58 protein-coding genes (2 of these 58 running past the window's edge) are annotated in these 55368 nt (G+C 71.5%); 22 read left to right on the top strand and 36 right to left on the bottom strand.

The genetic code is table 11. The features are described 5' to 3' along the window. Positions 1 to 146: the 5' end (the start) of a polysaccharide biosynthesis tyrosine autokinase gene (locus tag ITJ69_RS01960; protein WP_416354920.1), read on the bottom strand. It extends 1270 nt beyond the left edge of the window; only the first 146 of its 1416 coding nucleotides appear in the window; its start codon is at positions 144 to 146; its stop codon lies off the left edge, out of view. Between the two features lie 186 nt (positions 147 to 332). Here ITJ69_RS01960 and ITJ69_RS01955 point away from each other — a divergent pair, with 186 nt between their 5' ends. Further along, positions 333 to 1055, top strand: coding sequence for a CPBP family intramembrane glutamic endopeptidase (locus ITJ69_RS01955; protein WP_194671818.1), 723 nt, complete (start codon positions 333 to 335; stop codon positions 1053 to 1055). Between the two features lie 46 nt (positions 1056 to 1101). Continuing rightward, a complete protein-coding gene (locus ITJ69_RS01950) occupies positions 1102 to 2400 on the top strand; it encodes a PP2C family protein-serine/threonine phosphatase (RefSeq protein WP_194671817.1) in 1299 nt (432 codons plus the stop codon). Between the two features lie 25 nt (positions 2401 to 2425). On the opposite strand, the gene ITJ69_RS20255 is transcribed toward ITJ69_RS01950, so the two are convergent. The 3 genes from ITJ69_RS20255 to glgX all read right to left on the bottom strand — a co-directional run bounded on the left by ITJ69_RS20255 (position 2426) and on the right by glgX (position 5473). Then, a complete protein-coding gene (locus tag ITJ69_RS20255) occupies positions 2426 to 2911 on the bottom strand; it encodes a hypothetical protein (protein ID WP_131880661.1) in 486 nt (161 codons plus the stop codon). Between the two features lie 29 nt (positions 2912 to 2940). Beyond that, positions 2941 to 3390: a hypothetical protein gene (locus ITJ69_RS01940; RefSeq protein ID WP_134195672.1), complete on the bottom strand. Its 450-nt coding sequence runs from the start codon at positions 3388 to 3390 to the stop codon at positions 2941 to 2943. 64 nt (positions 3391 to 3454) lie between these two features. Further along, positions 3455 to 5473 carry a glycogen debranching protein GlgX gene (gene glgX, locus ITJ69_RS01935; RefSeq protein ID WP_134195670.1) on the bottom strand — a complete coding sequence of 673 codons (2019 nt, stop codon included), beginning with the start codon at positions 5471 to 5473 and terminating at the stop codon, positions 3455 to 3457. 651 nt (positions 5474 to 6124) lie between these two features. Here glgX and ITJ69_RS01930 point away from each other — a divergent pair. The 4 genes from ITJ69_RS01930 to ITJ69_RS01915 all read left to right on the top strand — a co-directional run bounded on the left by ITJ69_RS01930 (position 6125) and on the right by ITJ69_RS01915 (position 10865). Beyond that, positions 6125 to 7294, top strand: coding sequence for a hypothetical protein (locus ITJ69_RS01930; RefSeq protein ID WP_194671816.1), 1170 nt, complete (start codon positions 6125 to 6127; stop codon positions 7292 to 7294). After that, on the top strand, positions 7291 to 9015 hold the full coding sequence (locus tag ITJ69_RS01925; RefSeq protein WP_194671815.1) for a glycosyltransferase: 1725 nt from the start codon (positions 7291 to 7293) through the stop codon (positions 9013 to 9015). The genes ITJ69_RS01930 and ITJ69_RS01925 overlap by 4 nt, the downstream gene beginning before the upstream one ends. 106 nt (positions 9016 to 9121) lie before the next feature. After that, entirely contained in the window at positions 9122 to 10174 is a 1053-nt protein-coding gene (locus ITJ69_RS01920) for a BLUF domain-containing protein (protein ID WP_131880651.1), read from the top strand. Between the two features lie 79 nt (positions 10175 to 10253). After that, on the top strand, positions 10254 to 10865 hold the full coding sequence (locus ITJ69_RS01915) for a hypothetical protein (protein WP_194671814.1): 612 nt from the start codon (positions 10254 to 10256) through the stop codon (positions 10863 to 10865). 27 nt (positions 10866 to 10892) lie between these two features. Here the strand turns inward: ITJ69_RS01915 and ITJ69_RS01910 are convergent, their stop codons facing one another. Together ITJ69_RS01910 and ITJ69_RS01905 are read right to left on the bottom strand one after the other, a co-directional pair. Further along, on the bottom strand, positions 10893 to 11879 hold the full coding sequence (locus tag ITJ69_RS01910; RefSeq protein WP_194671813.1) for a signal peptidase I: 987 nt from the start codon (positions 11877 to 11879) through the stop codon (positions 10893 to 10895). 31 nt (positions 11880 to 11910) lie between these two features. Beyond that, a complete protein-coding gene (locus ITJ69_RS01905; RefSeq protein ID WP_111086138.1) occupies positions 11911 to 12513 on the bottom strand; it encodes a hypothetical protein in 603 nt (200 codons plus the stop codon). A 117-nt stretch (positions 12514 to 12630) separates the two neighbouring features. On the opposite strand from ITJ69_RS01905, the gene ITJ69_RS01900 reads away from it, so the two are divergent. After that, entirely contained in the window at positions 12631 to 13098 is a 468-nt protein-coding gene (locus ITJ69_RS01900; RefSeq protein WP_228504484.1) for a MarR family winged helix-turn-helix transcriptional regulator, read from the top strand. A 35-nt stretch (positions 13099 to 13133) separates the two neighbouring features. Here ITJ69_RS01900 and ITJ69_RS01895 read toward each other — a convergent pair whose 3' ends face one another. The 3 genes from ITJ69_RS01895 to ITJ69_RS01885 form a co-directional block, all read right to left on the bottom strand. Then, positions 13134 to 13574 (bottom strand): YsnF/AvaK domain-containing protein, encoded by a 441-nt coding sequence (locus tag ITJ69_RS01895; RefSeq protein WP_194671812.1) that lies wholly within the window; start codon positions 13572 to 13574, stop codon positions 13134 to 13136. Positions 13575 to 13676: 102 nt separating this feature from the next. Then, a complete protein-coding gene (locus ITJ69_RS01890) occupies positions 13677 to 14444 on the bottom strand; it encodes a mechanosensitive ion channel family protein (protein ID WP_194671811.1) in 768 nt (255 codons plus the stop codon). 105 nt (positions 14445 to 14549) lie between these two features. Continuing rightward, positions 14550 to 15359 carry a DUF2382 domain-containing protein gene (locus tag ITJ69_RS01885; protein WP_194671810.1) on the bottom strand — a complete coding sequence of 270 codons (810 nt, stop codon included), beginning with the start codon at positions 15357 to 15359 and terminating at the stop codon, positions 14550 to 14552. 230 nt (positions 15360 to 15589) lie between these two features. On the opposite strand from ITJ69_RS01885, the gene ITJ69_RS01880 reads away from it, so the two are divergent. Then, positions 15590 to 16306 carry a TetR/AcrR family transcriptional regulator C-terminal domain-containing protein gene (locus tag ITJ69_RS01880; protein WP_323742898.1) on the top strand — a complete coding sequence of 239 codons (717 nt, stop codon included), beginning with the start codon at positions 15590 to 15592 and terminating at the stop codon, positions 16304 to 16306. 29 nt (positions 16307 to 16335) lie between these two features. Here the strand turns inward: ITJ69_RS01880 and ITJ69_RS01875 are convergent, their stop codons facing one another. Next, complete coding sequence (locus ITJ69_RS01875) at positions 16336 to 17061, bottom strand: hypothetical protein (RefSeq protein ID WP_131881135.1); 726 nt, start codon at positions 17059 to 17061, stop codon at positions 16336 to 16338. Positions 17062 to 17285: 224 nt separating this feature from the next. Between ITJ69_RS01875 and ITJ69_RS01870 the strand changes: the two genes are divergently transcribed. Then, positions 17286 to 18383, top strand: coding sequence for a BLUF domain-containing protein (locus tag ITJ69_RS01870; protein WP_131881137.1), 1098 nt, complete (start codon positions 17286 to 17288; stop codon positions 18381 to 18383). Here the strand turns inward: ITJ69_RS01870 and ITJ69_RS01865 are convergent. Both ITJ69_RS01865 and ITJ69_RS01860 read right to left on the bottom strand, forming a co-directional pair. Further along, positions 18338 to 18799 (bottom strand): GNAT family N-acetyltransferase, encoded by a 462-nt coding sequence (locus ITJ69_RS01865; RefSeq protein ID WP_131881139.1) that lies wholly within the window; start codon positions 18797 to 18799, stop codon positions 18338 to 18340. The genes ITJ69_RS01870 and ITJ69_RS01865 overlap by 46 nt on opposite strands. A 207-nt stretch (positions 18800 to 19006) precedes the next feature. Beyond that, positions 19007 to 19642: a TetR/AcrR family transcriptional regulator gene (locus tag ITJ69_RS01860; RefSeq protein ID WP_194671808.1), complete on the bottom strand. Its 636-nt coding sequence runs from the start codon at positions 19640 to 19642 to the stop codon at positions 19007 to 19009. A gap of 124 nt (positions 19643 to 19766) precedes the next feature. On the opposite strand from ITJ69_RS01860, the gene ITJ69_RS01855 reads away from it, so the two are divergent. Next, positions 19767 to 20240 carry a hypothetical protein gene (locus tag ITJ69_RS01855; protein ID WP_194671807.1) on the top strand — a complete coding sequence of 158 codons (474 nt, stop codon included), beginning with the start codon at positions 19767 to 19769 and terminating at the stop codon, positions 20238 to 20240. 24 nt (positions 20241 to 20264) lie between these two features. Here the strand turns inward: ITJ69_RS01855 and ITJ69_RS01850 are convergent, their stop codons facing one another. From ITJ69_RS01850 to ITJ69_RS01820, 7 genes are all read right to left on the bottom strand, one after another. Further along, entirely contained in the window at positions 20265 to 20933 is a 669-nt protein-coding gene (locus ITJ69_RS01850) for a response regulator (protein ID WP_123937474.1), read from the bottom strand. Further along, positions 20930 to 22285, bottom strand: coding sequence for a sensor histidine kinase (locus tag ITJ69_RS01845; RefSeq protein ID WP_194671806.1), 1356 nt, complete (start codon positions 22283 to 22285; stop codon positions 20930 to 20932). Before ITJ69_RS01845 ends, ITJ69_RS01850 begins: the two co-directional genes overlap by 4 nt. Continuing rightward, positions 22272 to 23246: a CPBP family intramembrane glutamic endopeptidase gene (locus ITJ69_RS01840; protein ID WP_194671805.1), complete on the bottom strand. Its 975-nt coding sequence runs from the start codon at positions 23244 to 23246 to the stop codon at positions 22272 to 22274. Before ITJ69_RS01840 ends, ITJ69_RS01845 begins: the two co-directional genes overlap by 14 nt. 245 nt (positions 23247 to 23491) lie before the next feature. Continuing rightward, positions 23492 to 24052 (bottom strand): low molecular weight phosphatase family protein, encoded by a 561-nt coding sequence (locus tag ITJ69_RS01835; RefSeq protein WP_194671804.1) that lies wholly within the window; start codon positions 24050 to 24052, stop codon positions 23492 to 23494. A 2-nt stretch (positions 24053 to 24054) separates the two neighbouring features. Beyond that, a complete protein-coding gene (locus ITJ69_RS01830; protein ID WP_194671803.1) occupies positions 24055 to 25350 on the bottom strand; it encodes an adenylosuccinate synthase in 1296 nt (431 codons plus the stop codon). Positions 25351 to 25463: 113 nt separating this feature from the next. Next, positions 25464 to 25628, bottom strand: a complete 165-nt coding sequence (locus ITJ69_RS01825; RefSeq protein ID WP_159573348.1) for a hypothetical protein — start codon at positions 25626 to 25628, stop codon at positions 25464 to 25466. A gap of 163 nt (positions 25629 to 25791) precedes the next feature. After that, the gene (locus ITJ69_RS01820; protein ID WP_194671802.1) at positions 25792 to 29466 is read right to left on the bottom strand and encodes a S8 family peptidase; all 3675 of its coding nucleotides are present in this window, start codon (positions 29464 to 29466) and stop codon (positions 25792 to 25794) included. Positions 29467 to 29627: 161 nt separating this feature from the next. Here ITJ69_RS01820 and ITJ69_RS01815 point away from each other — a divergent pair, with 161 nt between their 5' ends. The 3 genes from ITJ69_RS01815 to ITJ69_RS01805 are packed head-to-tail and all read left to right on the top strand — an operon-like array spanning position 29628 to position 33282. Continuing rightward, positions 29628 to 30293, top strand: coding sequence for a TetR/AcrR family transcriptional regulator (locus ITJ69_RS01815; protein WP_123937467.1), 666 nt, complete (start codon positions 29628 to 29630; stop codon positions 30291 to 30293). After that, a complete protein-coding gene (locus tag ITJ69_RS01810) occupies positions 30290 to 31051 on the top strand; it encodes a hypothetical protein (RefSeq protein WP_194671801.1) in 762 nt (253 codons plus the stop codon). Before ITJ69_RS01815 ends, ITJ69_RS01810 begins: the two co-directional genes overlap by 4 nt. After that, positions 31048 to 33282 carry a YhgE/Pip family protein gene (locus tag ITJ69_RS01805; protein WP_194671800.1) on the top strand — a complete coding sequence of 745 codons (2235 nt, stop codon included), beginning with the start codon at positions 31048 to 31050 and terminating at the stop codon, positions 33280 to 33282. The genes ITJ69_RS01810 and ITJ69_RS01805 overlap by 4 nt, the downstream gene beginning before the upstream one ends. An 83-nt stretch (positions 33283 to 33365) precedes the next feature. Here the strand turns inward: ITJ69_RS01805 and ITJ69_RS01800 are convergent, their stop codons facing one another. Both ITJ69_RS01800 and ITJ69_RS01795 read right to left on the bottom strand, forming a co-directional pair. Continuing rightward, a complete protein-coding gene (locus ITJ69_RS01800) occupies positions 33366 to 34169 on the bottom strand; it encodes an NAD-dependent epimerase/dehydratase family protein (protein WP_228504479.1) in 804 nt (267 codons plus the stop codon). Between the two features lie 10 nt (positions 34170 to 34179). Beyond that, positions 34180 to 35079 (bottom strand): DUF559 domain-containing protein, encoded by a 900-nt coding sequence (locus tag ITJ69_RS01795; protein ID WP_194671799.1) that lies wholly within the window; start codon positions 35077 to 35079, stop codon positions 34180 to 34182. A 271-nt stretch (positions 35080 to 35350) separates the two neighbouring features. Between ITJ69_RS01795 and ITJ69_RS01790 the strand changes: the two genes are divergently transcribed. After that, on the top strand, positions 35351 to 36346 hold the full coding sequence (locus tag ITJ69_RS01790) for a LacI family DNA-binding transcriptional regulator (protein WP_123937463.1): 996 nt from the start codon (positions 35351 to 35353) through the stop codon (positions 36344 to 36346). Positions 36347 to 36437: 91 nt separating this feature from the next. Here ITJ69_RS01790 and ITJ69_RS01785 read toward each other — a convergent pair whose 3' ends face one another. The 4 genes from ITJ69_RS01785 to ITJ69_RS01770 form a co-directional block, all read right to left on the bottom strand. Then, a complete protein-coding gene (locus ITJ69_RS01785; RefSeq protein WP_123672028.1) occupies positions 36438 to 37085 on the bottom strand; it encodes a TrmH family RNA methyltransferase in 648 nt (215 codons plus the stop codon). An 87-nt stretch (positions 37086 to 37172) separates the two neighbouring features. After that, complete coding sequence (locus ITJ69_RS01780) at positions 37173 to 38039, bottom strand: hypothetical protein (protein WP_194671798.1); 867 nt, start codon at positions 38037 to 38039, stop codon at positions 37173 to 37175. A gap of 19 nt (positions 38040 to 38058) precedes the next feature. Continuing rightward, positions 38059 to 38355: a DUF4190 domain-containing protein gene (locus tag ITJ69_RS01775; protein WP_123937459.1), complete on the bottom strand. Its 297-nt coding sequence runs from the start codon at positions 38353 to 38355 to the stop codon at positions 38059 to 38061. A gap of 50 nt (positions 38356 to 38405) precedes the next feature. Then, complete coding sequence (locus tag ITJ69_RS01770; RefSeq protein ID WP_134195373.1) at positions 38406 to 39101, bottom strand: TetR/AcrR family transcriptional regulator C-terminal domain-containing protein; 696 nt, start codon at positions 39099 to 39101, stop codon at positions 38406 to 38408. A gap of 182 nt (positions 39102 to 39283) precedes the next feature. Here ITJ69_RS01770 and ITJ69_RS01765 point away from each other — a divergent pair, with 182 nt between their 5' ends. Further along, positions 39284 to 40081, top strand: coding sequence for an HAD-IIA family hydrolase (locus tag ITJ69_RS01765; protein ID WP_111086157.1), 798 nt, complete (start codon positions 39284 to 39286; stop codon positions 40079 to 40081). Positions 40082 to 40083: 2 nt separating this feature from the next. Further along, positions 40084 to 40896, top strand: a complete 813-nt coding sequence (locus ITJ69_RS01760) for a methyltransferase domain-containing protein (protein ID WP_194671797.1) — start codon at positions 40084 to 40086, stop codon at positions 40894 to 40896. A gap of 76 nt (positions 40897 to 40972) precedes the next feature. Here ITJ69_RS01760 and ITJ69_RS01755 read toward each other — a convergent pair whose 3' ends face one another. After that, entirely contained in the window at positions 40973 to 41851 is an 879-nt protein-coding gene (locus tag ITJ69_RS01755) for a CPBP family intramembrane glutamic endopeptidase (protein ID WP_173169791.1), read from the bottom strand. A gap of 37 nt (positions 41852 to 41888) precedes the next feature. Between ITJ69_RS01755 and ITJ69_RS01750 the strand changes: the two genes are divergently transcribed. Beyond that, positions 41889 to 42578 carry a metal-dependent transcriptional regulator gene (locus ITJ69_RS01750; protein WP_194671796.1) on the top strand — a complete coding sequence of 230 codons (690 nt, stop codon included), beginning with the start codon at positions 41889 to 41891 and terminating at the stop codon, positions 42576 to 42578. A 392-nt stretch (positions 42579 to 42970) separates the two neighbouring features. Here the strand turns inward: ITJ69_RS01750 and ITJ69_RS01745 are convergent, their stop codons facing one another. After that, a complete protein-coding gene (locus tag ITJ69_RS01745; protein WP_194671795.1) occupies positions 42971 to 43615 on the bottom strand; it encodes a HEAT repeat domain-containing protein in 645 nt (214 codons plus the stop codon). A 111-nt stretch (positions 43616 to 43726) separates the two neighbouring features. Between ITJ69_RS01745 and ITJ69_RS01740 the strand changes: the two genes are divergently transcribed. Next, positions 43727 to 44680 (top strand): aldo/keto reductase, encoded by a 954-nt coding sequence (locus tag ITJ69_RS01740; RefSeq protein WP_194671794.1) that lies wholly within the window; start codon positions 43727 to 43729, stop codon positions 44678 to 44680. 250 nt (positions 44681 to 44930) lie between these two features. Here ITJ69_RS01740 and ITJ69_RS20825 read toward each other — a convergent pair whose 3' ends face one another. Together ITJ69_RS20825 and pyrE are read right to left on the bottom strand one after the other, a co-directional pair. After that, positions 44931 to 47234, bottom strand: coding sequence for a septum formation family protein (locus tag ITJ69_RS20825; RefSeq protein ID WP_194671793.1), 2304 nt, complete (start codon positions 47232 to 47234; stop codon positions 44931 to 44933). Next, positions 47231 to 47782: an orotate phosphoribosyltransferase gene (pyrE, locus tag ITJ69_RS01730; protein ID WP_071404348.1), complete on the bottom strand. Its 552-nt coding sequence runs from the start codon at positions 47780 to 47782 to the stop codon at positions 47231 to 47233. The genes ITJ69_RS20825 and pyrE overlap by 4 nt, the downstream gene beginning before the upstream one ends. 86 nt (positions 47783 to 47868) lie before the next feature. Between pyrE and ITJ69_RS01725 the strand changes: the two genes are divergently transcribed. After that, positions 47869 to 49536, top strand: a complete 1668-nt coding sequence (locus ITJ69_RS01725; protein ID WP_194671792.1) for a hypothetical protein — start codon at positions 47869 to 47871, stop codon at positions 49534 to 49536. A gap of 64 nt (positions 49537 to 49600) precedes the next feature. Beyond that, entirely contained in the window at positions 49601 to 50947 is a 1347-nt protein-coding gene (locus tag ITJ69_RS01720; RefSeq protein ID WP_131847053.1) for a M23 family metallopeptidase, read from the top strand. Here ITJ69_RS01720 and ITJ69_RS01715 read toward each other — a convergent pair. Genes ITJ69_RS01715 through ITJ69_RS01690 form a run of 6 tightly spaced genes read right to left on the bottom strand, consistent with a single transcriptional unit; the run spans position 50944 to position 53988 of the window. Beyond that, positions 50944 to 51717, bottom strand: a complete 774-nt coding sequence (locus ITJ69_RS01715; RefSeq protein ID WP_194671791.1) for a phosphotransferase — start codon at positions 51715 to 51717, stop codon at positions 50944 to 50946. The genes ITJ69_RS01720 and ITJ69_RS01715 overlap by 4 nt on opposite strands. Before the next feature lie 7 nt (positions 51718 to 51724). Continuing rightward, positions 51725 to 52327: a hypothetical protein gene (locus tag ITJ69_RS01710; protein ID WP_131921329.1), complete on the bottom strand. Its 603-nt coding sequence runs from the start codon at positions 52325 to 52327 to the stop codon at positions 51725 to 51727. Next, complete coding sequence (locus ITJ69_RS01705) at positions 52324 to 52962, bottom strand: hypothetical protein (RefSeq protein WP_194671790.1); 639 nt, start codon at positions 52960 to 52962, stop codon at positions 52324 to 52326. Before ITJ69_RS01705 ends, ITJ69_RS01710 begins: the two co-directional genes overlap by 4 nt. Next, positions 52959 to 53330 carry a hypothetical protein gene (locus ITJ69_RS01700; protein WP_194671789.1) on the bottom strand — a complete coding sequence of 124 codons (372 nt, stop codon included), beginning with the start codon at positions 53328 to 53330 and terminating at the stop codon, positions 52959 to 52961. The genes ITJ69_RS01705 and ITJ69_RS01700 overlap by 4 nt, the downstream gene beginning before the upstream one ends. Next, positions 53327 to 53518, bottom strand: coding sequence for a DUF2273 domain-containing protein (locus tag ITJ69_RS01695; RefSeq protein ID WP_111086173.1), 192 nt, complete (start codon positions 53516 to 53518; stop codon positions 53327 to 53329). Before ITJ69_RS01695 ends, ITJ69_RS01700 begins: the two co-directional genes overlap by 4 nt. Continuing rightward, positions 53515 to 53988 (bottom strand): Asp23/Gls24 family envelope stress response protein, encoded by a 474-nt coding sequence (locus ITJ69_RS01690; protein ID WP_123937445.1) that lies wholly within the window; start codon positions 53986 to 53988, stop codon positions 53515 to 53517. The genes ITJ69_RS01695 and ITJ69_RS01690 overlap by 4 nt, the downstream gene beginning before the upstream one ends. Before the next feature lie 120 nt (positions 53989 to 54108). Here ITJ69_RS01690 and ITJ69_RS01685 point away from each other — a divergent pair, with 120 nt between their 5' ends. Both ITJ69_RS01685 and ITJ69_RS01680 read left to right on the top strand, forming a co-directional pair. Next, complete coding sequence (locus ITJ69_RS01685; RefSeq protein ID WP_123937444.1) at positions 54109 to 54945, top strand: exodeoxyribonuclease III; 837 nt, start codon at positions 54109 to 54111, stop codon at positions 54943 to 54945. Positions 54946 to 55058: 113 nt separating this feature from the next. Next, positions 55059 to 55307 carry a nuclease gene (locus ITJ69_RS01680; protein WP_123937443.1) on the top strand — a complete coding sequence of 83 codons (249 nt, stop codon included), beginning with the start codon at positions 55059 to 55061 and terminating at the stop codon, positions 55305 to 55307. A 9-nt stretch (positions 55308 to 55316) separates the two neighbouring features. On the opposite strand, the gene ITJ69_RS01675 is transcribed toward ITJ69_RS01680, so the two are convergent. Next, positions 55317 to 55368: the end of an aldehyde dehydrogenase gene (locus tag ITJ69_RS01675; RefSeq protein ID WP_123293560.1), read on the bottom strand. Its footprint extends 356 nt past the window's final position; 52 of the gene's 408 nt are visible here — the last part of the coding sequence; the start codon falls outside the window, past its right edge; it ends in the stop codon at positions 55317 to 55319.

Raw genomic sequence — 55368 nt, 5'->3', positions numbered from 1 at the left:
AGGTCGCTCGCGCTGCCGGACGTCTCCGTGGAGACGAAGACCTGCGCAGATGCTGCGTAGACCGGCTTCTTCACCAGGGAGAAGCCGGCCGCGGCCGCGACCCCGACCAGTGCCAGCACCAGGATGAAGACCCATCCCTTGCGCAAGACCGCTATGTAGTCGCGTAGCTCCACGCGGCACCCTTCCCCGGAAGTCGCCGCGCCCTGCAGAGTCCCTGTCGCAGGTCGACCGGGATCGTCCCAGCGTTCGGCAGGGAAATACTGCCACACCGATGAGACGCGCTCGGGGTCGTGCGACGTCGAGTCTCGTTCTGCGTCCCGTACGGTGGCGACATGCAGCCCGAACCGGACGCGCCGACCGCCGCCCGCCCTTCCTCGGCGGTGCGGGACCTGCAGGTCATCGTGATCGCCCTCCTGGTCGCCGTGCTGCTGTCCCGGATCGTCGGGGGCGTCGCCCGGACTGGGGGTCTGCCCGCGCCGATCACGCAGGTGCTCGCCGCAGACCTGGCGGTGTGGGTGCCACTCGTGCTCGGTGTCGGGTGGGTGCTCCGGAAGTCCAGCCCGGCCGTCCTCGTGCGGAGGCTCGGGCTCGGGTGGGCTGACGTCGTCGCGGCGATCGGCATCGTCGTCGTGTGCCGCGGGCTCGACGCCGTGCTGTCCGTCGCGTTCTTCGGCGCAACCGGGCTGACGCCGCAGGCGACCCTCGGCACCCCGGACGTGCTGCTGCTCGTGGTCTCGGCGATCGGGGTGTGCCTGGTCAGCCCGGTGCTCGAGGAGATCGTGTTCCGGGGTGTCATGCAGCGCCGGCTGTCGGCCGAGCTGACGCCACGCACGCGGTTCCTCGCGGTGCTGGTGACCGCGTTCGCGTTCGCGCTGATGCACCTGGCGATCAGCACGACCACGTCGTCGGTCGCGGGCTTCGAGGTCTTCGTGACGACGTTCGTGCTCGGCCTGCTGACGGGGACGCTCGTCGCCATGACCGGACGCATCGGCGGGGCGATCCTCGCGCACGTCCTGTTCAACACCGTCGCCGTCGTCCTCACCTGGCCCCGCTGACACCGACCGCACGACGAGCCGCCCCGACCGGTAACGTCCTCCTCGAATGTCTCGCCCAACCAGCATCCTCGAGAGCCCCCTCGCCCGGCAGGCTCCCCTGAGTGCGCTGTTGGCGCTCGGCGCGGTCCTGAGCATCACGGTGCCGTCGCTCCAGGTGACGGACGACGGCCTGTTCGTCGCGAGCCTCGCGGTCACCGGTCTCGCGACGGTCGTGGCCGCGGTGGCACTGGCGCTCCCGCACTCCGTCGGGCTCGTGCCGGCGTTGCTGGTGCTCGACTTCGTGGCGATCGCGCTGTTCCGGACGAGCACGGGCGCAGGCGCCTCCGTCTTCACCTCCCTCGCCGTCCTGCCGGTCGTCTGGTGCGGGTCCCTCCGTGGGCGCCTGACCGTCGTGTACGCGGCACTGGGCGTGACGCTCGTGATCATGGCGCCCTACTTCCTGACGCCGACGAACGTGCCCGGTGCGAGCGAGCTGGTCCGTCTCGGCGTCACCGTGATCGTGTTCGGGACGGTCGCGGCGGTCGTGCAGGAACTCTCGCGGCGAGCGCGGCGCAACGTCCGCGCTGCCCGGCTGGGCGAGGAACGCGTCCGCGCGGAGATCGACCGCGCCGCCGCCGTCCAGCGGTCGCTGCTCCCCGCGCCGACCGACCACCTGGGCACCGACGTCGCGGTGGCGGGCGCCTGCCTGCCGGCGAAGTCGGTCGGTGGTGACTTCTTCGACTGGTACGAGACGAACACCGGGATCGCCGTCAGCCTCGGTGACGTGATGGGCAAGGGCGTGGGGGCGGGGCTCATCGCAGCGGCCGTGCGGGCCACGGTCCGCAGTGCCCGCACCGTCGACGACCCGTCCGAGGCCCTCCTCCGCGCAGCCGACGGGCTGGCCGCCGAGGCCAGCGCGACCGACGTGACGTTCACCACGCTGTTCCACGCGCGCATCTCGACTGACGGCACCTTCCGGTGGGCGGACGCGGGCCACGGATTGAGCCTGGTGCTCCGGTCGGACGGCACCGTGGACCGGCTCCGGTCGAGCGACCTCCCGCTCGGGATGGGGCTCCGCGACGAGTGGGCGACGACCGAGGGGTTCCTCGACACCGGCGACCTGCTCATCTCGTTCAGTGACGGCGTGCTCGACCTGTTCGGCGGGCGTGAGGACACCGTCGACGCCGTGGCCGATCTCGCACGGGCCTGCGGCTCCGAACCCACGGCGCTGGTGGCCGCACTGTCCGCGCGGGCGGACGAGGTCGCGCACGACGACGACGTGACGGTGATCGCGATCCGACGAGCACCGGTGGCGACCGTGGCCCCCGCGCTGCCCGCGCAACCGGCGCGCCGAGAGCGCACGTGACCTGGCGATCAGCACGACCACATCGTCAGTCGCGGGCTTCGAGCCGATGTTCGTGCTCGGCCTGCTGACGGGGACGCTCGTCACCATGACCGTGCGCATCGGCGGCGCGATCCTGGCGCACGTCCTGTGCAACACCGTGGCCTTCCTGCTCACCCGGCCCCACTGACACCGGTTCGGACACCCGTCGACGTCGACTGCGCAGCGGGACCAGGAACGCGCTGAGCACCAGGACGCCACCGATCACTACGCCGGTCACGCGGTCACCGTTTGCGTCGTCGTCGGGCCAGAGTCCGCCGAACAGCAGTCCCATCCCAACGGTCTCGACGGTGTAGAACACCGCAAGGTTCCGTGCCCAGTGCGGACGCCGTTCCTTCCGCGGGGCATCTCGCCCGGTCTCGAACCACATGGCGGTGCCGAACGCACCCCACGCCACGAAGACGAGGCTCTCGACCGGGAACCAGCGCTGGAGGATCGTGAGCGTACAGATCCCCATTGCGAAGCCGAGCAGCAACCACCCGAGCGATGCGAGGCGACGCCGACTCACTGACGGTCCTCCGGCGCCGCTGCCTGTTCGCGCCGGAAGCGCTCGATCTCGGCATCGACCTGCCGCCGCGAGAACCGCTTCGCCACGACGATCCCCCACGTCACACCGACCGCGGTGAGCACGGCCCCGAGGACGATCCCCTCGATGCGAAGGTCACCGTCGCCCCGGTTCGGCACGATGGCACCGACCAGCAAGCCCACCCCGATGACCGTGATCGTCGACAGCACGAACGTGGCGACGGGGCTGCCCAGGCGCGGACGACCAGTCGGCAGTGACCAGGCCGAGGTCGCGAGCACGAACCAGCCGACGAGGACCCCGGCACTCACCGGGAACCACCGCCCCAGCACGAGCAGCAGCCCGAGCGACAGGACGAACCCGCCGGCGCACCAGAGCCACCACCGGTTCCGCTCCCGCCGCTGCTGTCCGGCCACGTCATCAGTCCCCATGGGTCGAACGTACAGGTCACCGGCTATCGGCCCGGACGAGCCGATCGCCGGTGACCTGTCGGTGTCAGGACAGGGCGGAGAAGGACGCGTCGCGGATGAGCATAGTTGCGGCTCCGGCAGCGACCTGCTGCTGCGGGTCGCTGGACAACCCGAGCTGCCAGTCGCCGCCACCCGGCTTCGCGGGCAGCGTGAACTCGACGGTCGTGTCCGAGGCGTTCAGCAGGACCGCGACGGTGTCGTCGCCCTGTTCGAGGACGAGCATCACCGCCCGGTTGCCGCCGTCTGCCCAGTCCGCATCCTCGAAGCCGGCGTTGTCGGCACGGAGCACCGAGACGGTCGATTCGGAGTCGCCGGGTGCCGTGCGGTACCACTCCGGACGCAGGGACCGGTGCTGCGCCCGGAACGCGATCGCCGAGGTCGTGAAGGCGAGCAGGTCCCGGTCGGCCGCTTCCCAGTCGAACCACGAGATCTCGTCGTCCTGGCAGTAGGCGTTGTTGTTGCCGCCCTGGGACCGAGCGATCTCGTCGCCGCCGAGGATCATCGGCACACCGGCCGACAGCAGCAGGGTGCCGAGGAAGTTCCGGCGCTGCCGGTCGCGGTACGCGTTGACGCCGGCGTCGTCCGTGGGCCCCTCGACGCCGCCGTTGAACGAGGCGTTGTCGCTCTCGCCGTCGTTGTTGTCCTCGCCGTTCGCCTCGTTGTGCTTCTCGGCGTACGAGGTCAGGTCCGCCAGGGTGAAGCCGTCGTGTGCCGTGACGAAGTCGACCGAGCACAGCGGCGAGCGGCGGGACCCCTCGTAGACGTCCGGGCTGCCGAGGACCCGCTGGACGGCGTCACCGAGCGCCCCCTCGTCGCCGCGCCAGAAGGCACGGAGGTCGTCGCGGTACTTGCCGTTCCACTCGGACCAGTCGGCCGGGAACCCGCCGACCTGGTACCCCGCGGTGTCCCACGGCTCGGCGATCATCTTGACCCGACGGAGCACCGGGTCCTGGTGGACGATGTCGAGGAACGCCGAGTGCTTCTCGGCCTCGCCGTCCTGTCGCGTCAGCGTCGTCGCCAGGTCGAAGCGGAAGCCGTCGACGTGCATCTCCTCGACCCAGTAGCGCAGCGAGTCCATGATGAGCCCGAGCGCCGCCGGATGCCCGACGTTGAGCGAGTTGCCGGTGCCGGTGGTGTCGAAGTAGTTGGCCTCGTCACCCTCGACGAGGCGGTAGTACGACTCGTTGTCGATGCCCTTGAACGACAACGTCGGGCCCATGTGGTTGCCCTCGGCGGTGTGGTTGTAGACGACGTCCATGATGACCTCGAGCCCCGCGGCGTGCAGGGCCTTGACCATCTCCTTGAACTCGGCGACCTGCTCGCCGGCGGTGCCGCTGGACGAGTACTCGTCGTGCGGTGCGAAGAACCCGATGGAGTTGTAACCCCAGTAGTTGCGGAGCCCCTTGTCGGCAAGGGTCGAGTCCTGGACGAACTGGTGCGTGGGGAGCAGCTCGACGGCCGTGACGCCGAGATCGACCAGGTGCTGGATCGCCGCCGGGTGCGCCATGCCGGCGTAGGTGCCGCGGATCGCCTCGGGGACGTCCGGGTGCTGCTTCGTGAAGCCCTTGACGTGGACCTCGTAGAAGACGGTGTCGGCCAGGCTGGTCGAGGGACGGACGTCGTCGCCCCAGTCGAACGAGCGGTCGGCGACGACCGACTTCGGCATCGCGGCGGCGGAGTCGGTGTCGTCGCGGGTCTCGGGGTCGTTCATGTCGTGGCCGAACAGGGCCTGGCCCCACTCGTACGAGCCGTCGACCGCCGTGGCGTACGGGTCGAGCAGGAGCTTGGCGCCGTTGTGGCGCAGGCCCTTGGCCGGATCCCACGCGCCGTGCACGCGGAAGCCGTAGCGGGTGCCGACGGCGACGCCGGGGACGATGTCGTGGAAGGTGTAGCCGGTGCGGTGCTGCAGCTCGGTGCGGTGTTCGTTCCCGTCGTCGTCGAACGTGCAGAACTCGACGCGCTCCGCGGTGCTGGAGAAGAGTGCGACGTTGGCGCCGCCGTCGACGAGCGTGACGCCGAGCGGGGTGCGGGCAGAAGTGGTCATCGTGTCGTTGTACCGGGCGGCCGCTGTGGTCCCGGCTCGCGCACGTACCCCGCCAGGCATGGATGCGCAGACCGGACAGCTGCGACCGCCTCGTCGGACACCGGACGGTGACCGAGGGCGTCTGCTCCTCGTTCGGGTCGAGGAGCAGGCGCCCTCGCGCTACGACGACGTCGGGTTCGGCGCGGCGGTCCGCGACGATGCCAGCCCGGAACAGGGATCGGGCCCCCGCAGCTGGGCAGCGCGGGGTAGCTCACGAGACGGTACGGACGTGCCGCTCTCCGGGCGCTCAGGTACGCGGAAATCGACGGGAGCGGCTCCGCTGCCATCCGGAGAACGCGCGTTCCCCGTTTGGGGGATACCAACGAGGGGCGTCGCCTGATTGAGTCATCGAGTCAGCAACTTCGTTGCGGACGAGATCCGCGCGGAGCTTTGGCACCAAGCGAAGGTGACCTCCCTCGGGTGGGGCGGTCACGGTGGGTGCCGGCGTGTCGATTCGGGTTCGACGCGGCGGCACCCCCATTCACGAGACGCGCAGAGGTCCTCACTTTAGGGGACTCGCCTGTACCCCGTTCTGGGTGTACCGATTCGTCTGTCCTCCGACTGTGATGGGTGCCTGGGCTCCACTGTCCGCATCCACCCGAAGGAGCGCGCATGACCGTCACCGTCCCGCGTCTGAGCGCCGTCCTGTCGTCGGCCGAGCCGCCGCACCGATCGGCGCTCCGGCCGCTCCCCCGCGCGTGGACGCGGTGGCTCCTCCGGCTCGCGTTCGCCGTGCCCTACGTCGTGGTCGCCGTGCTCTCGATCGAGATCCCGACCACACCGCTCCTGGAGCTCACCGGCAACCAGGCGACCCTCGACCGAGCGACGGCGGCACTCGACGGCGGCGTCGTGCAGGCCGTCGGTCAGCTCTACCCGCTGCTCTCCGGCGTCCTGCTCCGGTTCCTGCCGTTCGGCGTGCACGGTGCAGCGGTCCTCGGCGGCCTCGCAGCGGGCGTGCTGCTGCAACTCCTGGCGCAGGCCATGCTCCGGCGCGGTCTCCGGATGCGGAAGGTGGTCGTCTTCACGATCGCGCTCGGCGCGAACCCGCTCTACGCCTTCGTCGCCCTCAACGACCTGCAGGCCTTCCTCGGCATCGCGCTGTTCGCGCTCGCGATCGCCGACATGGTGCGGTTCTTCTCGTACGGCGACACCCAGGCGGGGTTCCGTGCCGGCCTGTCGTTGATGGTGTCGACGCTCGTCGACCCCATGGGCCTCGTCTACGTCGTCATCGCAGCTCTGACCGCCCCGCTGCTGGAGCTCGCCCGGCACGGACAGCCGGGCATCCGCCGAGCAAACACGCTCGTCCTCGTGTTCCCGAGCATCGCCGTCATCGGCTCGATGTCCGTGCTCGACCTGCTCGTCCTCCGCGACCCGTTCGCGGCACTGCGGAACACCGTGCACACTGATAGCACCCGGCTGAGCGGCCTCGAGCACCTGGTGGGTTCGTTCGACGGGCTGTTGCTCCTCGCGATGGTCGTCGCGGGCTGCCTCCTGGCCCTGCTCGTGCACCGACCCGGTGCGATCGTCATCGTGGTCGCGCTGTTCGCCGGGATCCTCGCCGGCTACGCGATCGGGCTCATCCCGGTCGCCACCGCCGGCAACACGTTCGTCACGATGCTCGCCGTCGCGATCGCGATCCTCCCGCGTGTCAGCAGCCGGGTCACGAGCGCTCTCGTCATGGTGCTCGCCGCCCTCCAGATCCCGCTCGCGTGGACCGCGGCGTTCGAACGCGAGGTCGTCGCCGAGTGGATGCACGGCCTGATCTCGGCGGTGGGCGCATGACCGCCATCGTGTCCGGTGCGTCCGCCGTCACCAGCGAGACCGACACCCCGTCGATCGACGAGACGACCGCCCGGCACCGCGGCGGCGAGTCCGACTGGCGCCCGCCGCACCGGTGCTCGGTCCGCCGGCACGTCGACGAGGGCTGGGTCGCCTCCGCACGGATCCGCGAGGGTGTCCTCGTCCTGACCAGCGGCCGGTCGGACCCGGACGTGCTCCGGGCCGCCTTGACCGAGGAGTTCGGCGAGCCGGTCGTGCTCCGGGCGGTCGATGAGGCCGAGGTCCGCCAGCGCATCATGTGGGAGCTGGACGACGAGGTCGCGGACCTCGCCGCACACGACCTCGCTCGCACGATCCCGGCCATGTCCGCCCGCACGGTGCTGTCCCGCGGTCAACAGGTCGGCGGCGGCATCGCCCTGCTCGCGTTCGCCGGCTGCCTGGTGATCGCTCCGGGCACGACCGCCGCCATCGTCACCGCGGTGCTCTCGCTCGGGTTCCTGGCCGGCATCGTCTTCAAGTTCTGGGTCTCCATGGTCGGCGCCCGCTTCGACCTCGTCGAGCAGGTCTCAGCGGCCGACGTCACCGCGCTCGACGACACCACCCTGCCGACGTACACCGTCCTGGTCCCGGTGTTCCGCGAGGCGAACATCGTCGGCGACCTCGTCCGCAACCTCGAGGTCCTCGACTGGCCGAAGGACCGCCTCGAGGTCCTGGTCCTCGTCGAGGCCGAGGACCACGAGACACGCCAGGCCGTCCTCGACGCTGATCCACCGGCCTGGATGCGGATCGTCATCGTCCCTCCCGGTGCGCCGCAGACCAAGCCGCGCGCCTGCAACGTCGGCCTCGCGATCGCCCGCGGCGAGTACGTGGTCATCTACGACGCCGAGGACCGCCCCGACCCCGACCAGCTCAAGAAGGTGTTCACCACGTTCGAGCGGGCCGGCACCGACACGGTGTGCGTCCAGGCCGCTCTGAGCTACTTCAACGCCGACGAGAACGCCCTGACGCGCATGTTCACGCTGGAGTACTCGTACTGGTTCGACTACATGCTCGCCGGCCTCGACGCCCGGAACCTGCCGATCCCGCTGGGCGGGACCTCGAACCACTTCCGCACCGAGCTCCTGCGTGAGCTCGGTGGCTGGGACCCCTACAACGTCACCGAAGACGCCGACCTGGGCATCCGTGCGTCCGCGGTCGGGTACCGCGTCTCCGTCGTCAACTCGACCACGATGGAGGAGGCGAACACCTCGATCCCGAACTTCGTCCGGCAGCGGTCGCGGTGGATCAAGGGGTACATGCAGACCGCCCTCGTCCACGCCCGGCGCCCCCGTGCGCTCGTGCGGGAGATCGGGCTGCGCCGGGCTGCTGCGTTCGCGCTGCTCATCGCCGGGACACCGTTGACGTTCCTCGGCATGCTGCCCGGCATCGCGGTGACGATCGCCACGCTCGTGCTGCCCACGGCGTGGACGGCCTCGGTGTTCCCCGCCCCGGTGCTCTGGCTGTGCGTGCTCGACTTCCTGCTCGGCAACGCCACGATGATCTACCTGACCATGATGGGGCCGTACAAACGCGCTCGGTTCGACCTGATGCTCTGGGCGTTGCTGAACCCCGCGTACTGGGTGCTGCACTCGGTCGCCGCCTACAAGGGCCTGTGGCAGCTCATCACCCGACCCCACTACTGGGAGAAGACGGAGCACGGTCTCACCAAGACGTCATCCGTGTGAGTACTGCGGTCGCCGCGGCGTCTCCCGTTCAGGGGGTTGCCGCGGCGGTCGAGGTGGAGCACGCTGTGGTCGGTCCGGTCATGTCAGCACCTGAGGGGAAACCATCATGCGATCGCTCGTCTACACCAGCACGCAGACCCGACCGATCACGGACTCGGAACTCGCGCAGATCCTCGCCGTCGGCCGGGAGAAGAACACCCGCCTCGGTGTCACCGGGATGCTCGCACACCGCGACGACAACTGCATCGGCATCATCGAGGGCAACGACGACGTCGTCGCTGAACGCTTCGATCAGGTCCGAGCCGATCCCCGCCACACCAACGTCCGAGTGCTCCTCAACGAGCCGATCCGACACCGGTCCTTCCCGGACTGGTCGATGGCGTTCCAGCCGCTCGACCCGTTGCTGCACGACGTGCCGGGGTTCAGCGACCTCTTCACCGCCAACCGCCCCAACGACTCCACCTTCGGTGCGTCCCGCGCGCGTGCTCTGCTCGACTGGTTCCGGAAGCACCCGCTCGCTCCCTTGACGAACCAGGACGCGGCCGACGAGGAGATCCCCCGAACCCGGATCCTGAACGCCGCGATCACCGCTGTCCACGCCGGCGGCGCGTCCCGGTTCACCCTCGAGGACGTCGCAGAACGCGCGGGGATGACCGTCCCCGAGGTCCTGGGGCTCTTCCCGTCGCAGCACGCCGTGCTCGCCGCGACCGTGATGCGGTGGACCCGAGCAGTCTCCGCTCCCCTGCTCCCCCTCGCCGCCGAGAAGGGCACGATCGCGTTCCTGCACGCGCTCCTCGCCGCCCATGCCGAGGAACCCGCCCTGATGCGCCTGATCGCGTCCACACTCGCCACGTCGACCGACCCGTCGACCGACGGAGCGGACTACTACCGGTCCGCCTACCTCCAGTTCCGTGAGACCGTGCGCACCGCCCTCGCCGAAGACGTCCGTGCCGGGCGGGAACCCGCCACGATGGATCCGATCCGCGGTGCACAGCAGCTCCTCGCCCTCTACGACGGCATCCGCCTGCAGGCGCTCCTCACACCGGACACCGACGTCGTCGACGCCTTCGACCGCGCCGCGTCGCGCATGCGACGGGGCTGGACCGAACACTACGAACGACCCGCCTACTGGGACCTGCCCACGATCCCCAGCGCCTGACGACGGGGGCCGGCCCCGCCGACTCCACATGGGCCGATGGCCGAGAGGCACAGCATCGCGCGAGTGGTAGGACCTGTCCATGGTGTTCTACGACGCACGTCCGATCCGCACGGCAGGGCAGGTGCTGCTCGATGTCGTCGTGGCTGCCGGGGTGGTTGCTGCAGTCCTGCTCGGGCGAGCGGTCTCCGCATCGATCAGCGCCCTCGCCGACATCGGAACTCGTGTCCACGACCAGGGCACCGCGTTCCAGGAGCAGTTGCGCAGCACCGCAACGGCACTCGAGAAGGTGCCGTTCATCGGCAAGTCGGTCAGCGCACCGCTGCAGGACGCGAGCCAGAGCGCGCAGCGGATCGCGGCTGCCGGAGCAGAACAGCAGCAGGAGACGCTGCACGTGGCGCACCTCCTGGGTACCTCGTCGACCGCGGTGCTGATCATCGTCCTGGTGGTGGTCTGGATCCGGTGCCGCGGCGGCTTCATCCGGCTCGCCACGCTCACACAGCGCCTCGGTCAGCAGCCGGACGGAGCCGAGTTGCTCGCCGTCCGCGCGCTGACGTCCCGGAACGCCGCCGGCCGGCTCGGCGTCGACGTCGTCGACCGATGGCGGCACCGGGATCCGGAGGTCATCCGCGCGCTGGCCGATCTCGAGCGGCGCTCCACCGGGCTCCGCGTGGCGCCTTCGCGGACGTCGTGACCTCCCGCCCACGAGGGCGGGATCGGGTCAGGCGCAACTGGTGCGGCCGAGTCCGAGGAAGCGGACGGTGCTGATGCGGACGCTGCTGGCGGAGGTCGTCGTCCACGTCGAGGTGACGTCGGCGCGGACGGTGACACTGGAGGTGCGGAACGAGAAGAGGTCCCAGGAGCTGATCGTGGTGGATCGGGCGGTGCCGGCGCTGGTGTCGCTGCTCGCGACGCCGTCGATGACCGTGGTGAACCGCTCGGGTGCCACCCCGTCGTAGCTCCACCCGATGGTGACCGACCCGTTCGTGTTCGACGTGCACGTCAGCGCAGTGGCCGGGGTCGCGGCCACGGTCGCCATCGTGCTGGGTGCGGTGGCGGTGGCGGCGAAGGCCGCGGCGGCCGCCGGAGCAGGTACCGCCAGCGCCGCGACGGTGCAGACAGAAGTGACGAGGAGTGCCCCGACAGCCCACGGCCGGTGGTCCTGCTGACGATGCCGGGGCCCACGTCGGGACGCCCCCGTCGTCCTGCTCGGATCTGCGACGGCGGGCAGGACGGCGAGTCCAGCGACGAGGACGAGGGCCGAACCGAGGGCGACGAGCGGGCCCGTTCGATGGTCCGCAGCCCAGAGGACGGGTGTGCCGATGAGTGGGACACGGAGGTACCCGACTCCCGTGACCGCGGACCGGGAGATGTGTGTGGAGTCGGCGGAGGGGTTCGCGTCGCCCTTCGTGGTGAGGGTTCCGTCGCTGTTGAGGGAGTCGAACCGGTGCAGCCGGAGGGTGCCGACGTGGTCGGGGTCGGCGAAGAGCAACACCTGTCCCTTCCGGAGCTCTCCCGCGGTGACCGTCTTGCTCACCACGACGTCACCCGGGTGCAGGGACGGCTCCATGGAGCCGGTCATCACCGTGGTGGTGTGCCAGCCGAGGACCATCGGAGCGACAGCCCAGAACACGAGACCGAGGACGGCAGCCAGGATCCCCCGGGCGCCGAGTACCACGGCGAACCGACCCCACACGGACGGACGCATGACCGACCTCCTCTCGTGTCCTCCCGGCCGCTCAGGAGTTCTGCGCTTCCCAGGTGAACCCGAGGCTCGCGGTGGCACCCATCAGGGAGGCCGGGGCATCCGACGAGACGGTGTAGGTGATCTGGTAGGTCTTGGTCTCCGACTTGTCGCCGGTGGGCTTCCACGTCCCGACGCCGGTGGCGTAGCTCGTTCGGGTGGACGCGAACGACGCGAGGGAGTCGTTGTACAGGAGACCGTCGGACCCGGCCGCCGCCGTGAAGCCGTTGCACGTGCCGTAGCCTCCACCGCTGCCCTGCTTGACCTGCAGGGTGACGTACGAGGCCAGCGCCTTGGTCTGCTGCACGTTCGTGGCGTAGAGCTTCACTGCACTGGGGAGCGAGCCGGTCGAGGTGACGGCGATGCAGTTCGTCCCGGTGGAACCGGGCTTGAGGTTCGACGCAGCGAAGAGCGCACCGTTCGATGCGTCGTTGCTCAGCGCCACCGATCCCATCGACCAGTTGTTGGCGTCGTCCGACGAGGTGGCCGAGAACGCCGAGTACGACGCGGTGGACACGGCGACACCGGCGGCGAGCAGGGCAGCCGGGATGACGGCGAGGGTGGCGACACGGGCGATGGTGCGGTTCGGGCGACGCATGAGAGGAGATCCGTTCAGGTTGGGACTTGACTCGAATTTCGAGCTAGGTGAACCATACGCCTACAAATTCGTTCAAGTCAATTTTTGTCCCAAACGGATCTCGTCTAAGATGGAACCATGAGCGCGAGCCCTCCTCCGATGAGTGACGCCGACCAGGATCGTCTGCTGGACGAGGCGGTCGCCGCGTTCTACAGCGCTCAGGTCGAGCACGCGCACCTGATGCAGCACCTCGCAGTCACGCACGACCTGAACCCGGTCGACCTCCGCGCGCTGAAGTTCCTCGGCGCAGTCGACGACGACCGCACGCCGAAGGAACTCGGCGGGTACCTGGAGATGGGGACGGGAGCCGTCACCGCTCTGCTCGACCGTCTGACCAAGCGAGGCCTGCTCGATCGTGTCCGCAACCCGGACGACCGCCGGAGCGTGCGGATCGAGCTGAGCGCCGACGGGTTCGCGGTGGTCGGGACGCTCCGGGCCGCCTACCGCCGGGCACTCCGGCAGTCCTTGCCGCCGGAGAGCACGGATGTGTTCATCCACTTCACCGAACGCGTGTCGCACGCCTTCCGCGAAGCCAGCGTCGACTGAGGACGACCGACTCCCTCACGCGTCCCCCACGCGACTCACGGGAGTGGAGCTCCTCCGGCCCGGCGGTGCGACGTGACGATGTCGATCTCCTCCCGCCGGAGCCCCGCCTCGACGCGGTGCTCCTCCGTGACGGTGTGGGTCGTCAGGGTGACGCGCTCGACCGGGACGACTGCTGTCGAGACCGTGATCTGTTCCTCGCGGAGGACCACGACGATCGGTTCGTGGACGGTGTCCGTGGTGCCGCCCGACACCGGTACCGGGCCCCCGATCGACTCACGGACGAGTCGGATCTCCTCGTGACTGACGTCCACTGTGATGGTCCGCTGCTCGGTGACGATGACCCGCTCGAGCCGGACCCGTTCGATGGCGTGGCGTTCGGTGCCGATGACGAGTCGCTCTTCGCGTCGGACCACGTCGAACTGGTCCGTCCGGTCGTCACCACCCGGAGCGTCGCGCGGTGCGTGGCGGGAGGTCATGGTCTTCTCCGATGCTGGGGGCACGGTCCCGAGCGAACACGGGAGTGCGGGGATGGCCCTCGGCCCCGCCCATGGTGAGCGGGGCCGACACACAGGGCGCGCTCAGTTCGAGCGATGGGAACTGGTCGTCGGCGAGGCAGCTCGCTTGGCCTTCCCGGCAGCCTCTTCTGCCTGCTCGACGACGGACGGCGCACGCTGGGCGTGCTGCTGGATCTTCGGGGCTTCGGCCTCGGCCTTCTCGAGGATCGCCTCCCAGCGGTGCTGCATCGGCTTGATGAGTCCGCCGCCGGCTCCGACGATGACGACGCCGGCGATGATCGCCAGGACCGCGATCAGGAGCGGGGTGGTGACCGAGGTGGCCACGTCGATCTGGTTCAACGCCGCGGTCGCTCCGATGAAGACGATGAAGACCGCGACGATGTTGCCCAGCAGCTTGCCGTAGGAGAGACCACCGAGCGTGTTCTGGATCAGGCCCTTCGCTCCGGCCGCGATCGCCGCGGCGACCACGATGATGATGATCGCGACGATGATCTTCGGCAGGAACCCGATGATGCCGGCGAGGAGATCACTCACCGGGTTGGACCCGAAGACGCCGAACGCGAACTGGAGCACGAACAGCACCAGCGTGTAGTAGATGATCTTCGACACGATGTCGGAGGCGTCGAGTTTCGAGTTCGCGAGGGCCTTCTTGATGCCCCCGCGTTCGACGGCACGGTCGAAGCCGACCTTGGTGAGGAGACGCGAGAGCCCCTTCTCGATGAGCTTCGCGACGATCAGGCCGACGACGAGGATGAGCAGGAAGAGCAACGCGAGCGGGACGAACGCGATGACCGCGGCCAGTCCGTTCTGCAGAGCGGCGGGGAAGTCCATGGGGTGAGCCTTTCGGGTGAGGGTCGGGTGGACAGGGCGCAGAGGAGGCGTCCTGTGCTGGCGACGGACGTCCGGCTGTCGCCGAGCGGCCGTCGCCCAGCACGATCAGGAACGGGCGTCGCGGTCCGCGATGGTCTCGTCGGTCACGGCGGTGTCGTCGAGGACGATCTCCTCGTGCGCGACGTCCTCGGTGACCTCCTGCTCGCCGGCGATGGTCTCGGTGCCGAGCCGGACGCGCTCGACCGGGACCGTCTCCTTGGCGGTGACGACGCGCTCCTCGGTGAGCACGACCTCGTGTTCTTCTTCACTCAGTGCGGGCCCCGACAAGGCATCGTCGGCGGTCGCGTCGGTGATCGGCTCACGGCTGAGGGTGACCTCCTCGTGGCTGACGGGCACGGTCTTGGTGACCTGCTCGGTGACGATGTGCTTGCGCAGACGGGCACGGCCGGACTCGATCCGCTCGGTACCCACGTGCAGCCGCTCCTCGGAGCGGGTCATGGCGTCGTCCGTCGTCGGACCGGACGTGTCGTGTCCCTGGACGTCGGCGGAGTCCGTGCTCCGGTCGGCGTCCTGGTCGTACAGACCCGCATCCACCGACGCGCTCGACGGGTTGCCGTAGAAGGAGTAGAGCGACTGCTCCTCGTCCGCGCTGAGCGCCCCGTCGGCGTCGACCCGCGGGGCGTCCTTCACGAAGGACTTCTCGTAGGCGACGTGGACGGCGCCGGCTTCGAACGTCGCGTCGTTCAAGGGTGCGAACGACTCCGAGGTGCCGAAGAGCCCGGTCCGCACCGTCACCCAGGTCGGAGCCTGGGTGTCGTTGTCGACGTAGACCTGGCCGACCGTGCCGATCTTGGCGTCGTCGCTCCCGTAGACGTCGGCGCCCGTGAGGTCGTTGATGCTGCTGCTGTCGATCATGGTGGTGCTCCTCTTCCCCGGCAGGTCGCCTGGGGTTCGATGCGGAGTGGATCCGAGGTGACGGCGGCGCACGGCCCGCTCGATCGGCGGAGACCACCACCTCGTGGACTTACGGCGTAAGCCCGGCGGGAGCTTACATCGTAAGTCGCGATAGCGTGGGTTTGTCGGCCGCGAACTCGGCGCAGCGCCCGTTGTCAGCCACGAACCGCGGATCGGCAGGGAGATCAGCCGTGGCAGCACGATCGAGGGCGAACCGTTCCGAGACGAACGCACCGAGGCTCAGCCGTGACCTCATCGTCGAGACCGCGTTGCACCAGATCGATCGGTCAGGTCCCCAGGGACTGTCCATGCGGTCACTCGCGCAGGAGCTCAGCGTGGAGGCGATGTCCCTGTACCACTACGTGCACGGGAAGGAAGACCTGCTCGAAGGCGTCGTCGCCTCACTGATGCGGGATCTCACCTCGCAGCTCACCGAGGCCGAGGAAGCACACTGGCAAGGGTTCCTGCAAACGGTCGCCCATGCCGTCCGGCAGATCGCCACGGACCACCCGAAGGCGTTCCCGCTGGTGGCGACCCGCCACCCTGCAGCCCCTTGGCTCCGCCCGCCGCTGCGGAGCGTCGAGGTCGTCAACACGTTCCTGACCGCGCTGACGGGGAACGGCTTCACGGACGCCCAGGCGGTCAACGCGTACCGAGCGTTCAGCAGCTTCCTGCTCGGCCAGCTCCTCCTGCAGTCAGTGGTCAGCGGTGCCGAAGCAGGCCCAGCCGAGGAACCGCTCGACGAAGGAGGCGCCGCCATCCCCGAGGGCGACGGCAACACGTCCCTCGACGTCGCACCGGAGGTCCGCCGACTCCGCACGTTGTTGAGCGAGGACCGCAGCGACGAGGAGTTCGAGGTCTCCCTCGAGGCACTCCTCGACCGACTGGACCGCGAACTGTCGCAATGACCCGCGATCGCGGTCCGGCGACGCGGCCGTCAGACGTGGGCGTCGAGGTGCCCACCCCACACCTTGTACGTGTCGCGGTACCGGTGCTCGTCCGACTCGGGCCGCCACACCGACCGCGTCAGCTCGTCCGGGAACCCGACTGCGCGCACCCGTGGACAGGCTTCGACGACGAGTCGAGTCCGCGCGTTGAGGCGACGACCGTGCACCCCGGCTGCGAGCCGAGCCGGCCGGGACAGACTCCCGGCGTTGTCGAGGGGTGGGATCTCACCGATGACGACCTCGGCATCCACGGGCACCACTTCGCGCAGGGCAGCGATCGTGTCGCGGACGCGTTGTTCCCACACCCTCGTCGGCAGGACCCGGAGCGCATCCGTGATGCCGACCAACACGACGACGAGGTCGCACCGCCCCAGGTCCTCGCGGTGGGCGGCGATGACGGATGGGAGTTCCCGGACACTCGCCGAAGGTGCGGGGAGCATCTTCCAGGAGACGCCGCGCGCGGTCCGTGCTGCCCGGTGCCGAGCGAAGAACGCGGGGAGCGAGAGCTCGTGGGTGCGGACGCCGAGCGACAGTTCGCCCCGCTCACCCACGAACACCACGCGATCCGGGTCCGGGCCGGGCACCGTGCCCTCCATCGCGTCGTCCGGGTAGAAGTCCCCGGTCGCGTCGAGGCGACGGAACACGAACTCGACGACGCGCGCACTGCGCGACGGGAACCTGAACGCAGCGCGGCGCAACGACTTCGTCCGTGACACTGCCCCACCTCTTCCGAGCACCTTCACCGACCGGGACCCGGTCGGTGTCCGGTTCCTCCAGCGTAGGCAGCGGCCCACCGCCAGGACACCGCGCCATCCACCTTGCGCGCCGGCCACGGGCCACAGACGACAGGCGGAGCGCGACGCGATCGGCACGCCTTGCCATCGGGGCAGGTGTGCGCCACTGTGTGGAACACAAGCTCGCTTCGAGGAACAGGGGCCACATGCTGTCGTTGGTGTACGTGAGCACGATGAGCCGACCGGTCACGGACGAGGAACTCGCCGAGATCCTGGTGGTCGGTCGCGAGAAGAACCTGCAGCTGGGCATCACGGGGATACTCGCCCACCAGGGGAGCAACTGCATCGGCATCATCGAGGGCGACGACGAGGTCGTGCGGGAACGGTTCGAGGGCATCCGTCAGGACCCCCGTCACACCAACGTGCGCCAGGTCGCCGCGGACACCGTCACGACGCGGTCCTTCCCGGAGTGGTCGATGGCGTTCCAACCGGCGGACCCGTTGATCAAGGAGATCCCGGGGTTCCTCGACCTCTTCGCCGACGGGCATGCGCCCGACCCCGCCACCGGGACGTCCCGCGCGACTGCCCTGCTGGAGTGGTTCCGGAAGCATCCCCTGGCGCCGCTGACGAACCAGCTCGGCGACGACGGCATCGAGCTGCGCACCCGGATCGTCAACGCGACGATCACGGCGCTGCACGACACCGGGGTCGAGCAGGTCGACGTCGACACCGTCGCCGCCCGGGCCGAGATGACCGTCGACGAGCTGCGCACCCACTTCCCCACCCGCGAGAGCCTGCTGACGGCAACGGTCGACCGGTGGTCGAGCTCCGTGTCACGGCCCCTGCGGCCGATCGCGGACACGCACGGCGCGGTCGCCTACCTGCACGCGCTGGTCGTGGCGTACTCGGAGGAACCGGCGCTGATGCGACTGCTCGCCTCGACGCTCGCCTCGAGCACCGACCCCGGGCACGAGGGCGCGGAGTACTACCGCACCCTGTACCTCCGGTTCCGTCGGACCGTCCGGGAAGCACTCGAGCGGGACATCCGGGTCGGTCACGAACCGGCCACCATGGATCCCGCGCGTGCCACCGAGCAGCTCCTCGCGCTCTACGACGGTCTGCGGATCCAGTCGCTCCTCATCGAGGGGTTCGACATCATCGCGTCCTTCGACCGTGCGGCGTCACGGCTGCGGCGGGGGTGGGCCGAGGACTACCGGCACACGGACCTCTTCGAGATCCCGGTCGAGGGCACGGGCGATCACAACGCCCGCGAGAAGCAGACCGACTCAGGGTCGTCGCGGTAGGGCCCGAACGGCTGGATCCGCACGAACCCGTTCCGGCTGAACAGCGCGGCGGCGTGCGGCTGCAGCACGCCGAACTCGGCGACGACCGCCGGCGCCTGCAGCTCTTCGGCCTGCGCGAGCAGTTCGAGCACCAGCAGGTCGCCGACGCCCTGCCCGCGGGAGTCCGGTCGGACGAACAGCCGCCGGATCTCGAAGACCCCGTCTCCCGCGGCACTGAGCGACGCGCTACCGAGTGCCAGACCGGAGGGGTCGCGGGCGATGACGTGCACGGCGGCGGTCGCCTCGGTCAGCGGACGGCCACGGTCGGCCGGGCGGCCGTAGATCCGGTCGACCTCGATCCGCGCCGCGGCGCGAAGCCGGACGGCGTCCTCGTGGTCGAAGGGCTCGGCCGCGACCGAGAACGTCAGGTGCTGCATCGTGGTGTGTTCCTCGCCCGGCGCCGCGTCGTCGCGGGTGCCCCGTGGGTGATCGGTGTGCGTGCCGCCGCTCGAACCCGAATCGAGCGGCGGCACGGTGTGCGCACTTCCGCTCGAACCCGAATCGAGCGGCGGCGCGTGCAGACGGCTGGCGTCTGCCCTCGGACGCCCTAGCGTCCGTGGTCCGTGGCGTGTGGTAGGTCCGGGTCAGCTCACCAGGTCGAGGTCCCACACGGGGGCGACGTACTCGCGGGACCATCCCTCGCGCAACCGGGTGACTGCCCGGTCGAACGCTTCGAGCAGGTCCATCTCGGGGCGCACCATGGATTGCAGCTGCAGTCCCTCGTAGGTCGCGAGCAGCTGCTCGGCGCCGCGCGACGGCTCCATGGTGCTCGGCTCGCGACCGAGCAGGCTGTCGCGCTGCAGGGAGTCCTGCACGAAGGCGTGGAAGCGGCGCCACCGCGCGTGCAACATCGGCGCGAGCGGGTGCTCCGGTGACGCCGCGATGTTCAGGGTGGCGGTGAGGAAGCGCATCAGGGACGGGTCGGCGATGTTCGCGGTCACGATCGCACGCAGGAACGGCACCGTCCCGAACCGTTCGGCGAGTGGCATGAGCGGTGCGGTGCGCTGCTCGTTCCAGTGGTCGATGGTGGCCAGGAGCAGACCGTCCCAGCTGGGGAACGTCCGCTCGACCACGTCGACGTCCTGGCCGGCGTGGTCCGCGACCTCGGCCGGGGTCACCTCGTGGAGCGGACGTGTCCGCAGTGCCGTGATCATCCCGTCCACGACGGCCGATCGGAGGGCAGCATCGTCCGAGGTCCGGCGCGATGATTCGATGTGCATGCATACACCCCACCAGGCACACCGGTCCCACCCAAGCCCCCGAACGGGGATCGCGCGCAAAACGGACCAGCACGATCCGGCCACGACACTTCCCACCAATCGACCTGCGAGCGATACTCATCCCATGCAGTGGGGACGGATCGTACCGGTCGTGGTGCTGGCCCTGGTGGTCACCGGCGGGCTCGCGGGGTGCGATGCGGAGGGCCGGGTCCAGCCCCGCCGGGACACCGAGGAGAAGAGCGTGGCGTGTGCCTCGCGCATCGCACTCGACACTCCGGCCGAACGCCGTGCAGCTGCTGACCTCGTCGTCGATGCGGAGGTCGACAAGACCGGCCGCACCGTCGAGTTCCAGGGCGTCTACGACGTCTACGACGCGTCGGTCACCGACGTGTCGAAGGGCGACGACCCCGGCCACACCATCCAGGTCATCAGCACCTCGGACCAGTGCGAGACGAGTGGCGAACCCGTCGAGTACTTCGACGGCGACGTCCTCGAGGACGAGGGCCGCTTCCGCCTCTACCTGACGAAGGCCGACCCCGAGGACGACGTCTGGCGCCTCGTCGTCCCCGGCGCCGCCGAGCCGCTCACCACCGGCTGACGCCCGGCACGCACCACGCTCGCCCTACGGTTCGGGGACCGCCACGATCCGGTTCTGGTACGCCCACACCACGGCCTGCAACCGCGACCGCACACCGAGCTTCGGCAGCATCCGCGCCAGGTGCGACTTGACGGTCGAGACCTCGAGCACGAGTGCGACCGCGATCTCCTCGTTCGACATCCCCTGCGCGAGCAGCAGCAGGACCTCACGTTCGCGGGCGGTGAGCACCCCGTCGGCCCGGTCCCCCGACACCGGCTGCAGGCTCCGCCGCGACACGAACTCGCGCAGCACCCGCCGGGTCAGGGCCTGGTCGAGCGTCCCGTTCCCCGCGGCGACCTGGCGCACGGCGTCGACGATGGTGTCCGGCTCGGCGTCCTTCAGCAGGAACCCGGAGGCACCGGCCTCGAGCGCACCGAACACGTAGTCGTCCAGGTCGAACGTCGTGAGCATCAGCACCGGGATCGCCGGGTCGGCGTCGGGAGCGCAGAACAGCCGCGCGAGCTCGATGCCGTTCACCACCGGCATCCGGATGTCCAGGCAGGCCACGTCGGGTCGCAACGAGCGTGCCAGCGCGAGCGCCTCGCCGCCGTCGGCGGCCACGCCGACCACCTCGATGTCGGCCTCCGCGCCGAGGAGCGCGGACACCCCGGCACGGACCAGCGGCTGGTCGTCCGCCACCAGCACGCGGATCACGCGACCACCTCGCCACCGTCGGCGGCCTGCGCGGGTGCGGCAGGTGCCTCCCGTCCGAGCGCCAGCTCCACCAGCCATCCGCCGGTGGCGGTGGGACCGGTCTGGAGGCTCGCCCCCACCAGGTCCGCCCGCTCGCGCATCCCCCGCAGGCCGTTGCCGCCCGATGGTGAGGTCGGCGCTGCCGGAGCGGCGGCCGGTGCGTTCTCCACCCGGATCACCACCCGGGTCGGGTCGCGGTCGTCGACGGTGACCGTGCACGGGGCGGACGGGGCATGCAGGGCGGCGTTGGCCAGGGCCTCCTGCACCGTCCGGTAGGCGGCGAGCTGCGCGAGCGGGCCGACGCCGTCGGCCAGCGTCTGCGCTCCGCGCTGGTGGTCACCAGCGAGCACGTCGAGGCGCACGTCGCTGCGGAACCGGGCACGCTCGACCAGGTCGACGATGCCGGCGACCGTCTCGACCGCGCGTTCGGCGGGGACGTCCTCGCGCAGCAGCCCGACCAGGCGGCGCAGGTCGTCGAGGACGGCGGTGCTCTGCTCCCGCACCTGACGGGCACCCTCGTGCGCGCGCTCCGGGTCGCTGTCGATCTGCCGGTCGATCACGGCGGCCATCAGGGCGATGCCGGACAGGTGGTGGGCGGCGATGTCGTGGAGCTCGCGGGCCATGGCGGCCCGTTCGCGGGAGACCGCGGCGTCGACCAGGGCGTCCTGCTCGCGGAAGACCGCGCTCGCCTCGGCGGTGCGGGCGGCGCGGACCTCGCGGCGGGACCGCACCAGCAGGGTGACCAGGAGCGGGAGCCCGACGGCGCCGACGGCCTGCAGGACGCCCTGGCCGAGTGCGCCGGACAGTCCCTGCGTGACGTCACCCCGGAGCGCTCCGCCGGCGACCGCGGACAGGACCGTGCTGCCTGCTGCCACGAGCGCGGCGGCGACCAACAGCGTCGGCCACAGGCGAGCGAGCGGGACGCGGAGTGCGGCGAGGACGACGGCGACGACGACTGGCAGCGCGGTGAGGCCGAACAGGTCGAGCGACTGCGGAGCGAGCGCGGCGACCAGTACCGGCAGCGCGGACACCGCGACGAGCACGGTCCGTGGTGCCCGACGGGCGGCGAGCAGGGCGGCGGACTGGACCAGCAGGCTGATCGCCAGTACGGCCCACGCGGCGGTGAACGGCGCCGGGACCCGCAGGGCTAGGGCGGGGCCGTCCGGCTCGAGGGCGTCGAGCGGCGGCAGGCCGAGCAGCAGGCCGAGGGCCACGACGGCCGTGCCGAGGGCGACGAGCACGTCGACGCGGCGGTCGCGGGTGCGCGGGTCACCGTCGCGCGACGTGCGCGTGCGCGGGTCAGCGGAGGCCATCGTGTGATCCTACGAGGCGGGTGCGGGCGGGGACCGGGGCATCGATCGGCAGCGCGCGGCGAGCCGGGTCGTAGCCCAGGCGGCCGCGGGTCACGACGAGGAGCACCGCGGCAGCGACGGTCGAGGTGATGGTCAGGCCGATCATCAGCGTGCCGGCGGTCATGCTCGGGTACATCTCCGGGAACAGCGTCGAGATCGTGTTGTTCACGCCGACGTGCAGCAGCAGGGCCAGGGGCAGACTCTCGCCGGTCTTGTTGAACACCTGGATCATCACGACGTTGAACGTGATCGTGAACAGGGCGAAGACCACGGGCTCGCTCCAGTGTGCGTTCGGCCACCCGCCCCAGTCGCTCAGGTAGAGCGGCATGTGCCAGAGCGCCCAGATCGGACCGAGGATCGCAGCGGCTCCGAGCCCGCCGAAGCGGTGCTGCAGCCGGGGCAGGGCGAAGTCGCGCCAGCCGGGCTCCTCGCTCAGGCCGGTCGAGAACAGCTGGATGAGCAGGCCGGGCACCAGGGCGGCGAACGCCAGCGCCGAGGGAGCACGCACGTCACCGCCGGCGAAGGGCAGCGCGGACGCGACGATCACGGCCGGCACGACGACGAGCGCCAGGGCGTACCAGTACCAGGCGACCCGCCAACGGAACAACCGACCGACCCAGCGACGCAGCCCCGGACGGCCGTCGGCGACCGCGGTGACGATGAACGCGCCGCCCAACGGGCCGAGCAGCGCTCCGGGCAGCACGCCGGTGAACTGCGCGGTGCCGAGGACCTCGGGGAAGTGCAGGTCCCACACGCCCAGGCCGTGCGGCGACAGGATGTACGGGATCCACGCCAGCCAGCTGAGGCCGAGCGCGAGGGTGAAGAAGGACGCGAGCGGGTGCCGGGCGATGACGCCGCTGACTCCCCCACGCTCCTGCGGAGTGGCGCCGGAGGTGGGCCGGACTTCGGTGGTGTTCGTCATGCACACGACGCTAGGAACTGTGGGGTCGCGGAACGACCGGCTTCGGGATGCACCTGCCGGACTTGCATCGAAGGATGCAGGTGGTGGCGGTGGCGGTGGCGGCGGCGCGGCTGCGGCGCACGGTGCGGTGTCCCCCGGCCCGTGCGAGGTTGACCGCTCCGTGCGCCGCTACAACACCGCACCGAGCCACCAACCTCGCACCGGACGAACAAGCCCGCACCGTGCGAGGCGGGGCACAGCGTAGGTCAGCGCAGCGCGGCCCGGAGGGCGTCGGCGATCAGCGCGAGCGCGGCGTCGATCTCGTCGGCGACCCGAGCGTGGGTCGCCTCGGACCGGCGGTAGGGGTCGTCGACGTCGTCGTCCGCGGGGTCGATCGGCGGCGGGACGGTGCCGCGTAGGCGTGCCACCCGTTCGACCAGGGCCTCGGGCGAGTGCACGTCGGCCAGGTCACCGGGCTCGAGCCCCGCGAGCACCCGCGCGAACTGCTTGATGGTGAACGCCCGCTTCGTCGCCCGGGGTGCGAGCGACACCACGGCCGCGCGGTGCGACCGTTCGGCCGTCAGCACCAGGTCGGCCTCCTCGACGATCGCGGCCGTCAGGTAGCGCGAGCCGTGCCCCGACGGGTCACCGCCGAGCCGGACGGACTGTGCCGCGGCGGCGCCGTCCATCGCGGCACCGTCGTCGGCGATGGTGCCGGCGGACTCGACCACGAACGCCGCAGCGTCCGGGCCGAGTCGCGCCGTCAGGACCTGCGCGCCGAGCGGTGAACGACAGATGTTGCCGCTGCAGACGAACAGGACCCGCATCGTCAGGCGCCGGCGCCGAGCAGGTCATGCCGGACGACGATGGCGTCGCGGCCCGGACCGACACCGATCGCGGAGATCCGCGCGCCGGACATCGCCTCGACCGCGAGCACGTAGTCCTGCGCGTTCTTCGGCAGGTCGTCGAACGAGCGGGCGCCGGTGATGTCCTCGGTCCAGCCGGGGAACTCCTCGTAGACGGGCTTCGCGTGGTGGAAGTCCGACTGGTTCACGGGGACCTCGTCCACGCGGACGCCGTCGACCTCGTACGCGACGCAGACGGGGATCGTCTCGAGCCCGGTCAGCACGTCGAGCTTGGTCAGCACGAAGTCGGTCACGCCGTTGATGCGCGCGGTGTACCGGGCGATCGGGGCGTCGTACCAACCACAGCGGCGCGGACGGCCCGTGGTGGTGCCGAACTCGAAGCCGTTGGCGCGCAGGAACTCGCCGGACTCGTCGAAGAGCTCGGTCGGGAACGGACCGGCACCGACGCGGGTCGTGTACGCCTTGACGATGCCGATGATGCGCTCGAGCTTGCCCGGGCCGATGCCGGAACCGGTCGCTGCGCCACCGGCGGTCGCCGACGACGACGTCACGAACGGGTAGGTGCCGTGGTCGACGTCGAGCATGGTCGCCTGACCGGCCTCGAACAGGACGGTGTCGCCGCGCTCCAGTGCCCGGTGGATCTCGAGGGCGGTGTCCGCGACCATCGGGCGCAGGCGCTCGGCGTAGGACAGCAGCGACTCGACCACTTCTTCGGCGTCGATCGCGCGGCGGTTGAACACCTTGACGAGCAGGTGGTTCTTCTGGTCGAGGGCCGCTTCGACCTTCTGACGCAGGATGTTCTCGTCGAAGATGTCCTGGATGCGGATGCCGACGCGGTTGATCTTGTCGGCGTAGGACGGGCCGATGCCGCGACCGGTGGTGCCGATCTGGCGCTTGCCGAGGAACCGCTCCGTCACCTTGTCGATGGTGCGGTGGTAGTGCGTGATGAGGTGGGCGTTCGCCGACACGAGCAGCTTCGAGGTGTCGACGCCGCGGGCCTTCAGCGCGTCGAGTTCCTGGAACAGCACCTCGAGGTCGACGACCACGCCGTTGCCGATGATCGGCGTGACGCCGGGCGTGAGGATGCCGGAGGGCAGCAGGTGCAGCGCGTACTTCTCGCCGCCGACGACGACGGTGTGGCCGGCGTTGTTGCCGCCGTTGAACTTCACGACGTAGTCGATGCGGGAGCCGAGGAGGTCGGTGGCCTTCCCCTTGCCCTCGTCGCCCCACTGGGCTCCGATGATGACTGCTGCGGGCATCTGGTTCTCCTCACGTTGGCGGAGGACCTCACGCGACCAGGCGGGCCGGTGGTCCACCCGAGTCTATCGGACGGCCACCTCCGCGCCACCTGGCGCATGCAAGCGGTCAGCGCTCAGGCGCGGAAGAAGTCCTGGTACGACGGGTCGCCGACGGGCTGCGAGTAGCCGGGCTCGGCGAGACGCTGCTCGATCATCGCCTGGACGACGTCGGGCGGGGTGAGCCCCCGGCGGCGCCACTCGGTCGGGTTGGCCCGGAGCTGGCTCAGCGTGTTCTGCATGCTGCAACCCTGGCATCGAGTAACTAGTTTGTCTAACTACCTGTCCTGATTCCGCGTCTGCGGCCCGCCGGACCTCGCTTCGCGAGCAGAAGATGTCGGGTCCGAACGCGGGACCCGACATCTTCTGCTCACCGTGTGCGGCGCGCGGACGCGCTCGCGGCCACTACTTGCGCGCGACCTTCGCGGTCGGCTTGGACGTCGCGGTGCCGTCCTTGTAGCCCGAGGCGTGCGCGGTCACCTTGACGGAGAACTTGTGTCCCGCGTCGGACGTGCCGAGCTTGTACGTCGCAGCGGTGGCCTTCTTGACGACCTTGCCGTCGCGGAGCCACTGGTACTTGTACGTCGCCTTCGTCGTGCTCCACTTGCCGTGGTTGGCCGACAACTTCGAGCCGACCTTCGCCGTCCCGCTGACCGTCACCTTGCTGCCCGCGGCGAGCGCGAGCGTGGGCGGGGTCACCGAGATCGTCGACGTGCCGGCCTGCTTGCCCGACGCGTTGCCGAGGTGCAGGAGCAGCACGGTGGCCTTCGTGACACCCGACGCTCGGGTGACTCGGAGGGCGCCGGAGTCGGCGAACAGGACGCCGGTGCTGCGGCCCTGCGCGAAGGACAGTGCCGGCTTCGACGGGTCGAACGAGGCGCTCTTCGTCTCGTCCACCACGGACGAACCGGTGGTCGCGGCACCCGGGGCGTACGCCGACTCGGTGAGGACCGAGTAGGTGAACGCCCCCTTCGCACCGATCAGCGCACCCGTGGTCGTGAGCACCTTCACCGAGCTGTCGAAGGTGTTGACGTCCTGGCCGGGTGCCCCGCCGTTCAGCGGCTGGACGTCGACGACCGGGTCGACGTCCGGGTCGTCCGACGCGGCCTTGGCCAGGTCGATCGTCGTCGCGAAAGTCGCGTCCACCGCGGCGGACTTGGCGTTGTAGACCAGGTAGTCGGGCTCGCCGTCACGGTTCGTGTCGATGAGCACCTCGACGTTGGTCACGGCGCCGGGGTTGGCGTCGGGACCGGCCGTCTGGATGCCGAACGCGATCGTGTCCGAGGCCTTGTCGTAGCTCGCGCCGTAGGAGCGGATGTCCGCCGCCTGCAGCGAGCGCTCCGCCGAGCCGGCCGGGAACGACTCGACCGGGTCGGTCCCGCCGAGCACGAACGGTGCGACGGCGGCGTGGTAGCCGGTCGTCAGGCCGCCCTGGTCGACGGTGCGTCCCTTGAGCGTCAGGTCGGCCGACTTGCCCGGGCCGGTGAAGGCGACGGTGGAACGACCCTGCACGGAGCTGACGGGCTTCGGTGCGAGGTACGCACCGACGCACAGCGGCACCGCGGTCGTGTCGGTCGGCGTGAACGCCACGATGCCCGAGGCGGCGCTGACGAACTCGCGCTGGTAGCCCTGCTGCACCGACTCCTGGGTGGGGTCGATGACGCGGCGGAGCTTCGTCGGATCGGCGATCGTGAAGGTGAGCTTCACCGTCGCGGTGCGGTTCGCCGGGACGGTGACCCGCTTCGTGTTGAGCGCGAACGTCACGCCGGGCTGCGACACCTGCGGCTGGTAGGCCACGTCGTAGGTGTGCGCGACGCCGTCGGTGTTCGCGATCTGCAGGGTGCGGCTCTCGGTCGTCGCGCTCGAGACCTCGACGACACCGAACGAGGCGGTGACGAGCAGGTCGTTCTCGACGCTCCGCACGGTGGTGCCGGCGGTCACGGCCTGCAGGGCGTCGACGCGGCCGGTGCCCTGCCGGAGCAGGGTCGCCGATCGGGAGCCGTCCTTGACGTCGTGCGTCGCCGTGTTCATGAGCGCCGCCTTGACCTGCGGTGCGCTCCACTCCGGGTGCGCCTGGAAGGTCAGCGCCGCGATGCCCGCGACGTCCGGCGTGGCCATCGAGGTGCCGCTCATCGACATGCGGCCGTCACCGGTGCCGTTGGCCGCCGAGATCACGTTGACCCCGGGGCCGGCGATGTCCGGCTTGACGATGTCGTTGAACGACCCGTGGACGCCCCGGCTGGTGAACGCGGCGAGCGTGTTCACGGCCTCCGGGTCGGTGGCGAGTTCGAAGCCCTTGAGCTCGTCCGCGAGGCGCACGTGCAGGGTCCCCGCCTTGGCAGCTGCCTGGAGGCTCGTGGCGGCGTCCAGCGTCAGCTCGGCTCCGGGGATGGTCGCGTTTCCGGCGATGCCCGAGTCGAAGGTGTTGATCGTGCCCGCGAGGAGCACGCCGACGCCGCCGGCGGCCTGGACGTTGTTGAAGCGCACACCGGAGCCGCACTCGAGCGCGCCGTCCGTCCACTTCAGCCAGACGACCTTGCCCGCGATCTTCGCGGCGTCGGCGGCGCTGAACGCGGCGCAGCCGTCGATGTTGCTGGTCGGGACGACGACGTCACCCTCGACCGGCAGCGTGCCCGTGAAGTTCTGCGAGTACTGCGACCGGTAGGTCTTCGCGACGTTCGCGGGGGCCGTGGCCTGCACGCCGTCGTACAGCGACTGACCGGTGGCGCTCGCGGCGACGGTGAGCGCACCCTCGGCGTTGCCCGGCGAGCCACCGATGTCGGTGAAGTCGTCGGCGTTGCCGGAGGCGATCACGGGCAGGACGCCGCGTGCGGTCAGCGCGTCGATCTTGGCGTTGTCGGGGTCGTCCGGTGCGCCGTAGTCGGAGCCGAGCGACAGGTTCAGGACGTTGATGTCCTTGCCCTCGGTGAGCGCCTGGCCCACCCAGTCGAGCGCGGCACCCGTGACGTCAGTGGAACCGCCGCCGTCACCGAACACCTTCAGGGCGTAGAGGCCGGCCTCGGGCGCGGTGCCCGGACCGATCCACATGTCCTGCACCTGCTGCGTGGTGAGCTTGGTGTAGTCGCCGTCGAACTGCTGCTTGTCGGCGGTCAGGCCGTAGCCCGCGATCGAACCGGACACGTGCGTGCCGTGGTCGCCGCCCTTGCCGTCGATGGGGTTGTCGTCCGGAGCCGGCACCGGGTCGTAGCCCTCGGCGTCCGGGTCGGCGTTGTACGTCGCACCGGCGAAGTCGTACCCGCCGAGGAACTTCGACGCGTCGTACAGGCTGGGGTCCGGGGCGCCGGAGCTCGCGTTCGCCAGGGCCTGCTGGTAGGCCGCGGTGGTGCCGGGTCCGCCGAAGTCCGCCTGCGTGTAGTCGAGGCCGGTGTCGAGGACGGCGACGTTGACGCCCTTGCCGGTGTGCCCGGTCTGCTGCCAGGCGTTGAGCGAGCGCGTGTAGACGTCGCTCGCGGCGTTCTTCGGCGAGACGCCGTCGGCGCCCGGCTTCACGAGGCTCGGGTCCACACCGGACGGTGCGGCGCTCGCGTCGGCGTTGACCGTCGGCTCGACGATCTTCTTCGGCGTGAGCGGGATGATGCTCTCGACGTCGGAACGCTTCGCGATGTCCTGCAGCGCGGAGACGTCGGCGACGACCGCGACACCGGGGACGGTGTACTCGGTCGAGTAGAGCTCGGTGGAGTCGGCGTCGGCGCGCTTCACGGCGGCGCGGACGGCCGCGGTCGTCGACTCGATCGCCTTGACGCGGCTCTTCGCTGCCGAGGACTGCGTCTTCGACTTGGTCAGGTCACCGCCCTTCGCGTTCGCGTCCACCTCGAGGGCACCCTGGCCGGTCGTGCGCACGAAGGCGGCGACGGTCTTGGTGGGCTTGGCGTCGCGCAGTGGTGCGGAGAGCTTCAGGTCGGCCACCGACACCCCGGCCGGAGCTGCGGAGGCCGCGCCCCCGACTGCGAGGCCGCCGCACGTCAGGGCCACGGCGGCGATGCCGGCGGTCAGGACGCGTGCGATGCGATGGGAGTTCGGGGTCGGGTTCGGGTCGTGGTTCGGTGTTGCACGGTTCAAAGAGGGCACTCCAGGCTCAGTCCGTGGTTCGCATGAGATTGCTGTGAAGTTATGCGCTTACATTCAGAAAGGGCAGTCCGCACTTTGGGGGACACCCCCGTTCGAGGGCCGGTCTTCCTGTTAAGTTGCACACACGTGTGCACGTTATTACGATGGGGTTCGTGACCACTGCTCCCCACCCCGCACGCGCACCCCGCCGCGACGCGACCGAGAACCGGGCAGCCCTCCTCGACGCAGCACGGACCTGCCTGCAGCGCGATCCGGACGCCTCCATCGAGACGATCGCCGCGGCCGCGGGACTCTCGCGCCGCGCGGTGTACGGACATTTCCCGTCACGTGACGACCTCGTTCGCGAGGTCGTGACGTCCGGTGCCGCTCGCATCGCCGCGGCCATGCCGACCACCTCGGACCTGCAGGAGCTGCCGCCGGCCGCCCGGCTCGCCGCGATCGCGGTGACGCTCTGGACCGAGGTCTCGCACGTCCGGTCCATGGCCCGGGTCGCGGTGCGCAGCCCGTTCGCCGAGCCCGTCGCCGAGGTGTTCGCACCCCTGCGCGCCCAGGTCCGCCAGGCGTGCACGCTCGGGATCGCCGAGGGCGCCATGCGCGACGACGTCGACCCCGCCACCCTCGGGCGTCTGGTCGAGGGCGCGTGCATCGCCGTCCTCGACGAGGCGACCCGATCGGGCACCCCGGACGAGGCCGGACGGCGCATGGTGGTGCTGTCGGCGCTCGGCATGGCCGGCATCGACTGGCGCACCGCACTGCTGTCCGAACCCGCGGCCCCGGCCACCGGCTCCGCTGTCTCCCCCGTGAAGGACCCCGCATGACGCTCGAACTCGACCACGTCGGCATCGGCGAGGAGCCCGGCGCGGCACTGCCCGTCGTCTCCGCCGTCGCCGCACCCGGACACCCCGGGGTCGTCGCCGTCGAGACCGAGCAGGCCCCAGTGCTCGCCTCGCTCGTCGCCGGCGGCCGGATGCAGCCCGACACCGGGCGGCTGCTGCTCGACGGGCACGAGGACGCCGCCGCCGTGCGCCGCGCCTTCGCCCTCGTCGACACCCCGGGCGTCGCCGAGCCCTTCCCCGTGATGACCGTCAAGCAGATCGTGCGCGAGGAGCTCGCGTTCGCCGCCCAGCGCCCCTCGCGCGACCACGTCGACACCGTGCTCGAGGAACTCGGCCTGGGGCACTACGCGGACACCCCGGTCCAGCGGGTGCCGACCGCCGTGCGCGTGCGGCTGCTCGTCGAGCTCGCCCTGCTCCGCGACGGCGTCACCGGCCTCGTCGTCACCGCGCCCGAGCGGCACGGCGGCGCCGTCGAGGAGTGGTTCGCGGTCCTCCGCGACGTCGCCCGACGCGGCGTGACCGTCGTGCTCGTCACCTCGAAGGCCGCAGCCGCGACCGTCGAGACGCTGCTCGACACGACCGAAACCGTCCAGACGCACGACGACGCCGCGACGCACGTCGCGCTCCAGACCGAGGGTCCCGACGACGCGGCCCTGTCCGGCGGAACCGAGCCGGGCCTCCCGTCCAGCCCTTCCGTCACCGCAGAATCCGCAACCGTCCCGACGGAGGCAACCCCGTGACCACCACCTCGCTCGTCCGCGCCGAACTGGCGCGACTCACCGCGACCCCGCTCGCACGACTGGCGTTCATCGCCCTGATGATCGTGCCGCTGCTGTACGGCGGCGCGTACCTGTGGGCGAACCGCGACCCGTACGCCAAGCTCGACCAGATCCCGGCGGCGATCGTCAACCTCGACGCCGGGGCCACCCTCGACGGCGACCAGGTCGACTACGGCACCGACGTCACGAAGGAGGCGATCGACGGCGCCGACTTCAAGTGGACGAAGACCAGCGCCGCCGACGCGCGCTCCGGCGTGCGGAACGGCACCTACGACTTCGTCGTCACGATCCCGCACGACTTCTCCGAGCACCTGGTGTCCGCGCAGTCCGACGACCCGACGCAGGCGAAGCTCGTCATGACGACGGCCGACACGAACTCGTACCTGGCCTCGACCATCGCGGAGCAGGCGGGCAAGACCATGCGCACGGCCGTCGCCGAGCGCGTCGGCAAGCAGGCGGCGAAGACCCTGCTCGTCGGGCTCGCCGACGTCCGCGACAGCCTCGGCGACGCCGTCGACGGGGCCGACGAGCTCGCCTCCGGCACCGCGAAGGCGGACTCGGGGGCTCGGAAGCTGGCGGACGGCACGGGCAAGCTGTCGTCCGGCGCAGCGGAGCTCGCCTCCGGCACGGCGTCGTTGCCGTCCCAGACCCAGCAGCTGGACAGCGGGGCGCAGCAGGTGGCGTCGGGTGCTTCCACGCTCGCCTCGGGGCTGGCGAGTGCGCAGCAGCAGACGGCGGCGCTGCCGTCGCAGACGCAGCAGTTGAACAGTGGGGCGCAGCAGCTGCAGACCGGGCTGCACCAGCTCCGCGACCAGACGTCGACCCTGCCTGCGGACTCGGCGACGCTCGCGTCCGGTGCATCGAAGGTCGCCAGCGGCAACGCCGAGCTCGCCGACAAGGCCGCGCCGTTCATCGCGGGTGTCCAGCAGCTCTCGGCGCAGTCGCCGGAACTCGTCGCATCGTTGAAGCCGGTCGTGCAGGAGTCAACGGTGCTCACCGCCGAGCAGAAGACCCAGCTGCTCGCCGGGCTCGACGACCTGCAGGCCGGCAGTGCCGATCTCGGCACCGGTGCCGGAGCGCTGTCCGGCAACCTGCAGAAGCTCGAGACCGGCAGCGCGCAGGTGTCCGCCGGAGCATCGCAGCTCGCCGAGAAGGCTCCGTCGCTGACGAGTGGCATCCAGCAGCTCTCGGACGGGTCCGACACGCTCGCCGCCGGGACGTCGAAGCTGGCCGCAGCGGCGCCGACGTTGACCTCGGGCATCTCGTCGGCGGCGGACGGGGCGTCGACGCTCTCGACGGGTGCCGCGAAGGTCGCAGACGGTACGTCTGCGCTCGCGTCCGCCGCACCCACGCTGTCGTCAGGTGCTTCGTCGCTCGCGACCGGCGCAGCGTCCGCCGACAAGGGTGCTTCGTCGCTCGTCTCCGGCTTGGACAAGCTCAAGACCGGGTCGTCGAAGCTCGCCGCGTCGCTCGACGAGGGCCGCACGAAGATCCCCGCGTCGAACGCCTCGGAGCGCGAGTCGCAGGCCTCGGTCATCTCCGACCCGGTGAAGGTCGGGGACGACAACGTCGCCGCGGCGTCGAACTACGGCGCCGGCCTCGCGCCGTTCTTCATCTCGCTCGCGGCCTGGATCGGCATGTACGCGCTGTTCCTCATCCTCAAGCCGATCTCGAAGCGGGCGATCACCGCGGTGCGGAAGCCCCTCGCGGTGGTGTTCGGTGGCTGGCTGACCCCGGCGCTGCTCGGCCTGGTGCAGATGGTCGCGCTGTTCTTCATCGTGCGGTTCGCCCTCGACCTGAACGTGGTGCACGTCGGCGGCACGATCGGGATCATGGTGCTCGCCTCGGCGACCTTCGCGGCGGTCATCATGGCGCTCAACGTGCTGCTCGGGTCGGTGGGACAGTTCCTCGGCCTGGTGCTCATGCTCGTGCAGCTCGTCACCGCCGGCGGCACGTTCCCGTGGCAGACGCTGCCCGGACCGTTGGCGGCGCTGCATTTCGCGCTGCCGATGACGTACTCGGTCGACGCGATCCGGCAGACGATGTACGGCGGGAACCTCGGCGCCGCGTGGTCCGACGCGGGCGTGCTGCTCTGCTGGCTGCTCGGGGCGCTGCTCGTGTCCTTCGTGGTAACGGCGCGGCAGACCCGCTCCCGCACGCTGCGCGACCTGCGCCCGAGCCTGATCGGGTAGCGGGGGCGCGGGGGCCGGGCGCCGGGCGTTCGCATGGTGAGCAGAAATGGTCGGGTGGCGTCAGGCCACCCGACCATTTCTGCTCACGAAGTGCTGCGCCCGAGGGGCAACGACACCATCTCGCCGCCGAGGAACCGCAGGTCCTCCGGTGGCAGCTCCGCCCGAGCGTCGGGGTCGAGCGCCCGGGACGCGTCGTCGCGCGGGACGAAGCCGATGCGCTCCCCGGCGGTCAGGTCGGCGGGCGAGCCAGTGTTCCGCGACAGCGCCCACACGACGTGGTGCCCCGGTTCGCGCAAGTCGACGGTCGCGAGCACCAGGCGCGCCAGGTCGGCGGGCGAGCTCCACATCAGGAGCGCTCGCGACGACGACGGCTGCTCCCCGAACGCCCCGATGCGCGCCGAGACGATCGACATGTCGTACCGGTCGGCGAACAGGCTGCCGAGCAGTTCCATCGCCGCCTTCGTCACGCCGTAGTATGTGTCCGGCCGCGGCAGTCGGTCGCCCGGCACGCTGCCCGGTTCGTCGAGCGGCTCGGGGACCCGGCCGACCGCGTGGATCGAGCTCGCGAGCAGCACCCGGAGCACACCGTTCGCCGCCGCACGCTCGAGCACGTTCTTCGTGCCGGTCAGGTTCGCCTCGAGCAGGTCGCCCCACGCGGCCTCGGTCGGGATGCCGGCCAGGTGCACCACGGTGTCCACCCCGGCGAGCGCGTCGTCCAGCGCAGCGGGGTCGTTCACCGAGCCGGAGACGAACCGCTCCCCGGCGACGACCGGGTCGTCGGGCGTCCGTTCGTCGAGCAGGACGAGGTCGTGTCCGGCCGTCAGGAGCCTGGGCCGGAGAGCCGCCCCGATGCGTCCTGCGGCCCCGGTGATGAGCAGCGTCGCCATGCCGCGGACGCTACCCGCGGCGCACGAGCAGTTCCCTCAGGTGGTCGACGGCGCCGGACACGTGCACGCCCAGGTCCGACTTCGTCCACCGGACGACCGCCCAGCCGAGCTGTTCGAGATCGCGGTAGCGCCGCAGATCACGACCCCACTGCTCGGCGTCGGTCCGGTGCTGGTCCCCCTCGTACTCGATCACGATGCGCTGCTTCGGGTACGCCATGTCGACGCGCCCCACGAAGCGCCCGGCCTCGTCGAGCACGTCGACCTGCAGCTCCGGCTCGGGCAATCCGGCACGCACGATCGTCAGTCGCGCCAGGGTCTCCCGCGGCGAGCCAGCACCGACCCGCACGAGCTCGATCGCCACCCGCAGCTTCCGGACGCCTGCGCGCGCCCCGGCCCGGTCGAGCGCTCCGCGCAGGTCGTCGATCATCGTCGTGGCACACCGCCGGATGGTGACGATCGCATCGCCCAGTGCAACGAGCTGGTCGATGCGCAGGAGCGCACCGCAGTCGACCCACAGCGCCGCCGGAGTGCTCACGGGCATCCCCCAGCGCTCGGCGACGGCAGCCCGGTCAGCGGTGATGCGGTGTCCGACGACTCCGATCCGACGTGGTTGGGCCGCGGGGATCAGACTCGTGATGTGCACCGGCCCTGCGGCACCGACGGGTACCGGCAGCTCCCACAGCACAGCTGCCGAGAGGTGGCTGACGAACTGTCCGGGCAGCAGGACCGGCCGGAACGCCCGGATCCGTTCGACGCCGTTGGGTGGGCGTCCCCGCGCCCAGCGGATCGATCGGGTCGGCCGGAACAGGTCTCGCCGTCGGAGTCGTTGGCGGCTGACACCCGCACGGTCGGCGGCCCTGACGTCGAACGACCGGTACCGGAGCCGGGGTGGAAGTGGGCGTGCTCGCATGCCGTCCACACTCGCGCCCCCGCGCAAGGTCCACACGCGCGAACGCACCTTCCGTGCACAACGTGCCCCGGGCCTCCCGTGTGGAGGAGTGACCACGCGCGCTTCGTGAGCAGAAAAGGTCGAGTCAGCACCACGGACCCGACCATTTCTGCTCACGAAGCGCACCGACCACCGACCCCGCGCACCGACCCCCGCGCCCCGCCCCCCACCCCGCGCATGTCACGTCAACCGCTACGATCGACGGACGAACCAACGGAGGTCGAAGCGCATCATGGGAGACGGCAAACCCGCGACCATCTACGACGTCGCCGCGCGCGCCGGGGTCTCGAAGTCCCTCGTCTCCCTGGTGCTGCAGCGCTCCCCCCGGGTCAGTGACCAGCGCCGGGCCGCCGTGCTCACGGCGATCCAGGAGCTCGACTACCGGCCCTCCACCGCCGCGGTGTCCCTCGCCGGCACCCGCAGCCGCACCGTCGGCGTGGTCCTCGACGACTTCCGGAACCAGTGGTTCGTCGACCTGCTCACCGGGCTGCGCGAGGCCCTGCAGGACCAGGGTCACCGTCTCGTCGTCGCGGACCGGTTCCTGAACACGGGGCTCGACGCCTCGCCGGTCGAGGGCTTCCTGTCCATGCGCGTCGAGGGCATCGTCATCGCCGGCGAACCCGACACCGACCTGGCGATCCCGGCCTCGATGCCGGTCGTCATCGCCGGCGGGCGCGTGTCGATCCCCCGCGCGGACACCGTGGCGAACGACGACCGGGCCGGCGGCGGGATGGCGGCGGAGCACCTGCTCGCGCTGGGCCACACGCGGCTCGGCTTCGTGGGGGCGAGTTCGGCGGCATCGAAGGAACGCCGCGCAGGGTTCGAGGCAACCGTCGCGGCCAGTGCGGGTGCAAGTCCCGCCGTCGTGGTCCTGCCCGGCGAACCCACCGAAGAGGCCGGCTCCCGCGCCCTCGGCGCCCTGCTCGACGAGCACCCCGACGTCACCGCGGTGTTCGCCGCCAACGACGTGATGGCCCTCGGAGCACTGTCCGAACTCGCCGAACGCGGACTCCGGGTCCCCGAGGACGTCTCCGTCATCGGCTACGACGACACCCCCGTCGCCGCCACGCGCTACGTCGGCCTGACGAGCATCGACGACCGCAGCGTCGAGATCGGCCGCGGCGCCGGCGAGCGCCTGCTCGCCCGCATCGCCGACCCGGGGCTGGCCGCCACCGAGTCCCTGGTCGAGCCCCGCCTGGTTGCTCGCCGCACGACCGCCCCGCGCTGACGCGGCTGACGGGAGGCCCGCCCCGCGTCCGCCCCGCCCGCTTCGTGAGCAGAAATGGTCGGGTCCAGGGCCCGTACCCGACCATTTCTGCTCACGAAGTCGCGTCGGCAGGCGCCGCGTGCTGCACGATCCAGCTGTGCATGACGATCGCAGCCGCCGCCGAGGCGTTGATGCTCCGCGTCGAACCGAACTGCGTGATCTCCAGGTGCCCGGACGCCCCGGCCACCGCTTCGTCGGTGAGCCCGGGGCCCTCCTGGCCGAACAGGAACACGCACCGCTCCGGGATCGCCGCGGTCTCGATGCGATCGGCGCCAGGGGTGTTGTCGATCGCGATCACCGGGCGCTGCTCCTCGGCCATCGCGGCCAGGAACGCCTGCACGTCGGGGTGGTACCGGACGTGCTGGTACCGGTCGGTCACCATCGCGCCGCGCTTGTTCCAGCGCCGCCGCCCGATGATGTGCACCGTGCCGGCCAGGAACGCGTTGGCGCTCCGCACGATCGACCCGATGTTCAGGTCGTGCTGCCAGTTCTCGATCGCCACGTCGAACGCGTGCCGGCGGGTGTCGAGCTCGGCGACGATGGCGTCCATCGACCAGTACCGGAAGTGGTCGAGCACGTTCCGCGAGTCCCCCGCCGCCAGCAGCTCCGGGTCGAGCCGCGGGTCGTCCGGCCAGGGTTCCGGGTGCGGGCCGACGCCGTTCGTCGTCAGTTCGTGCGTCGGGGCGGGCTCGTCGGTCACGCCTCCAGGGTAGAGCCGCGGCGAACCGGGCCGGTCGGCGCGAGTCCGACGAACGTGGTCCAGCCGAACGCCCGCCGCGTCACGGTGTCACTGCGTACCCGGGCGGAGGAAGTCCTCCGGCACGGCACCGGCGTTCGTCGCCGCGAAGATGCGCTTCCGATCACTCGGACGGGTCGGGTCGAACACGACGACGACGGTCGCTCCGAGCACCGGGCCGGTTCCGTCGCCGAACCCCTCGGTCCGGTCGACCCAGCGCTGTTGTCCCTGGAGGTCCGTGAACGTGAAGGTCCAGCGCAGCAGCGTGAAGGAGGCGTCGTGGGCGGTCGAGCCGCTGACCGCGGTGACGATCCCGTCGACCCGGCGCCCCGCACGCAGCAGCTGTTCGAGCCGACCGCGTCGGCCGCCCTGCCCGCGGCGTGCAACCGTCCCGCCGATCAGGGCGACCAGCGCCAGCGCGGTGACCAGTGCGGGGATCCACCACGCAGCGGCGTACCAGATCCAGCCGCCGATGCCCCAGACTTCGTCGCGGCCGAACGCCGGGTCGACGGTGGTCCCGACGCGGTCGACGGGCGCCCACTGCGTCGCGGTCGTCCACCAGAGCCCGGCTGCGGCGCCGACGAGCCAGATGCTCACCGGTCCCACCCCGACGAACTCCGACGCCCGGCCTGCGAAGCGGTGGTTCCACTTCGAGTACATGCCCAGCGTGACGACCGACCCCGTGACCGCGACGGGCATCGCCCACCACGGGTACTCCGGGTCCGGCGTGTCCGAGAACACGCTGTTGACGGTCATGTCCCGGATGGTGCCGAGGACGGACCCGAGCGCGTACCCGACGACGACGCCGACGGCGAGCAGGAGCGCCGCCCACACGATCGTCAGGACGAGTGCACGGGCGCTGCCCTGCTGCGCGGCGGCCTTCGCACGGAGGGCGGCGGCCGGATCGGTGGTGCTCATGATCGACGTGCGTGGTCGGTCAGTACGAGTACGTCGGATCGGGGGCGTTCGCCGCGAGGACCGCGATCGTCACGAACAGCCCGATGTACAGCAGCGTGACCACCCCACCGACGATGACCGCGGCGAGCGCGAGGCCGCGGCCCCCCTCGGATCGTCTGCGCGCCTGCGACATCGCGACGAGACCGAGGATGAACCCGATCAGCGGTGCGACGAACGCCGCGACGAGCGAGATGATCGCGAGGGTGTTCGTGCGGTGCGGGACGGAACCGTAGGGCTGCGGAACGGAAGACTGTGGGGATTGGTACTGAGTGGACATCGTGAAAGACGGTATCTCACATCTTTTTTTGTTGGGAAGCGTACCGAAATTCAGCGGACGCGCGATTCGATCCCGGCGATGAGGACGTCGAGCCCGAGCGTGAAGCGTGCGTCGTACGAGTGCTCCCCCAGGAGCTCTCCGACGAGCGCGTGCCGCTCGGGACGCCCGGCCTCGGCATCTCCACGCCCGATCTCCACCGAGGTGTGCCCCACCACGAAGTCGTACACGACGAAGAACGCGTACATCGCCTCGGCATCGGCCAGCCCGGCGGAGCGGAGCGCCCCGACGACCTTCGCCACGACGGCGTCGGACTCGGTGGACACCAGGGCCCCGCGCCGGCTGTGCGACTCGAGCACCAGGGGGTGGGTGCGCATCAGGTCGCGGAACGTCGTGGCGAAGGTGCGCACCACGGCGTGCCACTCGTCCGGCCAGACGAAGGTGGCGGTGAACTCGTCGACGGTGCGACGGACGAGTTCACCGTGCAGGTCGTCGAGGCCGCCGATGGTCCGGTGCACGGTCATCGGCGCGACGCCGAGCCGCACCCCGAGCGCACGGAACGACAGGCGGTCGAGGCCGTCCTCGTTCGCGATCGCCGTCGCGGCGTCGATCACCTGCTCGCGGCTCAGGACGTTGGGCCGGCCCCGTCGTCGTCGCGGTGTCGCCTCGACCAGATCGGGAGCCGCTTCCAGGTCCGGCACCGCAGCGGGGCGGGGCGTGGCGGTCGGGGATCCGGGTTCGACGAGCACGGCGGGTTCTCCTTGATTCGGTACGTGTCCCGAAAAGCCTAGGGCAAAGCCGAGTGGCGTTCGGTGACTCGACCATCTCGGGTCCGGAGCCGACGCGCAAGAGCCGATCCGCGCCTCCCGGCCCCTTCGAAGGAACCCGTCTGACGGGCCGGCCCGTCGGCCGTGCGCAGTAGGGTGAGGCCATGGCGACCCGCGACGACGTCGAGTGCTGGCTGACCGACATGGACGGCGTGCTCGTCCACGAGAACCAGGCCCTCCCCGGTGCCCCCGAGCTCATCCAGCAGTGGCTCGACGAGGGCACCGAGTTCCTCGTCCTGACGAACAACTCGATCTTCACGCCGCGTGATCTCAGCGCCCGGCTCCGGAGCTCGGGCCTGCACGTCCCCGAGGAGCGCATCTGGACGAGCGCCCTCGCCACCGCCGACTTCTGCAAGTCCCAGATGCCCGGCGGCTCCGCGTTCGTCATCGGCGAGGCCGGCATGACCACCGCCCTGCACGAAGCCGGGTTCATCATGACCGAGACCGCCCCCGACTACGTCGTCGTCGGCGAGACCCGCAACTACTCGTTCGAGGCGATCACCAAGGCCGTCCGCCTGATCCGCGACGGCGCCCGCTTCATCGTCACCAACCCCGACGCCACCGGCCCGTCGGCCGAGGGCGTCCTGCCCGCCACGGGCGCGATCGCCGCGATGATCGAGAAGGCCACCGGCAAGCAGCCGTACGTGGTCGGCAAGCCGAACCCGATGATGTTCCGCTCGGCGATGAACCGCATCGGCGCGCACTCCGAGAACACCGGCATGATCGGCGACCGGATGGACACCGACGTGCAGGCCGGCATCGAGGCGGGGCTCCACACCGTCCTCGTGATGACGGGCATCAGCGACCAGGCCGAGATCGACCGCTACCCGTTCCGTCCGAGCGAGGTCATCTCCGGCGTGCACGAGCTCGTCCGCACCGCCCCCTTCGAGGTCGAGCTGTAGCGGTGCGCTGGGACCCGTCACGGTACGCCGCGTTCGCGGACGACCGCGGGCGCCCCTTCCACGACCTGGTCGCGCAGGTCGCGTGGCCAGCGGACGATGGACGGGAGGCCCCGCGTCGCGTCGTCGACCTGGGCTGCGGTCCCGGGTCCCTCACCGCCACGGTGGCAGCGCGGTGGCCTTCGTCGCCGGTGGTCGGGATCGACAGCTCGAGGGAGATGCTCGCGTCGGCTGCGGCCGACCCCGCTCTGGCGGGCCTGCCGAACCTGTCGTTCGAGCTCGGTGCGATCGAGGACTGGACGCCCGGGCCGACCGACGACGTCGTGGTGACGAACGCGGCGCTGCAGTGGGTACCGTCGCACGTGGCGCTGCTGCCGCGGTGGCTCGACGCGATGCCGTCCGGATCGTGGTTCGCGATGCAGGTGCCGGGCAACTTCGGGTCGCCGTCGCACGCGCTGATGCGGTCGATCGGGGCCTCCGGGCCGTGGGCCTCCGCGCTCGACGGCGTCCTGCGCGAGGACCCGGTGCTCGACCCCGCCGGCTACCTCGGCATCATGCTCGACGCCGGGTTCGCGGCCCGCGCGTGGGAGACGACCTACGCGCAGCTGCTGCCGGGCGAGGACCCGGTGCTCGACTGGGTCCGTGGCACCGGGCTGCGACCGGCACTGGCGGCCCTCGACGCCGCCGACCCAACCGGTGCGCTGACGGCGGAGTACGTCGACCGGTACCGGGCGGCGCTGCGCGAGGCGTACCCGGCGAGCGCCCACGGCACCGTGTACCCGTTCCGCCGCGTCTTCGCCGTCGGTCGCAAGCCCTGACGGACGGCTCCCCACCGGGCGCTGCTGCGGACGCCGGACCGGGCGCGGAAGCGCGCCGGGCTCTGGAGCCGGGCGGCTACCGGGCCGGGGCCGGCGCTGCCAGGTCGCCACGGGCCTCCAGGGCGAAGGCCGCCATCGGCGGCACGGAACGCCACCGCTTCGCCAGGCGACGCGGCCGGTCGTCGCGCCACGCGACCATGCCGCCCGCGACGATCCCGAACGCCAGCACCGCGAACGAGAACAGCCCGATCAGGCCGAGCACCACGACGCGACCCGTGTCCGACGGGTCAGCGGTCGCGGAGTACCCGATCGACCCGAAGTCCCAGAACGCGTGCAGCAGCACCGGGACGAGCAGCGAACCGGTCACTCGGCGAGCGACGTACAGCGTGGAACCGAACGACGCCGCGAACACGACCTGGATCATCGTCGGTCCGATCCCGGCACCGGCGAGCGCGTTGAGCAGGTGCAGCAGCCCGAACAGCACGCACGACAGCGCCCACACGCCGAACTCGGGCACCCGGCGACGCAACCCGACCAGGAGCATGCCCCGGGCCATCAGCTCCTCGAACACCCCGACGAACAGCACCCCGACGGTGAGCAGCAGGAAGTAGTGCGCGGGCAGCGCCGTCCAGTCGATCAGGGGCAGCCGCACCAGGCACACCACGAGCACCAGCGCCGGTGCGAGCGCGGACCAGCGCAGCGGCGTCCGGGTGCGGTCGACGGTCGCGATCCGCCACCACCCGAGCCCGGTGACGACCACGGCGAGCGCGACGGCGGCGATGCCCTCGGGGATCACCAGGGCGCGGACGACACTGTCGACCGTCTGGCCGAGTGTCGGGTAGTCGTCGCTCGGCCGTGACCGCCACGCGCTGATCGCCGCGAAGACCACGAGGGGCGCGAGGCCGATGAGCAGCGAGGGCGGGACCGGCCAGCGGCGACGACGGGGTTGGTGCACGTCCCGGTTGTACCAGTGCAGCCGTACGATTGGCGGTATGCGCCTGCCCTCGTTGTCGACCATGGCCGAGGACTACGTCAAGCTCATGTGGAAGGCCGGGGAGCGCGGCGGCACCGGACTGGCCACGCGGGACATCGCGGCGACGTTGAAAGTGTCGGCCTCGACGGTGTCCGGCAACCTCAAGAAGCTCGACCGCGACGGCCTCATCGAGCACACCCCCTACTACGGCGTCGTGCTCACCCCGCTCGGGCAGCAGGTCGCGGTCGCGATGGTCCGGCGGCACCGGCTGATCGAGTCGTTCCTGGTGTCCCGCCTCGGCTACACGTGGGACGAGGTCCACACCGAGGCCGAGGCGCTCGAGCACGCGGTGTCGGAGCGGTTCCTCGACCGGGTCGACGCCGACCTGGGGCACCCGACCCACGACCCGCACGGCGACCCGATCCCCGCCGCGGACGGCACCGTCCCCGCCACGCTCGGCACGCTGCTCGGTGCGATCGAGCCCGGCGCGTGCGGCACCGTCGACCGGGTGTCCGACGACGACCCCTCGCTGCTGCGGTACTTCGACGAGCTCGGGGTCGGTCTCGGCACCCACCTGCGGGTCGAGCGGGTGCGGGACTACGCCGGCGTCATCGCGGTCTCCCGACGTGGGGCGGACGGCGCCGAGGCGCTCGTCGACCTGCCCGCCGCCGCCGCGACCGCGATCTGGCTGGCTCCCGACGCCGACTGAGCGGGCCCGCCCGCGCCACCCCGCTCACGTCCGCCGAGCGGTCACCATCTGTCGCCCGGCAGCCCCGCAACCGACGGTTCACGACCACTCGGCACCCAGGGCACGGGGCGTCGCGACCGCACCGCGGCCCGCGAACGCGCGTGGTGTCGGACGGGAGGCCCGGTGCGCGGCCGCCACGCGCCTCCTGTCCGTCGCCCCCACTGGTCACGACACCCCGCTCACGTCCGCCGAGCGGCCAGGGACCGCCGCCCGACAGCCCCGCGACCGACGGTTCACGACCACTCGGCGCCCAGGGCACGGGGTTTCGTGACCGCGCGACGCGCCCGCCCCACCACCGCAACGCCGACGGTTCTCGACCACTCGACCCGCCCAGCCGGGCGCGCCCACCGGCCCTAGCCCTTGGCGGACCGGGTCCGGCCGAGCGCCACCTCGCGCCGAGCCCGCTCGAGGGCGAGCGCGGACGCAGCGTCCGGGTCGTGCAACAGCCGCTCCGTGTCGGCGACGTGGTCCCGCACGGCGTCGGAGCCCCGGGCGGCAGCCGCTGCGAGCACCGGCGCCACCGTCTCCTCGCCCAACCCGACCAGTGCCCGCGACAGGCTGAGCCGCCGTTCGCGCGGACCGACCCCGAGCTGCACCGCCAACGTCCGGGCCAGGTCGCCCCGCTCGTCGTCGGGCACGAGTGCGACGGCGGTCCGCCAGGCGGCGCGGAGCACTTCGTCGTCGTGGTCCGCGAGCAACGGGCGCACCGACGGCCACGCCGACGGGTCGCCGACCTTCGACAGGGTGTGCAACGCCTGGCTACGGGCCTGCGGCTCGGAACGGGTGAGCGACGGGACCACCCGCGCGACGACGTCGGCCGACGGGTGCCGGACCAGCGCCCAGGTGAGCATGTCGCGGACGAAGAAGTCCGGCTCGACGGCGCACTGCTCGACGAGCACGTCGAGGTCGGCGGCGTCCGGGGTGGTCCCGGCGGCCATCACGGCCTGCAGCCGCACCGAGGAACGGGGGTCGGCGAGGGCATCGGTGAGTGCGGTCATGGGTCCATGCAACCCGCTGCCACCGGGGCCGTGTCAAGCCTCGGGGCATAGCGTCGGCCGAGGAGCGGTTCGCATCGAGGACCGCTCGCCCGACCACGAAAGGACCCCCGTATGCCCCGCATCGGTACCAGCGACCTCCACGTGTTCCCCCTCGCCCTCGGCGGCAACGTCTTCGGGTGGACGGCGGACGAGTCGACCTCACACCAGGTCCTCGACGCCTACACCGCGGCGGGCGGCGACTTCATCGACACCGCCGACGTGTACTCCGCGTGGGCCCCCGGCAACGAGGGCGGCGAGTCCGAGCGGGTCATCGGTTCGTGGCTCGCGGCCTCGGGCAAGCGTGACGACGTCGTCATCGCCACGAAGGGCTCGCAGCACCCGCAGTTCCAGGGCCTCGGCGCGGACACCGTCGCCGCTGCCGCCCGTGCCAGCCTGCAGCGCCTCGGCACCGACCGGATCGACCTGTACTACGCGCACTTCGACGACCAGTCGACCCCGCTCGAGGAGACCGTCCGCGCCTTCGACCAGCTCGTCACGGACGGCATCGTCCGCTACACCGCGATCTCGAACTACTCGAAGGACCGCGCCGAGGAGTGGATCCGCATCGCGACCGAGAACGGCCTCGCGCAGCCGGTCGCGATCCAGCCGCACTACAACCTCGTCACCCGCGAGCCGTACGAGTCCGACATCGCACCGCTCGCCCACGCGCACGGCCTCGGCGTCGTGCCGTACTTCGCGCTCGCCGCCGGGTTCCTGACCGGCAAGTACCGCTCGAAGGAGGACTTCGCCGGCAAGGACCGCGAGGGCCAGGTCTCGGGCTACTTCAACGACGAGGGACTCGCCGTGGTCGACGCCCTGTCCACCATCGCCGAGGCCCGCGACACCGCGCTCGCGACCGTGGCCCTGGCGTGGCTGCAGGCGCAGCCGGACGTCGTCGCGCCGATCGCCAGCGCGCGCAACACCGAGCAGCTGCCGGCGCTGTTGGCCTCGGCTGAGCTCGAGCTCAGCGCCGACGAGCTGCAGACCCTGTCCGACGTGTCCGCGAAGGTGCCCGCGGCCGCCTGACACGCGCCCGCCTCGACCCCGGCCTGGCTCGCGCGCCACGGATGCGTGTGCATGTTCCGACGATCCACCAGACGATCAACTCGTGGAACGTCGCTCATTGCACACGCATCCGATGCGTGCGCATGTGCCGACAGAACACGCGTCGATCACGTCGTGGATCGTCGGAAGATGCGCCCGCACGCACCCGTCCAGCCGACACCCGCAGCCGACCGCCGCAGCCGCAGCCGCAGCCGCAGCCGCAGCAGCCGCCCTACGCCCCCGGCGCCAACGACGCCGTGAGCTCCTGCCCCGACGACCGGGTCACGAAGCACGAGATGAACCGGTCGCCCTGGTCCCACGTCGCCTGGTCCGGCGCGTACGACCCCTGCACCTGCACGTCCCCGACGGCCGCAGCCGCCGAAGCGTTCAGCGCCGCGTCCGACTGGCACTGGTCGGCCGCCTGCGTCGCGAGGGCCTCGGCCCCCGGGTACGCATCCCCGTCGACGGCGATCCGTGCGGTGAGCTGCCCGATGTGCGGCGTCGCGCAGTCGACGACCGTGAAGCTCTGCGCCCAGGCGTTGGTGAACGGCGACAGGCACTCCCCGCCGGCCAGGTCGGTCCAGGCGTGCTCGCCCGGCAGCGCGGGCGTGGTGGCGAACTGGAGCGTCGCAGCCGGAGCAGCGGCCTCGTCCGAGGGAGCGGCAGACGCCGCAGCCGAGGGAGTCGCCGGAGCCGATGACGCTGCCGCCGGGGACTTCGTCGGCGCGATCTCCTGGTCGGAGATGTTGTTGCCGCGGATCCACGTCGTCAGCAGGAACACCAGGGCGATGAGCACGACGATCAGGGCGATCGAGCCGTAGACGAGCAGCTGCTTGCCGCGCTTGCCCTCGCTCCGCAGGCGCGCCGCACCCTGGTTGATGAAGTTGTCGCGCTCGACCGGCGGGCTGGATGACACGGGCGCGGGCGACGACGCCCCGGCACCGGCACCGGCACCGGCACCGGCAGCAGCCGACGGCACCGCGGCCGCCGGCATCATCCGCGTCCCGGTGTCCTCCGGGTCGTACCCCGTGCCACCGAGCTGCCCGACGGCCTCGGTGCCGAACAGGTCCTTGATCGCACTCGTGTCGCTGGTCTCGCGGCCGTCCCACTCGGACTGGTCCAGCTCGTCCGGCGCAGCGGCCGGCAACGCCGTGGGCTGCGCCCCCGTGTCGTCCCGGCGCAGGCCGAGCACGGCGTCCAGGTCCTGGCCCACCGCGGGCGGCAGGTGCGCCGGGTACGCGGGCGACGCAGCGGGCTCGACGAGGGGCGGCGCAGCGGTCGGCCGCACGGTCGCGTCGGGTTCGGACCACCAGGGTGTCCCGGCGACCGGCAGTGCGGTGGTCGCGGCGTCCGGGAGGCCCGTGGCCGCGTCCGCCCCGTCACCCTCGGCAGCGGAGCGGGTCGCGTCCGGGGCCTCGGTCGGCTCCGCGGGAGCCACCGGCCCGGCACCGGGAACCGCCGTCGGCACAGCCGCAGGCGGCACGGCAGCAGCCGGTGGCACAGCCGCAGGCGGCACGGCAGCAGCCGCAGCAGTCGGCACCGCCGGGGGCACCGGGAACGTCCGAAGCGCCTGCGGCACCCCGTCGACCGGGGTGTCGACCTCGCCGGAGACGACCTCGTCCTCGGCGTCGGTCTCGTCCGCCAACGACCACGAGCCGCCGCCACCGAACGCCGTCGTGTCGAAGGAGTCGCCGGTCAGGGTCGTCGGGACCTCGCCGGTCTCGTCGTCGCGGATGGCCCAGTCGAACGGCCGGTCCGGTCCGGCGCCCTGCGTGGGCACGGACCCCGTGCCGGCGATCCGGAGCAGGTCCGTGAAGCTCGGCGGCTCCTCGGACGGGGGCAGCACGTTCTCGACGCCGAGCGGCTGGTGTGCGACGGGTCCGGCGGGCGGGACGGGTGCACCGGAGCCGGTCGCACGGCCGAGCCAGTCGACGTCGGCACGGCCCTCGCCGAACGGGTCGACGCGGCGACGTTCGTCCTCGATGGCCTGCGACGCCGCGGCGCGCTCGTCGCGGTGGGCCTGCGCGGTGGGCAGCACGATCGACGAGGGGTGCGGCGCGGTGGGGTTCGGCGGTACGACAGCGGCCGGCGGGATGCGGTCGTGCAGGGTGGAGCGCTCGTGCTCGGCGGCGGCGTCCGGGCTCTCGGACGGCGCCGACAGCTGCTCGGGCATCGAGATGGCCTGCGTCGCGCCGTCGTCCAGCACCGGAGCAGCAGGCGCGGTGGGTGCCTCGGGCGTCGGCGCCTCGGGGGCCGAGGCTTCGGGTACCGACGCCTCGAACGGTTCCGGCAACGGTGCGCCCGTCTCGCGTGCGGTGCGCTCGGCCTCGCGGCGCTCCCGTCGCGAGGGCCAGTCCTCCTCGCCCCGCGGGGCGCCGAAGATGTCCGCGGCGCTGCGGAGACCGTGGAACGGAGCGTCCGGGTCGGACGCGCGCCGGGCCTCCTGGCCGTCCACCCCGTCGGCACCGTCGGCCGCCGCTGCGGGGCCGGCCGTGTCCTCGGGGTCGCGCGCGTCGTCCGGACGCTCCCCGCTCACGCGGTCAGCCCCAGATCAGCCAACCCGATGGCCGCGAAGTAGGGGTACCCGGCTGCCTCGATGGTCTCCTTGGCGCCGGTGTCGCGGTCGACGACGACCGCGACGGCGGCGATGATCGCGCCCTCACGCTCGAGCGCTTCGGCCGCCTTGAGCGGCGAGCCGCCCGTGGTGGAGGTGTCCTCGAGCACGACGACGCGCTTGCCCTTGAGGTCCGGGCCCTCGACCTGCTTGCCGCGGCCGTGGTCCTTGGGCTCCTTGCGGACGACGAAGGCGTCGTAGGTCAGGCCCTGTGCGGCGGCCTGGTGCAGCACGGCGCTGGCGATGGGGTCGGCGCCCATGGTGAGTCCGCCGACGGCCGAGACGTCCGGCACCTGCTGCACGAGCTCGGTCATGACCTGCCCGATCAGCGGCGCGACCCGGTGGTCCAGGCTGACCTTCCGCAGGTCGATGTAGTACGTCGCCTTCTTCCCGCTGGTCAGGGTGAAGTCGCCGTGGAACACCGCTTCGGAGGAGATGTACTGGATCAACTGTTCGCGCGCGTCGGTCACAGCGCACAAGGGTAGCCGGTCGGACTCGCAGCGCGCTCCCCCGTCCTGTGGGGTCGTCCTGAGCAGCCCTCGGTACGCTCCGGGACATGCCCCGAGCACCGCGTCGCTCCGCCGTGGCGCCGGCTCCGTCCGGCGGCCGTCGGTCCGGCGGTGTGGCCGGGGCGATCGGACGGGAGGCCCTGGGCGCCCTGGTCGCGCTGGCCCTGGCCGTCATCGCCCTCCGCCACGTCGTCGCCACGGAACGGGTCGCCTTGCTCTGGTACGACGGCGACTCGGTGCTGCTGCCCCTGGTGCACCGGTCGATGCAGCTCGGGCAGCCGTTCGAGTGGGCGATGTCCCCGGCGCTGTTCTTCTTCCCCGAGTTGCCGGTCTACCTGCTCTGCGCCGTCGTCACGGGTACCCCGCAGCAGGCCCTGGCGCTGAACGGGGTGCTCGTCCTGCTGGCCGTGTACGCGCTGGTGCGGGCTGCCGCGAACGAGCTCATGCCGTCGGCCGGACGAGCGGCCCGGATCACGGTGTCGGCGGTGAGCGTGGCGTTCGTGACCCTGCTGGTGCTGACGGAGTCGTCCGGCACCGCGACGTCGCTCGAGCTGGCGTCCCTGCTGCTGACCACGACGTACTACTACGGCGTGGTGCTGGCGATGCTCGGCACCGCGGTGCTCGTGCTCCGCGCCGTGCGGGTCGGGCGGGCGTCGGTCGTCGTGCTCGTGGTGCTCGGGCTGGTGGCCTTGTGCACGACGGCGTCGAACCCGCTGTACGTGCCTTGGTCCGCCGCACCCGTGGTGGTCACGCTCCTGCTGCTGGCGGCGGTGCGCCGGGTGCCGTGGCGTCCCGCGCTGCTGCTGTCGGGCACCGTGACGGTCGGGTCGCTGCTCGGGTACCTGGTGCGGATCCCGCTGCAGCCCTTCGTGTCGCTCGACCCGTCCACCTACGTCCGGCCGTCGCGCGCGGTGGAGACCCTGCAGTTCTTCGCGGCGCTGACCGACGTGCGAGCCGGCACGGCGGCGGGCGACGCCGGGCTGTTCCTGATGTTCGCCGGGGTGCTCGTCACCGTCGGCGGCACGGTGTGGGCCTGGCGGGTCCGGACAGCACGCACCGTGCTCGTCGCGACCGCGTTGCCCCTGGTGACTGTGGTCGCGGCGTCGATCGGGGTCGTCCTCGTCGGGTCGGAGACGCCGCGGTACCTCGAGCCCGTCGTCACCGCACCGCTGCTGGCACTCGTCGCGGTGGCCGAGCTCACGCGCACCGCGGTCCGCCGCACCCGCGTGCACCGGCCGTTCCGCGGGGTCCGCGCCACCGTCGCGATCGCCGCCGTCGCCGTCCTCGCCGCCGGGGTCGCCACCGCACCGAGCACCGCGCACGCCGTCGCCACCGCCCGGTACACGCCGTCGTCCTGCCTGGACCGCTGGGCGGACGGACGATCGGTCACCGGGGTCGGCCAGTTCTGGACGGTGCGGCCACTCGCCACGTACTCCGCGACGAACGTGCAGCTGCTGCAGGTCCGCGACACCTTCGACACGTACCCGTGGCTCGTCGACCTCGGGGCCTACCGTGACGCCGACCCGACGTTCGTGGTGGTCGGGTCGCACGACCTGTGGACCACCGCGGTCGAGGACTCCCTCGGTGCCCCGGCGACGATCACGCACTGCACGGGGTTCGACGTCTACGACTACGCGGGGACCTCCGGCGCGGACGTCCTCCGACGCGACGTGGTCGGCAGTGCCGACGAGATCCGGCAGGAGCGCGGGTTCTAGGAGTTGTCCACAGCGGCGCGTCGGCGTCCGATCTTCTCTGTACGGATGTATAGGCTCGTGGTCGATGTCTCGCCCCACCAGCCACCGCACCCCTCGTGCCTCCGTGCGCCTCCGCCTCGCCGTCACCGGACTGGCACTCGCGGGCCTCGTCGGCACGGTCGTCGTCGATGCACCCACCGCCCAGGCGGTGACCTACCCCACGTGGGACGAGGTCAAGAACGCCCGCGGCAAGGAATCCGCGAAGCAGGGGCAGATCACCGAGATCAAGGGCATCATCAGCGACCTCGACGCCAAGGTCGAGGCCGCACAGGCGAAGGCGAAGGAACTCGGCGACGTCTTCTTCGACGCGCAGTCCGACGCGCAGGACGCCGCCGAGAAGGAGCAGAAGCTCCGCGCCGACGCCGACGAACACGCGAAGGTCGCCGACCAGAGCGCCGCGCAGGCCGGCCAGTTCGCCGCGCAGATGGCCCGCTCGGGCGGTGCCGACGTCACGACCTCGGTGCTCACCAAGGGCGAGGACGCCCGCGACCTGCTCTACGACCTCGGCGCGCTGAGCAAGCTGTCCGAACAGGCCGAGCGTGTCCAGGCCGCCGCCAGCGTCGACGCCGGGGTCGCCCGCTCGCTCGAAGCCCAGGCGGACCGCGCTTCCGAAGAACTCGACAGCCTCGCCGCGAAGGCCGAGGCCCGCATGCAAGAGGCGCAGGCCGCCTCCGACGCCGTGCAGACCGCGTACGACGAACAGCAGTCGAACAAGGCCCGGCTCGACGCCCAGCTCGCGACCCTGGTCTCCGGCCGTGTCCGGACCGAGGCCGAGTTCGCCAAGGGTGAGCGCGTCCGCAAGGCGGCCGAGGCGAAGGCCGCGCGCGAGGCCGAAGCCCGTGCTGCCCGAGAACTGGCCGCGGCGGCTGCGGCAGCGAACGCCGGCGGCGGATCGTCCGGCGGCGGCGGTGGCTCCGGCAGCAGCGGCTCGGGCAGTGGCGGCTCCGCCGGCTCGGGTGGCGGTCAGGGCTGGGTCCGTCCGGCCAGCGGCTACGTGATCAGCCCGTACGGCTACCGCGTGCACCCGATCTACGGCACCGTCATCAAGCACGACGGCACCGACCTGGCCAGCGGCTGCTCGACGCCGATCGTCGCCGCGTCGGCCGGCACCGTCGACTACGTCGGCTGGTACGGCGGCTACGGCAACTACGTCCGCATCAACCACGGCAACGGTGTGCAGACGGCCTACGGTCACATCGTCAACGGCGGCTTCCGGGTCGGTATCGGCCAGCAGGTCTCCGCGGGGCAGCTCATCGCGCTCGTCGGCTCGACCGGCCAGTCCACCGGGTGCCACAGCCACATCGAGGTGCACATCAACGGCGCCACGACCGACCCGGTGCCGTTCATGTCCGCGCGGGGCGTCGCCTTCTAGTCCCCGAGGTCGTCCACGTCGGCGTTCCACAGCGCGCGGTACCAGGCCGTCCGCTCAGGTTCGTCGGGCACCCCGTACGCCTCGTGGAACAGCGGCTCCCACCCGGGCCCGTAGTTCCACCCGAGCGCCATCGTCGCCACCCCCAGGTCCGCCCAGCGGTCGGCGACACCCGTCGCATCCAGGTCGACGTGCCCGCTCCACCGGCCGTCAGCGCCGATGAGCGTGTTCGGCGTGCACGGGTCTCCGTGGCACACCACGACGCGGTCACCGGGCGGCTCCGGGCCCAGGCGGTCCGTGTCGGCACCCGCCGCACGAGCACGGTCGAGCCGCGCCGCCGTCGACCATGCGAAGGGGCATTCGTCCACCGGCAGGGTGTCGTGGAACGCGCGGAGCCCCTCGCCGACCGCGACCACCGCGGTCCGGGGTTCGTCGTGCCACCGCGGGTCGACGGCACTCCACCCGGGGACGGCACGGGTGTGCAGCCACACGCCGTCGTCGTCCGCACCGTGGTCGAGCACCTCGGGCACCCGCACGTACCGTGACGCCCATTCCAGTCGCGCGGCCTCGTTGCCGATCCACCGGCCGTAGGCGTGCGGCAGGACCTTGACGAACTCCTCGGCGTGCTCGTCGGGGCCGATCCGGAACGTCGTGCCGCCGATCTCGTTGTGCCAGACCAGGGCGACCTCGCGGCCCCCGGCGGCCTCCACGACCACCCGCGGCACGGGGACGACGGAGTCCGGCCCCGGCAGCCCGCCGATCGACCGCACCACGACGGCCTTAGTGCACGCGGTCCGGGCGCGAGGACCCGGCCCCACCGCGTGCGATCTCGAGCAGGACCGGCAGTCGTTCACCGAGCAGGGCGTCCAGGTCGGCCACGACGGCCTCGACCCGTTCGGTGACCTCGCGCGGTGAGGCACCCCGGCGCGGACGGACCCGCACCCGGATCGCCCGGCCGCCGCGGACGCGGTAGACGTCGACCGCGAGCGAGGCCACCTGCGGCAGCTCCCCGATCGCCGACGACAACGCGTGCTGCACGGCCGTGGACTCGACGCGCACCGAACCGGCGACGCCGTCGGCTGATCCGTCGCTCTCGACGACGGTGCCCGCACGGCCACCGCCGAGCGTCGTCAGCACCACGATCGCCAGGATGCCGACGACGACCCCGCCGCCGAGCACCCACGTCCACGACAGCAGGGAGTCATCGCGCGACGTGTCCGTGCCGAGGCCCGCGAGTGCGTCGCCGGCCGTGCGCCACCAGGACGCCACGAGCGGCAGGCCCTGGGCCGTCTGCACCAGGATCGCACCGACCCCGGCGACGAACAGGACGAGCCCGACGACGACGAGTGCCGTCCGGCCGAGCCCACGGTTGGTCGCGTTCATCCGTCCACCCGTCCGGTCGGCTGGACGCGCACCCGCGCAGCGAGGGCGGGCAGCGCGTCGATCCCCGCGAACTCGTGCTCGACGGCCTCGGTCGCGGCCACTGCGGGAACGTCGACGCCGGCGGCGGGACGCAGCACCACCTCGACGGTCCGGCGGCCCACGGTGCCGACGGCGGCATCCGGCCCGAGCCGCGTGACGGAACGGGCGGCACGTGCCGCGGCGGAGGCGAGCACCTCGTCGTCGACCACGACGGCGAGCCGGTCGGATGCCATCGCGTGGCGCGGACGCCGCTGCGGCAGGAACCCCTGCAGCAGGAGCACCAGGCCGACGAGGGCGACGATCGCCGCGATCCCGACGACGAGCGTGGTGTCGAGGCCGTCCGGCGCGGCGAGGGCGGCGTCCACCACGGCGCGCGGGTCGACGCCGAGGACGTTCTGGTCGAGCAGCACGAGGGCACCGGCGAAGACGGCAGCGGCGGCGAGCACGAGGGTGATGAGCATCGCGATGACGACGGCACCCGACCGGGACACGTGGGTCTCGCGGCGGAGCAGACGGCGGTACGTAGCGGCGTGCTCGGTGGACGGTGCGAGGCCGGTTTCGGGAGCCGATGCGGTCCGGCCGTCCACGGCGGTCACCGGACTCTCCGCGGGACGTCGACGACCGACGACGCGAACGTCACGGTCACCCGGGACACCTGTCGGCCGGTGATGGTCCGGAGCCGCTCGGCGATCGTGCCGCGGGCCCGGTGCGCGCTCGTGACGACGGGTTCGTCGGGGACCGCGTGGCTCCCCAGCACGGGCATGGTGAGCGGGGCGGTGATCTCGACCGCCAGCGCGCCGCGGCCGTCGTCGGCGACCCGGGCACGGACCTCCCGGAAGGCCACGCGCAGCGCTTCGGCGGCGACCGCCTGGGCGGTGTGCACGAGCGCCGACGTGCCGATGCGGTCGGAGCCGCGGAGCCGGACGCCGCTGTCGCCGACCGTGGCGACGGCGGCGTCGGTCACGACGAGCTCCGGCGTCCGCGCAGCACGTCGACCAGGCGACGCACGTCGACGTCACCGGCGACGATGCGGGCGACCAGGCCGCCGACGGCCATGCAGACGGCGACGACCACGAACGCCCAGAACCCGAGGGTCACCGCGACGATCGCGAGGAGGGCGCCGACGCCCATCCCGACGACGGTGGCGTTCACCGGACCCGGCCCTCGCGGACGTCGCCGTCGAGGTCGTCGGCGGTGCCGTTCAGTGCCGGGATGTTCACGTCGTTGATCGCGATGTTGACCTCGGTGACCTCGAGCCCGACGAGCTCGGTGACGGCGCTCGTGACGGCGGCGCGCACGGCGGACGCGACGTCCATCATCGGGATCGGGTAGTCCACGACGATCGTCAGGTCGACGGCGACCTGGGTCTCGCCGACCTCGACGCGGACGCCCTGGCCGAGCGCGCTCGAGCCGATCGCGTCGCGGATGGCGCCGAAGGCCCGTGAGGCGTTCCCGCCGAGGGCGTAGACGCCGGGGACGTCACGCGCGGCGATGCCCGCGACCTTGGCGACGACGGTGTCGTCGATGATCGTCTTGCCCTTGGCCGTGACCTGCGTGGTGGTGGTGCCGGTCGTGGTGCCGGTCGTCACGGTCCCGTCGACGCGGTTCGTCGTCGATGCCATCAGTGCCTCCTGCGCTCGCTTGCTGGACTTCCAGCGAACACCATCGTGCCGCGCTGCGCCCGAGAGCGGCAGGCGGCGCGCTGCACGGCGGGGTCGGTCGTCCCCGGTAGGTTCGATCCCATGCGCGTGGCGACCTGGAACGTGAACTCCGTCCGCACCCGAGTGGGGCGGGTCGTCGACTGGCTGGTGCGCGAGGACGTCGACGTCCTCGGCATGCAGGAGATCAAGTGCAAGCCGGAGCAGTTCCCGGTGCAGGCGTTCGAGGACGCCGGCTACCACGTCGAGGCGCACGGCCTGAACCAGTGGAACGGTGTCGCGTTCGCCAGCCGGCTGCCGATGGAGGACGTGACCCGCGACTTCCCCGGCCAGCCCGGCTTCCTCAAGGGACACGAGGGGCCGGACCTGCCCGTCGAGGCCCGGGCCATCGGCGTCACCGTCGACGGCGTGCGGCTCTGGAGCCTGTACGTGCCGAACGGGCGCGAGGTCGGCGACCCGCACTACACGTACAAGCTCGACTGGCTCGCGCAGCTGGCCGACCGCACCGCCGAGTGGATCGCCGCGTCGCCGGAGACCCCGCTCGCGCTGATGGGCGACTGGAACGTCGCACCGCTCGACACCGACGTGTGGGACGTCCGCGTGTTCGAGGGCCACACCCACGTCAGCGAACCCGAGCGCGCCGCGTTCCGGGCGTTCGAGGCGAAGGGGCTGCAGGACGTCGTCCGGCCGATCGTCCCCGACGGCTACACCTACTGGGACTACAAGCAGCTGCGGTTCCCGCGCAACGAGGGCATGCGCATCGACTTCGTGATGGGCTCGCAGGCCTTCGCCGACGTCGTCACCGATGCCTCGATCCACCGCAACGAGCGGAAGGGCGACGCCCCGAGCGACCACGTCCCCGTGGTGGTCGACCTCGACCTGGACACGTCGCTCGACGACGACCGCCCGATGATCTTCTGAGCGATCACGCGGTCGTGACGCGTTCTGTTACGCCCGGCGTCCGCCCTCGTTGAGCAGGTGACGGCGCCGACGTAGATTTCCTGCACCGAACCCCTTCGAGAGCAGGTGAAGCCATGTCCCGCACGACGATCCTTCCCATCCAGCGCGTCATGGCGAACGCGGCCCCCGGCGCCTGGCGCGACGGAATCGTCGTCGAGACCCGTCCCGCCGACGCCGTCGTGGTGTTCCTGGACGGCGGCGTGACCCAGCTCCGGGTGGCGGACGCCGACGCATTCCTGTCGGTCGGCGATCCGGTCGCCCACCACCCGGTGGCGGAGATCCTCAGCGCCGGCGGTCGTCAGACCACGGCACGCAGCGCGTAGCCCGTCGGCTCAGGCCGACATCGAGGCGAGCATCGCCTCGCACTTCGCGACCATCTCGTCG

Origin of the sequence: Curtobacterium sp. VKM Ac-2887, from assembly GCF_015350935.1 — a bacterium.
Lineage (GTDB): Bacteria > Actinomycetota > Actinomycetes > Actinomycetales > Microbacteriaceae > Curtobacterium.
This window is presented reverse-complemented; position numbering and strand designations above follow the sequence as displayed.

Excerpts from the sequence above, each read along its gene's own strand:
- ITJ69_RS01955 (WP_194671818.1), top strand. The coding sequence starts at position 333 with ATGCAGCCCGAACCGGACGCGCCGACCGCCGCCCGCCCTTCCTCGGCG.
- ITJ69_RS01950 (WP_194671817.1), top strand. The coding sequence starts at position 1,102 with ATGTCTCGCCCAACCAGCATCCTCGAGAGCCCCCTCGCCCGGCAGGCT.
- ITJ69_RS01940 (WP_134195672.1), bottom strand. The coding sequence starts at position 3,390 with ATGGGGACTGATGACGTGGCCGGACAGCAGCGGCGGGAGCGGAACCGG.
- glgX (WP_134195670.1), bottom strand. The coding sequence starts at position 5,473 with ATGACCACTTCTGCCCGCACCCCGCTCGGCGTCACGCTCGTCGACGGC.
- ITJ69_RS01930 (WP_194671816.1), top strand. The coding sequence starts at position 6,125 with ATGACCGTCACCGTCCCGCGTCTGAGCGCCGTCCTGTCGTCGGCCGAG.
- ITJ69_RS01925 (WP_194671815.1), top strand. The coding sequence starts at position 7,291 with ATGACCGCCATCGTGTCCGGTGCGTCCGCCGTCACCAGCGAGACCGAC.
- ITJ69_RS01920 (WP_131880651.1), top strand. The coding sequence starts at position 9,122 with ATGCGATCGCTCGTCTACACCAGCACGCAGACCCGACCGATCACGGAC.
- ITJ69_RS01915 (WP_194671814.1), top strand. The coding sequence starts at position 10,254 with ATGGTGTTCTACGACGCACGTCCGATCCGCACGGCAGGGCAGGTGCTG.
- ITJ69_RS01910 (WP_194671813.1), bottom strand. The coding sequence starts at position 11,879 with ATGCGTCCGTCCGTGTGGGGTCGGTTCGCCGTGGTACTCGGCGCCCGG.
- ITJ69_RS01905 (WP_111086138.1), bottom strand. The coding sequence starts at position 12,513 with ATGCGTCGCCCGAACCGCACCATCGCCCGTGTCGCCACCCTCGCCGTC.
- ITJ69_RS01900 (WP_228504484.1), top strand. The coding sequence starts at position 12,631 with ATGAGCGCGAGCCCTCCTCCGATGAGTGACGCCGACCAGGATCGTCTG.
- ITJ69_RS01895 (WP_194671812.1), bottom strand. The coding sequence starts at position 13,574 with ATGACCTCCCGCCACGCACCGCGCGACGCTCCGGGTGGTGACGACCGG.
- ITJ69_RS01890 (WP_194671811.1), bottom strand. The coding sequence starts at position 14,444 with ATGGACTTCCCCGCCGCTCTGCAGAACGGACTGGCCGCGGTCATCGCG.
- ITJ69_RS01885 (WP_194671810.1), bottom strand. The coding sequence starts at position 15,359 with ATGATCGACAGCAGCAGCATCAACGACCTCACGGGCGCCGACGTCTAC.
- ITJ69_RS01870 (WP_131881137.1), top strand. The coding sequence starts at position 17,286 with ATGCTGTCGTTGGTGTACGTGAGCACGATGAGCCGACCGGTCACGGAC.
- ITJ69_RS01865 (WP_131881139.1), bottom strand. The coding sequence starts at position 18,799 with ATGCAGCACCTGACGTTCTCGGTCGCGGCCGAGCCCTTCGACCACGAG.
- ITJ69_RS01860 (WP_194671808.1), bottom strand. The coding sequence starts at position 19,642 with ATGCACATCGAATCATCGCGCCGGACCTCGGACGATGCTGCCCTCCGA.
- ITJ69_RS01855 (WP_194671807.1), top strand. The coding sequence starts at position 19,767 with ATGCAGTGGGGACGGATCGTACCGGTCGTGGTGCTGGCCCTGGTGGTC.
- ITJ69_RS01845 (WP_194671806.1), bottom strand. The coding sequence starts at position 22,285 with ATGGCCTCCGCTGACCCGCGCACGCGCACGTCGCGCGACGGTGACCCG.
- ITJ69_RS01840 (WP_194671805.1), bottom strand. The coding sequence starts at position 23,246 with ATGACGAACACCACCGAAGTCCGGCCCACCTCCGGCGCCACTCCGCAG.
- ITJ69_RS01835 (WP_194671804.1), bottom strand. The coding sequence starts at position 24,052 with ATGCGGGTCCTGTTCGTCTGCAGCGGCAACATCTGTCGTTCACCGCTC.
- ITJ69_RS01830 (WP_194671803.1), bottom strand. The coding sequence starts at position 25,350 with ATGCCCGCAGCAGTCATCATCGGAGCCCAGTGGGGCGACGAGGGCAAG.
- ITJ69_RS01825 (WP_159573348.1), bottom strand. The coding sequence starts at position 25,628 with ATGCAGAACACGCTGAGCCAGCTCCGGGCCAACCCGACCGAGTGGCGC.
- ITJ69_RS01810 (WP_194671801.1), top strand. The coding sequence starts at position 30,290 with ATGACGCTCGAACTCGACCACGTCGGCATCGGCGAGGAGCCCGGCGCG.
- ITJ69_RS01800 (WP_228504479.1), bottom strand. The coding sequence starts at position 34,169 with ATGGCGACGCTGCTCATCACCGGGGCCGCAGGACGCATCGGGGCGGCT.
- ITJ69_RS01795 (WP_194671799.1), bottom strand. The coding sequence starts at position 35,079 with ATGCGAGCACGCCCACTTCCACCCCGGCTCCGGTACCGGTCGTTCGAC.
- ITJ69_RS01790 (WP_123937463.1), top strand. The coding sequence starts at position 35,351 with ATGGGAGACGGCAAACCCGCGACCATCTACGACGTCGCCGCGCGCGCC.
- ITJ69_RS01780 (WP_194671798.1), bottom strand. The coding sequence starts at position 38,039 with ATGAGCACCACCGATCCGGCCGCCGCCCTCCGTGCGAAGGCCGCCGCG.
- ITJ69_RS01775 (WP_123937459.1), bottom strand. The coding sequence starts at position 38,355 with ATGTCCACTCAGTACCAATCCCCACAGTCTTCCGTTCCGCAGCCCTAC.
- ITJ69_RS01765 (WP_111086157.1), top strand. The coding sequence starts at position 39,284 with ATGGCGACCCGCGACGACGTCGAGTGCTGGCTGACCGACATGGACGGC.
- ITJ69_RS01750 (WP_194671796.1), top strand. The coding sequence starts at position 41,889 with ATGCGCCTGCCCTCGTTGTCGACCATGGCCGAGGACTACGTCAAGCTC.
- ITJ69_RS01745 (WP_194671795.1), bottom strand. The coding sequence starts at position 43,615 with ATGACCGCACTCACCGATGCCCTCGCCGACCCCCGTTCCTCGGTGCGG.
- ITJ69_RS01740 (WP_194671794.1), top strand. The coding sequence starts at position 43,727 with ATGCCCCGCATCGGTACCAGCGACCTCCACGTGTTCCCCCTCGCCCTC.
- ITJ69_RS01725 (WP_194671792.1), top strand. The coding sequence starts at position 47,869 with ATGCCCCGAGCACCGCGTCGCTCCGCCGTGGCGCCGGCTCCGTCCGGC.
- ITJ69_RS01720 (WP_131847053.1), top strand. The coding sequence starts at position 49,601 with ATGTCTCGCCCCACCAGCCACCGCACCCCTCGTGCCTCCGTGCGCCTC.
- ITJ69_RS01710 (WP_131921329.1), bottom strand. The coding sequence starts at position 52,327 with ATGAACGCGACCAACCGTGGGCTCGGCCGGACGGCACTCGTCGTCGTC.
- ITJ69_RS01690 (WP_123937445.1), bottom strand. The coding sequence starts at position 53,988 with ATGGCATCGACGACGAACCGCGTCGACGGGACCGTGACGACCGGCACC.
- ITJ69_RS01685 (WP_123937444.1), top strand. The coding sequence starts at position 54,109 with ATGCGCGTGGCGACCTGGAACGTGAACTCCGTCCGCACCCGAGTGGGG.
- ITJ69_RS01680 (WP_123937443.1), top strand. The coding sequence starts at position 55,059 with ATGTCCCGCACGACGATCCTTCCCATCCAGCGCGTCATGGCGAACGCG.